Source organism: Mycobacterium sp. 852002-51152_SCH6134967 (assembly GCF_001667105.1).
Lineage (GTDB): Bacteria > Actinomycetota > Actinomycetes > Mycobacteriales > Mycobacteriaceae > Mycobacterium > Mycobacterium neumannii_A.
The window spans coordinates 1-57,177 of the sequence record NZ_LZIK01000065.1 but is presented as its reverse complement, the minus strand read 5'-3'; the positions used below and the strand labels follow the sequence as shown (position 1 = coordinate 57,177).

At 67.5% G+C, this 57,177-nt stretch carries 57 protein-coding genes (1 of these 57 only partly in view); 34 read left to right on the top strand and 23 right to left on the bottom strand.

What is annotated here, in order from left to right; all coding sequences use genetic code 11:
- The 3 genes in view from A5790_RS20920 to A5790_RS20910 are tightly spaced (at most 35 nt apart) and all read left to right on the top strand, a layout consistent with a single transcriptional unit that may run on beyond the window.
- Nucleotides 1-600 carry the end of an alkyl sulfatase dimerization domain-containing protein gene (locus A5790_RS20920; protein WP_066848741.1) on the top strand. The gene continues 645 nt to the left of window position 1, outside the view, so the window shows 600 of its 1,245 coding nt (coding positions 646-1,245); the start codon falls outside the window, past its left edge; the stop codon is at nt 598-600.
- Nucleotides 597-1,346: an SDR family NAD(P)-dependent oxidoreductase gene (locus A5790_RS20915; RefSeq protein WP_066848738.1), complete on the top strand. Its 750-nt coding sequence runs from the start codon at nt 597-599 to the stop codon at nt 1,344-1,346. The genes A5790_RS20920 and A5790_RS20915 overlap by 4 nt, the downstream gene beginning before the upstream one ends.
- Nucleotides 1,347-1,381: 35 nt before the next feature.
- Nucleotides 1,382-2,392 carry a zinc-binding dehydrogenase gene (locus A5790_RS20910; protein ID WP_066848736.1) on the top strand — a complete coding sequence of 337 codons (1,011 nt, stop codon included), beginning with the start codon at nt 1,382-1,384 and terminating at the stop codon, nt 2,390-2,392.
- Between the two features lie 11 nt (nt 2,393-2,403).
- Here the strand turns inward: A5790_RS20910 and A5790_RS20905 are convergent, their stop codons facing one another.
- Nucleotides 2,404-4,011, bottom strand: a complete 1,608-nt coding sequence (locus tag A5790_RS20905; RefSeq protein WP_066848733.1) for an NAD(P)/FAD-dependent oxidoreductase — start codon at nt 4,009-4,011, stop codon at nt 2,404-2,406.
- 130 nt (nt 4,012-4,141) lie between these two features.
- Here A5790_RS20905 and A5790_RS20900 point away from each other — a divergent pair, with 130 nt between their 5' ends.
- From A5790_RS20900 to A5790_RS20870, 7 genes are all read left to right on the top strand, one after another.
- Nucleotides 4,142-4,435: a 2Fe-2S iron-sulfur cluster binding domain-containing protein gene (locus A5790_RS20900; protein WP_066848730.1), complete on the top strand. Its 294-nt coding sequence runs from the start codon at nt 4,142-4,144 to the stop codon at nt 4,433-4,435.
- A gap of 93 nt (nt 4,436-4,528) precedes the next feature.
- The gene (locus A5790_RS20895) at nt 4,529-5,710 is read left to right on the top strand and encodes an acyl-CoA dehydrogenase family protein (protein ID WP_066848727.1); all 1,182 of its coding nucleotides are present in this window, start codon (nt 4,529-4,531) and stop codon (nt 5,708-5,710) included.
- Nucleotides 5,710-6,618 (top strand): biphenyl-2,3-diol 1,2-dioxygenase, encoded by a 909-nt coding sequence (gene bphC / locus A5790_RS20890; protein WP_066848725.1) that lies wholly within the window; start codon nt 5,710-5,712, stop codon nt 6,616-6,618. Before A5790_RS20895 ends, bphC begins: the two co-directional genes overlap by 1 nt.
- Nucleotides 6,615-8,075, top strand: coding sequence for an FAD-dependent oxidoreductase (locus A5790_RS20885; RefSeq protein WP_066848722.1), 1,461 nt, complete (start codon nt 6,615-6,617; stop codon nt 8,073-8,075). The genes bphC and A5790_RS20885 overlap by 4 nt, the downstream gene beginning before the upstream one ends.
- A 55-nt stretch (nt 8,076-8,130) precedes the next feature.
- On the top strand, nt 8,131-9,288 hold the full coding sequence (locus A5790_RS20880) for a zinc-binding dehydrogenase (protein ID WP_066848768.1): 1,158 nt from the start codon (nt 8,131-8,133) through the stop codon (nt 9,286-9,288).
- Between the two features lie 207 nt (nt 9,289-9,495).
- Complete coding sequence (locus A5790_RS20875) at nt 9,496-10,338, top strand: IclR family transcriptional regulator (protein WP_066848720.1); 843 nt, start codon at nt 9,496-9,498, stop codon at nt 10,336-10,338.
- A complete protein-coding gene (locus A5790_RS20870; RefSeq protein ID WP_066848717.1) occupies nt 10,335-11,252 on the top strand; it encodes an alpha/beta hydrolase in 918 nt (305 codons plus the stop codon). Before A5790_RS20875 ends, A5790_RS20870 begins: the two co-directional genes overlap by 4 nt.
- 10 nt (nt 11,253-11,262) lie before the next feature.
- Here the strand turns inward: A5790_RS20870 and A5790_RS20865 are convergent, their stop codons facing one another.
- Nucleotides 11,263-12,468, bottom strand: a complete 1,206-nt coding sequence (locus A5790_RS20865) for an NADH:flavin oxidoreductase (protein ID WP_066848765.1) — start codon at nt 12,466-12,468, stop codon at nt 11,263-11,265.
- Between the two features lie 100 nt (nt 12,469-12,568).
- On the opposite strand from A5790_RS20865, the gene A5790_RS20860 reads away from it, so the two are divergent.
- Both A5790_RS20860 and A5790_RS20855 read left to right on the top strand, forming a co-directional pair.
- On the top strand, nt 12,569-12,916 hold the full coding sequence (locus A5790_RS20860) for a hypothetical protein (protein ID WP_066848714.1): 348 nt from the start codon (nt 12,569-12,571) through the stop codon (nt 12,914-12,916).
- Nucleotides 12,909-13,523, top strand: a complete 615-nt coding sequence (locus A5790_RS20855) for a Dabb family protein (RefSeq protein ID WP_066848711.1) — start codon at nt 12,909-12,911, stop codon at nt 13,521-13,523. The genes A5790_RS20860 and A5790_RS20855 overlap by 8 nt, the downstream gene beginning before the upstream one ends.
- 76 nt (nt 13,524-13,599) lie before the next feature.
- Here A5790_RS20855 and A5790_RS20850 read toward each other — a convergent pair whose 3' ends face one another.
- Both A5790_RS20850 and A5790_RS20845 read right to left on the bottom strand, forming a co-directional pair.
- On the bottom strand, nt 13,600-14,487 hold the full coding sequence (locus A5790_RS20850) for an SDR family NAD(P)-dependent oxidoreductase (RefSeq protein WP_066848708.1): 888 nt from the start codon (nt 14,485-14,487) through the stop codon (nt 13,600-13,602).
- Nucleotides 14,484-16,412, bottom strand: a complete 1,929-nt coding sequence (locus tag A5790_RS20845) for an NAD(P)/FAD-dependent oxidoreductase (protein ID WP_066848705.1) — start codon at nt 16,410-16,412, stop codon at nt 14,484-14,486. Before A5790_RS20845 ends, A5790_RS20850 begins: the two co-directional genes overlap by 4 nt.
- Before the next feature lie 102 nt (nt 16,413-16,514).
- Between A5790_RS20845 and A5790_RS20840 the strand changes: the two genes are divergently transcribed.
- The 12 genes from A5790_RS20840 (at nt 16,515) to A5790_RS20785 (ending at nt 29,571) form a co-directional block, all read left to right on the top strand.
- The gene (locus A5790_RS20840; RefSeq protein ID WP_066848702.1) at nt 16,515-18,092 is read left to right on the top strand and encodes an acyl-CoA synthetase; all 1,578 of its coding nucleotides are present in this window, start codon (nt 16,515-16,517) and stop codon (nt 18,090-18,092) included.
- 19 nt (nt 18,093-18,111) lie between these two features.
- A complete protein-coding gene (locus tag A5790_RS20835) occupies nt 18,112-19,218 on the top strand; it encodes a zinc-binding dehydrogenase (protein ID WP_066848699.1) in 1,107 nt (368 codons plus the stop codon).
- A 17-nt stretch (nt 19,219-19,235) separates the two neighbouring features.
- Nucleotides 19,236-20,654, top strand: a complete 1,419-nt coding sequence (locus A5790_RS20830) for an aldehyde dehydrogenase family protein (protein WP_066848695.1) — start codon at nt 19,236-19,238, stop codon at nt 20,652-20,654.
- Nucleotides 20,651-21,430, top strand: a complete 780-nt coding sequence (locus A5790_RS20825) for a crotonase/enoyl-CoA hydratase family protein (protein ID WP_066848692.1) — start codon at nt 20,651-20,653, stop codon at nt 21,428-21,430. Before A5790_RS20830 ends, A5790_RS20825 begins: the two co-directional genes overlap by 4 nt.
- Nucleotides 21,427-22,572, top strand: coding sequence for an acyl-CoA dehydrogenase family protein (locus tag A5790_RS20820; protein WP_197696855.1), 1,146 nt, complete (start codon nt 21,427-21,429; stop codon nt 22,570-22,572). The genes A5790_RS20825 and A5790_RS20820 overlap by 4 nt, the downstream gene beginning before the upstream one ends.
- Nucleotides 22,569-23,579 carry an acyl-CoA dehydrogenase family protein gene (locus A5790_RS20815; RefSeq protein WP_066848686.1) on the top strand — a complete coding sequence of 337 codons (1,011 nt, stop codon included), beginning with the start codon at nt 22,569-22,571 and terminating at the stop codon, nt 23,577-23,579. The genes A5790_RS20820 and A5790_RS20815 overlap by 4 nt, the downstream gene beginning before the upstream one ends.
- Nucleotides 23,580-23,662: 83 nt before the next feature.
- Nucleotides 23,663-24,151, top strand: coding sequence for a nuclear transport factor 2 family protein (locus tag A5790_RS20810; RefSeq protein ID WP_066848682.1), 489 nt, complete (start codon nt 23,663-23,665; stop codon nt 24,149-24,151).
- 3 nt (nt 24,152-24,154) lie between these two features.
- Entirely contained in the window at nt 24,155-25,006 is an 852-nt protein-coding gene (locus A5790_RS20805) for an SDR family oxidoreductase (protein WP_066848672.1), read from the top strand.
- Between the two features lie 26 nt (nt 25,007-25,032).
- The gene (locus A5790_RS20800) at nt 25,033-25,824 is read left to right on the top strand and encodes an SDR family oxidoreductase (protein ID WP_066848669.1); all 792 of its coding nucleotides are present in this window, start codon (nt 25,033-25,035) and stop codon (nt 25,822-25,824) included.
- An 8-nt stretch (nt 25,825-25,832) separates the two neighbouring features.
- Nucleotides 25,833-27,452 (top strand): FAD-binding protein, encoded by a 1,620-nt coding sequence (locus tag A5790_RS20795; protein WP_066848762.1) that lies wholly within the window; start codon nt 25,833-25,835, stop codon nt 27,450-27,452.
- The gene (locus tag A5790_RS20790) at nt 27,449-28,378 is read left to right on the top strand and encodes an alpha/beta hydrolase (RefSeq protein ID WP_066848666.1); all 930 of its coding nucleotides are present in this window, start codon (nt 27,449-27,451) and stop codon (nt 28,376-28,378) included. Before A5790_RS20795 ends, A5790_RS20790 begins: the two co-directional genes overlap by 4 nt.
- A gap of 116 nt (nt 28,379-28,494) precedes the next feature.
- Nucleotides 28,495-29,571: a hypothetical protein gene (locus tag A5790_RS20785; RefSeq protein WP_066848657.1), complete on the top strand. Its 1,077-nt coding sequence runs from the start codon at nt 28,495-28,497 to the stop codon at nt 29,569-29,571.
- 51 nt (nt 29,572-29,622) lie between these two features.
- On the opposite strand, the gene A5790_RS20780 is transcribed toward A5790_RS20785, so the two are convergent.
- Entirely contained in the window at nt 29,623-29,898 is a 276-nt protein-coding gene (locus A5790_RS20780; protein WP_066848653.1) for a ferredoxin, read from the bottom strand.
- Nucleotides 29,895-31,034: a Rieske 2Fe-2S domain-containing protein gene (locus A5790_RS20775; RefSeq protein WP_064418231.1), complete on the bottom strand. Its 1,140-nt coding sequence runs from the start codon at nt 31,032-31,034 to the stop codon at nt 29,895-29,897. The genes A5790_RS20780 and A5790_RS20775 overlap by 4 nt, the downstream gene beginning before the upstream one ends.
- Nucleotides 31,035-31,135: 101 nt before the next feature.
- Here A5790_RS20775 and A5790_RS20770 point away from each other — a divergent pair, with 101 nt between their 5' ends.
- Nucleotides 31,136-32,839, top strand: coding sequence for a 3-ketosteroid-delta-1-dehydrogenase (locus A5790_RS20770; RefSeq protein WP_066848643.1), 1,704 nt, complete (start codon nt 31,136-31,138; stop codon nt 32,837-32,839).
- A 4-nt stretch (nt 32,840-32,843) separates the two neighbouring features.
- Here the strand turns inward: A5790_RS20770 and A5790_RS20765 are convergent, their stop codons facing one another.
- Entirely contained in the window at nt 32,844-33,512 is a 669-nt protein-coding gene (locus tag A5790_RS20765) for a PadR family transcriptional regulator (RefSeq protein ID WP_066848641.1), read from the bottom strand.
- A gap of 99 nt (nt 33,513-33,611) precedes the next feature.
- Between A5790_RS20765 and A5790_RS20760 the strand changes: the two genes are divergently transcribed.
- Nucleotides 33,612-34,208 carry a PaaI family thioesterase gene (locus A5790_RS20760; protein WP_066848640.1) on the top strand — a complete coding sequence of 199 codons (597 nt, stop codon included), beginning with the start codon at nt 33,612-33,614 and terminating at the stop codon, nt 34,206-34,208.
- Between the two features lie 28 nt (nt 34,209-34,236).
- Here the strand turns inward: A5790_RS20760 and A5790_RS20755 are convergent, their stop codons facing one another.
- The gene (locus A5790_RS20755; RefSeq protein ID WP_066848637.1) at nt 34,237-34,935 is read right to left on the bottom strand and encodes an MBL fold metallo-hydrolase; all 699 of its coding nucleotides are present in this window, start codon (nt 34,933-34,935) and stop codon (nt 34,237-34,239) included.
- Entirely contained in the window at nt 34,932-36,329 is a 1,398-nt protein-coding gene (locus A5790_RS20750; protein ID WP_066848759.1) for a xylulokinase, read from the bottom strand. Before A5790_RS20750 ends, A5790_RS20755 begins: the two co-directional genes overlap by 4 nt.
- An 81-nt stretch (nt 36,330-36,410) precedes the next feature.
- On the opposite strand from A5790_RS20750, the gene A5790_RS20745 reads away from it, so the two are divergent.
- From A5790_RS20745 to A5790_RS20735, 3 genes are all read left to right on the top strand, one after another.
- Nucleotides 36,411-36,914 carry a DUF6328 family protein gene (locus tag A5790_RS20745; RefSeq protein WP_197696854.1) on the top strand — a complete coding sequence of 168 codons (504 nt, stop codon included), beginning with the start codon at nt 36,411-36,413 and terminating at the stop codon, nt 36,912-36,914.
- Between the two features lie 39 nt (nt 36,915-36,953).
- Nucleotides 36,954-37,895, top strand: a complete 942-nt coding sequence (locus A5790_RS20740; RefSeq protein WP_066848634.1) for a DoxX family protein — start codon at nt 36,954-36,956, stop codon at nt 37,893-37,895.
- A gap of 61 nt (nt 37,896-37,956) precedes the next feature.
- Nucleotides 37,957-38,439, top strand: coding sequence for an RDD family protein (locus tag A5790_RS20735; RefSeq protein WP_066848631.1), 483 nt, complete (start codon nt 37,957-37,959; stop codon nt 38,437-38,439).
- Nucleotides 38,440-38,481: 42 nt separating this feature from the next.
- On the opposite strand, the gene A5790_RS20730 is transcribed toward A5790_RS20735, so the two are convergent.
- Nucleotides 38,482-39,927, bottom strand: coding sequence for a GntP family permease (locus tag A5790_RS20730; RefSeq protein WP_066848628.1), 1,446 nt, complete (start codon nt 39,925-39,927; stop codon nt 38,482-38,484).
- Nucleotides 39,928-40,032: 105 nt separating this feature from the next.
- A complete protein-coding gene (locus tag A5790_RS20725; protein ID WP_066848625.1) occupies nt 40,033-40,536 on the bottom strand; it encodes a gluconokinase in 504 nt (167 codons plus the stop codon).
- 124 nt (nt 40,537-40,660) lie between these two features.
- Between A5790_RS20725 and A5790_RS20720 the strand changes: the two genes are divergently transcribed.
- The 3 genes from A5790_RS20720 (at nt 40,661) to A5790_RS20710 (ending at nt 42,731) form a co-directional block, all read left to right on the top strand.
- Nucleotides 40,661-41,374 (top strand): FadR/GntR family transcriptional regulator, encoded by a 714-nt coding sequence (locus A5790_RS20720; RefSeq protein WP_066848622.1) that lies wholly within the window; start codon nt 40,661-40,663, stop codon nt 41,372-41,374.
- Between the two features lie 56 nt (nt 41,375-41,430).
- Nucleotides 41,431-42,315 carry a hypothetical protein gene (locus A5790_RS20715; RefSeq protein ID WP_066848619.1) on the top strand — a complete coding sequence of 295 codons (885 nt, stop codon included), beginning with the start codon at nt 41,431-41,433 and terminating at the stop codon, nt 42,313-42,315.
- A gap of 89 nt (nt 42,316-42,404) precedes the next feature.
- Complete coding sequence (locus A5790_RS20710; protein ID WP_066848753.1) at nt 42,405-42,731, top strand: YnfA family protein; 327 nt, start codon at nt 42,405-42,407, stop codon at nt 42,729-42,731.
- A gap of 94 nt (nt 42,732-42,825) precedes the next feature.
- Here the strand turns inward: A5790_RS20710 and A5790_RS20705 are convergent, their stop codons facing one another.
- Nucleotides 42,826-44,781 (bottom strand): phosphotransferase, encoded by a 1,956-nt coding sequence (locus A5790_RS20705; protein WP_066848617.1) that lies wholly within the window; start codon nt 44,779-44,781, stop codon nt 42,826-42,828.
- 40 nt (nt 44,782-44,821) lie between these two features.
- Entirely contained in the window at nt 44,822-46,330 is a 1,509-nt protein-coding gene (locus A5790_RS20700) for a carboxylesterase/lipase family protein (protein ID WP_066848614.1), read from the bottom strand.
- An 86-nt stretch (nt 46,331-46,416) separates the two neighbouring features.
- Here A5790_RS20700 and A5790_RS20695 point away from each other — a divergent pair, with 86 nt between their 5' ends.
- The gene (locus A5790_RS20695; RefSeq protein WP_066848611.1) at nt 46,417-47,091 is read left to right on the top strand and encodes a hypothetical protein; all 675 of its coding nucleotides are present in this window, start codon (nt 46,417-46,419) and stop codon (nt 47,089-47,091) included.
- Nucleotides 47,092-47,100: 9 nt separating this feature from the next.
- Here A5790_RS20695 and A5790_RS20690 read toward each other — a convergent pair whose 3' ends face one another.
- The 6 genes from A5790_RS20690 to A5790_RS20665 form a co-directional block, all read right to left on the bottom strand.
- Nucleotides 47,101-48,195 (bottom strand): LLM class flavin-dependent oxidoreductase, encoded by a 1,095-nt coding sequence (locus tag A5790_RS20690; RefSeq protein WP_066848608.1) that lies wholly within the window; start codon nt 48,193-48,195, stop codon nt 47,101-47,103.
- A 7-nt stretch (nt 48,196-48,202) separates the two neighbouring features.
- Nucleotides 48,203-49,216: an ABC transporter substrate-binding protein gene (locus tag A5790_RS20685; RefSeq protein ID WP_066848605.1), complete on the bottom strand. Its 1,014-nt coding sequence runs from the start codon at nt 49,214-49,216 to the stop codon at nt 48,203-48,205.
- A gap of 27 nt (nt 49,217-49,243) precedes the next feature.
- On the bottom strand, nt 49,244-49,966 hold the full coding sequence (locus A5790_RS20680) for an ABC transporter ATP-binding protein (protein WP_066848602.1): 723 nt from the start codon (nt 49,964-49,966) through the stop codon (nt 49,244-49,246).
- Nucleotides 49,963-50,784: an ABC transporter permease gene (locus A5790_RS20675; RefSeq protein ID WP_369829807.1), complete on the bottom strand. Its 822-nt coding sequence runs from the start codon at nt 50,782-50,784 to the stop codon at nt 49,963-49,965. Before A5790_RS20675 ends, A5790_RS20680 begins: the two co-directional genes overlap by 4 nt.
- A gap of 114 nt (nt 50,785-50,898) precedes the next feature.
- Nucleotides 50,899-51,585, bottom strand: a complete 687-nt coding sequence (locus tag A5790_RS20670) for a hypothetical protein (RefSeq protein WP_066848599.1) — start codon at nt 51,583-51,585, stop codon at nt 50,899-50,901.
- A gap of 98 nt (nt 51,586-51,683) precedes the next feature.
- Nucleotides 51,684-52,025, bottom strand: a complete 342-nt coding sequence (locus tag A5790_RS20665; protein WP_082961834.1) for a hypothetical protein — start codon at nt 52,023-52,025, stop codon at nt 51,684-51,686.
- A 125-nt stretch (nt 52,026-52,150) separates the two neighbouring features.
- On the opposite strand from A5790_RS20665, the gene A5790_RS20660 reads away from it, so the two are divergent.
- Entirely contained in the window at nt 52,151-52,486 is a 336-nt protein-coding gene (locus tag A5790_RS20660; protein ID WP_064350208.1) for an RNA polymerase-binding protein RbpA, read from the top strand.
- An 84-nt stretch (nt 52,487-52,570) separates the two neighbouring features.
- Here A5790_RS20660 and A5790_RS26440 read toward each other — a convergent pair whose 3' ends face one another.
- From A5790_RS26440 to A5790_RS20640, 4 genes are read right to left on the bottom strand one after another with little or no spacing between them, the layout of a single operon-like run.
- The gene (locus A5790_RS26440; RefSeq protein WP_066848597.1) at nt 52,571-53,347 is read right to left on the bottom strand and encodes a polyprenol monophosphomannose synthase; all 777 of its coding nucleotides are present in this window, start codon (nt 53,345-53,347) and stop codon (nt 52,571-52,573) included.
- Nucleotides 53,344-54,981, bottom strand: coding sequence for an apolipoprotein N-acyltransferase (gene lnt, locus A5790_RS20650; protein ID WP_066848593.1), 1,638 nt, complete (start codon nt 54,979-54,981; stop codon nt 53,344-53,346). The genes A5790_RS26440 and lnt overlap by 4 nt, the downstream gene beginning before the upstream one ends.
- On the bottom strand, nt 54,974-56,560 hold the full coding sequence (locus A5790_RS20645; protein ID WP_066848590.1) for an amidohydrolase: 1,587 nt from the start codon (nt 56,558-56,560) through the stop codon (nt 54,974-54,976). Before A5790_RS20645 ends, lnt begins: the two co-directional genes overlap by 8 nt.
- 13 nt (nt 56,561-56,573) lie before the next feature.
- Nucleotides 56,574-57,059 carry an FxsA family protein gene (locus A5790_RS20640; protein WP_066848589.1) on the bottom strand — a complete coding sequence of 162 codons (486 nt, stop codon included), beginning with the start codon at nt 57,057-57,059 and terminating at the stop codon, nt 56,574-56,576.
- Between the last annotated feature and the right edge of the window lie 118 nt (nt 57,060-57,177).

The following is a 57,177-nucleotide window of genomic DNA, read 5'->3' as shown; positions in this document are numbered from 1 at the left end:
CGCGGCGATCGCTACCGGGATGCGCTTACCGTGGTTGAGTCGATCGACCGGGTCCGCGCACTGGGCGTCGAGACCCTGCTCACCGGTCACTTCGGCCCGATCGTCGGCAAAGACCGCGTCAAATGGGAGCTGACCCGGCTCCGCGACGCGGTGCTCTACATCCACGACCGCACGGTTGAAGGGATGAACCAGGGCAAAGACGTTCACACACTCATGCGCGAAGTGGTGCTGCCGTCCGAGTTGGAGGTGGGTCAGGGTTACGGAACCGTACGCTGGAATGTCCGCGCGATCTGGGAGAACTATGCCGGCTGGTTCCACCATCGATCGACGGCCGAACTCTATGCCGATAGCCCCGACCAGGCAGAAGCAGATCTCATCGAAATAGCAGGTGCTGCAGCCGTTCTGGACCGGTGCAGGACCCTGTTGGATGCCGGAGAACCGGTGTGGGCGGTCCAATTGGCCGAGATGGTCAATCGCGCACAACCCGAGAACGAGGAGGCCAAAGACGTGTTGATCAGCGCGCACCGCGTCCTACTGGAACGCAGCGGCAATTTCTGGGAATCCGCTTGGCTGCGTACGCGGATTGCCGGACTGTCATGACGAACCGTGTACTTTTCGACTTCACCGGTGCGACAGCGGTGGTGACGGGAGGAACGAGCGGCATCGGACATGCGACGGCGACCATGTTGCGTGACAGCGGGGCACACGTCACCATCACCGGCACGCGGGCCGCGCCCGAGGAGTACGACACCGACCTGGCCGGAATGAGTTATCGACAGTTGGAGCTCACCGACCCGCGCGCCATCGAGGCTTTCGCCCAACAGTTCACCGAACTCGACATCCTCGTCAACAACGCCGGAGCCAACTTCCCCGGCGGCCTCGACGAGTCCACGGCGCAAGGCTTCACTGCTTCAGTGCAATTGAACCTGCTCGCACCGTTTCAGTTGACCGAACGGCTGCACGGTGCTCTGAAAACGTCGAGGGCGGCTGGGGGTGCGAGCGTGGTGATGCTCGCCTCCATGGCTGCCATCCGTGCGGTGCCGGTGGTGCCCGGGTACGGATCGGCGAAGGCGGGTGTTCTCGCCCTGACGCGAAACCTCGCCGCCAGGTGGGCGGCGGACGGCATACGAATAAACGCCGTCGTCCCCGGTGTCGTCGCCACCCGCATGACTGCGCCGATGGAGCACGTACCGGAGATCAAGCAGGAGCAGATCGATCACATCTTGCTTGGCCGGTTCGCCGAGCCCGCTGAAATCGCCAGCCCCATCCTCTATCTATGCAGCGCCGACGCGGCCTACAGCACCGGGTCTGCGCTGGTTGTTGACGGCGGCTACAGCGTGCTCTGACCACATCGGCGCCCCATCTAAGGAGGAAAACGGCAGTGCGATCAGCCATCATCACCGCCGCTGAGAAGACCGAGATCATCGACGTACCAACGCCGACCGTCGGCCCCACCGATGTACTGGTCAAGATCCGAGCGTGCGGAATCTGCGGATCGGACACCCTCTACATTTCCATCGGTGGGCTGCCGCCGCGACAAGGCAGTATGCCGATCGGACACGAACCCGCCGGCGAGGTGGTCGAGGTCGGCACCGACGTCCGCGATATATCGGTCGGCGATCGCGTGGTAATCAATCCGATGGCCCTCGCTGACGACATCATCGGCAACGGCGGGTCGGCCGGTGCACTGGCCGACTACCTCCTCATCAAGGACGCCGTGCGGGGTCGGAGCCTCGAGGTCATTCCCGACCACATCCCGTACGAGGTCGCGGCGCTTAACGAACCCATGGCGGTCGCGTTTCACGCGGTCAACCAGGTGGCGCCTCGACACGGTGACAAGGTGCTGGTGTTCGGCGCAGGCCCCATCGGCCTGGGAATCACCCTTGCGCTGAAGTCGCGAGGAGTCGAACACGTCGTTGTGACCGACATTCTGCCGTCCCGCCTCGACAAGGCCTTGAAGATCGGTGCCGACGCGGTCATAAACTCCCAGGATGAGGATTTCGCGGCACGGCTGATCGACCTGCACGGCCCCGGTGATTCGATGTGGCCCGACAGGGCGGGCACAAACATTTTCCTCGATGCAGCGGGCGTGCCCGAGGTGATCGACTCGGCCATGGGCGTGGCCCAACGTGGGGCCAAGCTCGGCGTCGTCGCCGTTCACAAGGAGCCCGTCAACGTGGACATGATGAACGTCATGAGCAACGAGCTGACTATCGTCGGGTCGATGGGTTATCCGAGTGAGATTTTCGAGGTGACCAAAGACATCGTCGCCAATTGGGAGAAATATCGCTTAATCATCAGTCATACATTCGATTTCAACGATCTCGAGGAGGCATTGCGCTGCGTCGGCACGCCAGGGATGGCCGATAAAGTTGTCATCACACTGAGTTGACGACGACGATCCTAGATCAGGCGGAAGCCCTTGTAACCGGCTGCGGCCACCTCGGCACAGACATCCAGGTAAACGCCGAAACCGCCGATGAACAACATGAATCCGCGCGGTTTACCCGGGACGTTGGCGCCCATGTACCACGAGTTGGCCTTCGGGAACAACGTCGCGTCTGCACGTCGATTGCACTCCGCGATCCAGTTCTCGACGGCGTCACCGGTGGCTTCGATTGCGGTGTAGCCGTGTTCGTCGAGGTGGGAGATCGCGTCGGCGATCCAGTTCACGTTCGCCTCAGCGTGCAACACCATGTTGGCGAGCACCGCGGGCGCACCCGGCCCCGAGACCAGGAACAGGTTCGGGAAGCCGTCCACGCCGAGACCGAGGTAGGTGCGCGGTCCGTGCGCCCAGTCGTCGCGCAGCTTCTGCCCACCGCGACCGACGATGTCGATCTTGCCCAGCGCACCGGTCATCGCGTCGAACCCGGTGGCGAGCACGATCGCGTCGACGTCGTAATGGGCGTCGGTGGTGTTGATGCCGTCGGCGTCGACGGACACGATCGGCGTCTTGCGCACGCTCACCAACTTCACATGCGGTTTGTTGAACGTCTGAAAGTAATTGGTGTCGGTGCAGATTCGTTTCGTCCCGATGGGATGGTCGTTCGGGATCAGAAGCTCGGCGACCTCGGGGTCGTCGATCACCGCGCGGATCTTCTCCTCGTAGAACTTGCGCGCCTCCTCGTTGGCGGCCATGTCGATCATCTGATCGCGGAACGTTTTCGAGAACAGGACTCCCCCGAGCTCCCAACGCTTCTCGAACGCCTCCCGGCGCTCCTCGGCCGTGGCCTCCATCGTCAGCTTCGGATGCGCGATATGCGGTGAGCCGCCGCCGCTGCGCCACGACAACCGGCGGCGTTCGGCGTACGTCGCCTTGATCTGGGCCCGGTCCTCATCGGTCAATGGCCGATTACCAGCGGGCACACTGTAATTCGGCGTCCGTTGGAACACGTAGAGCCGATCGGCCTGGTCGGCGATCACCGGGATGGACTGGATACCCGAAGAACCCGTCCCGATCACCGCGACCCGCTTACCGGTGAAATCGACGGACTCGTGCGGCCAGTGCGCGGTGTGGTACAGCTCCCCCGCGTAACCGTCCAGGCCGGGAAAGTCGGGCGTCAGGGCCGCCGACAACGGACCGGTCGCCATCACGCAGAAGCGGGCGGTCACCACTTCACCCGCATCGGTCGACACGGTCCATTTCAGGTCGCTCTCGTCGAGTACCGCCGAGGTGACCCGGGTGTTGAACGTGATGCCGTCACGCAGGTCGAGCCGGTCGGCCACCCAGTTCAGGTAGCGCAGAATCTCGGCCTGGGTGGCGTACTTCTCCGACCAGTCCCACTCCTGCTCGAGCTGCGGATCGAACGAGTAGCAGTAGTCGACGCTCTCGACGTCGCAACGCGCTCCTGGGTAGCGGTTGTAGTACCAGGTCCCCCCGATCTCGGGCGCCGCCTCGAACACGCGGACCGACAAGCCCTGCGAGCGCAGCTTGTGCAAGGCGTACAGCCCGGCGAAGCCGGCGCCGACGACGACCGCGTCCACCGTTGAGCGTTCCTCGGAGATACCCACGACGTCACGGTAGGGCGTCGCGGTCCCGGTGCCCCCGGAGTTTCCCGATGACCGGGCAATCGAGCGAACGCCGTACCGCCCATCGGACGGGTCGCTCGACCCGGCCTGTTCGAACCGTCACGATCGGCGCATGCCACCGACAAAAGCCCGGGTTGATGCCACCGTCTGTGTCGATCTGGACGGAACCCGGCACAACCTGCGCTGGCCTCGCGACAAGTCGCTGGTCGACGCGATGCTCGACGCCGGGATCGATGCTCCCCACTCGTGCCGCGAAGGCCATTGCGGTTCTTGCGTCGCGACCGTGGTGTCCGGCGAGGTCGACATGGCTGCCTGCGACATCCTCGAACCGGCCGACCTGGCCGAGGGCCTCATCCTGGGATGCCAGGCCCGACCGATCAGCGACGAGCTCCACATCGAGTACTGAGCGGGAAACGCCGCCCGCTGACCGGGATTCCGTCCCGTTCGCGGCTTCGGTGCGGTAGACCATCAAGTGCAGCCACATAGTGAGGACACCAGCATGAGCGAGCGCGTACTCGACCGGGTGATGGAACTGGCCGAGCAGTTCAAGGAGCAGGGCGCCGAAGCCGAGAAGGTCGGGCGATTGACCGATGCGACGGTCAAGTCGATGAAGGCCGTCGGCTCCATTCGCCTGCTGCAGCCCAAGAAACACGGCGGCTACGAGGCGCATCCGCTCGAGTTCGCCGAGACCGTGATGGCCACGGCGGCCCTGGACCCCGCGGCGGGCTGGATCAACGGTGTGGTCGGCGTGCACCCGTACCAGCTCGCCTACGCCGATCCGCGGGTCGGCGAGGAAGTATGGGGCGACGACATCGACACGTGGATGGCGTCGCCGTACGCGCCCCAAGGCGTGGCCAAGCCGGTCGACGGCGGCTACATCTTCAACGGCCGGTGGCAGTTCAGTTCCGGTACCGACGCGTGCGACTGGATCATCCTCGGCGCGATGCTCGGGGACGCCGACGGCAAACCGCTGATGCCACCGCAGATGCTGCACATGATCTTGCCGCGGTCCGACTACGAGATCGTGGAGGACTCCTGGGACGTGGTCGGGCTGCGCGGCACCGGTTCCAAGGACGTCATCGTCAAAGACGCGTTCGTCCCGGAGTACCGGACGATGGACGCGACGAAGGTGATGGACGGAACCGCCCAGCGCGAAGCCGGCATGACCGAACCGCTTTACCTGATGCCGTGGTCGACGATGTTCCCGCTCGGCATCTCGGCAGCGACAATCGGCATCGCCGAGGGCGCGCTGGCCGCACACCTCGACTACCAACGCGAGCGGGTGGGCGCTACCGGGACGGCGATCAAGGACGACCCGTACGTCATGTACGCCATCGGCGAGGCGGCCGCCGACATCAACGCCGCGCGTCAAGAACTGCTGGCCAATGCCGATCGCATCTACGACATGGTCGCCGCGGGCAAGGAGGTCAGCTTCGAGGACCGGGCCGCGGGTCGTCGCACGCAGATCCGCGCGGTGTGGCGCGCCGTGTCCGCCGTGGACGAGATCTTCGCCCGCTCGGGCGGTAACGCCGCCCGCATGGACAAGCCGCTGCAGCGGTATTGGCGCGACGTGCATGTCGGCCAGCTACACGCGATCCATGTGCCGGGCACGGCGTTTCACGCCTCAGCGCTGAGCTCGTTGGGTGTGGACCCGCAGGGTCCGCTGCGGGCGATGATCTGATGAGCGATCTGAAGAGCCTCGGCTACGTCAAGATCCAGGCCACCAACATCGACCGGTGGCGCCACTTCGCGTTCGGGGTGCTCGGCTTCGCCGAAGGCTCCGGCCCCGATGGCGATGCGCTGTATCTGCGCATGGACGAGCGCGCCGCACGCATCATCGTAGTGCCCGGCGACGTCGACAAGATCGTCACCGTCGGCTGGGAAGTCCGTGACCATGCGGCGCTGACGCGGGTGAAGGCGGCCCTCGACGGTGCGGGCGTGGCGGTCAAGGAACTCTCGCTCCAGGAGGCAGACGCCCGCCGCGTCGAAGAGGTCATCGCCTTCGACGACCCGGCGGGCACCTCGACCGAAGTCTTCCACGGCGCAGTGCTCGACCACAGTCCGGTGGTGACGCCGTTCGGCGCCCGATTCGTCACCGGCGATCAGGGGCTGGGCCATGTGGTGCTGCCGTCCCTCGATGTGCCCGGACTGTTTCAGTTCTACACCGAGGTACTGGGATTCAAGTCGCGCGGAGCGTTTCGAGTTCCGACGCCACCGGAGTTCGGGCCGCTGCGCGTCCGGTTCCTCGGCATCAACGCACGCCACCACAGCCTGGCGATCTGCCCCGCGATGACGTTGCGTGACCCGGGCCTGATTCATTTGATGGTGGAGGTCGACAGCCTCGACGCCGTCGGACAGGCGCTCGACCGGGTCAACAAGGACGGTTTCCAGTTGTCCTCGACGCTTGGCAGGCACACCAACGACAAGATGGTGTCGTTCTACGTTCGGGCGCCCGGCGACTGGGACATCGAGTTCGGCACCGACGGTATGCGGGTCGACGAAACCTACTACACCGCAGAGGAAATCACCGCCGACAGCTACTGGGGTCACGAGTGGGTCTCCGACCTTCCAGCGGCGATGCGCCCGTGAGTGGTGACGTCACTCCCCTTCCCGCGGCGGGTGTCGCGCGGTGGGATGAGGAGGCCGACGTCGTCATAGCCGGTTTCGGCATCGCAGGCGCCGCCGCCGCCGTGGAGGCCGCACGCACCGGCGCCGACGTCCTGGTCCTGGAGCGCACCGGCTCGTGGGGCGGTGCGGCGTCCATGGCCGGCGGCTTCATCTACCTCGGTGGGGGCACACCGATCCAAAAGGCCTGCGGCTTCGACGATTCCGTCGCGAACATGGCTGCGTACCTGAACGCCGCGATGGGTCCCGGTGCCGACGAGAAGCGCATCGCCGACTACTGCGACGGCAGCCTCGACCACTTCGACTGGCTCGTCGGCTGCGGTGTGGTTTTCAAGCCGGAGTTCTTCGGCGAACCCGGCTGGGAGCCGATGGGCGATCAGGGTCTGATGTTCAGCGGCGGGGAGAACTCGTATCCGTTCAACACCATCGCCGCACCTGCTCCCCGCGGGCACGTCCCGCAGATGTCGGACAAGAAGCAGGGCGAGTCGAGCGCCGGGTTCATGCTGATGAAACCGCTCGTGGAGACGGCTACCGCGGCCGGAGCCCGCGCGATCTACGACGTTCGGGTGCAGCGGTTGATCGTCGATACCGACGGCCGGGTGGTCGGTGTGCATGCGCGCCGATACGGCGAGGAGATCGCCGTGCGTGCGCGTCGCGGTGTGGTGCTGGCGATGGGCAGCTTCGCCTACAACGAAGCCATGGTGGCCCAGTACGCGCCCCGCATCGCGGGCCGGCCCGCCGCCGCCATCGAGCAGCATGACGGGCAGGCCATCCGGATGGCGCAGGCGCTGGGCGCCGACCTCGCGCACATGGACGCCACCGAGGTCGCCATCTTCATCGATCCGCAGCAACTGGTGCGGGGCATCCTGGTCAACGGCCGCGGCCAGCGCTATGTCGCCGAGGACACCTATCCGGGCAGGGTCGGGCAGTTGACGCTGTATCACCAGGACAACACGGCGTTCCTGATCATTGACGAGAAGGCGCAGGAGGAGGCGATGGCATCGCTGTCGCCGCAGTTGATGATGCGCCAGCCGACCTGGGTGTGTGAGACGGTCGCCGAACTCGAATCCGAGATGGACTTGGCGCAGGGCTCTCTTCAGGCGACCGTGTCGGCGTACAACGCCGGGGCCGCCGTGGGAGAAGATCGGCTGCTACACAAGAAGTCTCAGTGGCTGCGGCCGATCGGCACCCCGGTCGGCGCCATCGATCTGCGCGAGAGCACCGGCGGTTTCACACTGGGCGGGCTGTTGACGTCATTGGATGCCGAGGTGTTGCACGTCAGTGGCGAACCCATCCCCGGCTTGTTCGCCGCGGGGCGCTGCACCGCGGGTCTCGCGGCGTGGGGGTACGCAAGCGGTATCTCATTGGGCGACGGGAGCTTCTACGGCCGGCGCGCCGGACGCAACGCGGCGCGCGCTTAAGGCCCCGGCTGCCTGGTGGCGGGCCGTCCCTGCCCGGTGGTACAGGATGGACCGCATGAAGGCCGTCAGCTGTGAACGAGGCACTCTTTCCGTCGTCGATCTCCCGACGCCCACCCCGGCGCGCGGACAGCTCCTGCTCGAGGTGCGTCGCTGCGGTATCTGCGGATCCGACCTGCACGCGAAGGACCACGCCGATGAACTGACCGACGTAATGGACGAGGTGGGTTATCCGGACTTCATGCGCCAGGACACTCCCGTGGTGTTGGGCCACGAGTTCGTCGGTGAAGTCGCCGAGCGTGGCCGAGGGACGGCCAAGGAGTTCAAGGTCGGGTCTCCCGTGGTGTCGTTTCCCATGGTGCGTGCGGCAGGCGGAGTGCACATGACCGGCCTGTCGCCGCTGGCGCCGGGCGCGTACGCCGAGCACGTCCTCGCCGAAGCCGCGATGAGTTTCGTCGTCCCGAACGGGCTGGACCTCGATACCGCAGCGTTGACCGAGCCGATGGCAGTGGCCCTGCATGCGGTGCGCCGCAGCGAGATTCGCAGGCGTGACGTGGCGGTCGTCATCGGTTGCGGCCCGGTCGGGCTCGCGGTGATCTGCCATCTGAAGTCGCTCGGCGTACACACGATCGTCGCGAGCGACTTCTCAACGACCCGGCGCGAGATGGCATCGCGGTGCGGCGCCGACGTCGTCATCGACCCCGCCGTCGATTCGCCGTATACGACTGCCGGGCAGGCCGGGGCCATCTCCGAGGCGCAACAGTTGTTCGAACTCGCCGTCGGGTCGATGGAGAAGTTGCGCCGCCTGCCGGGCTGGTCGCATCTGTACCGGCTCGCCGACACGCTCGGTGCCGCGGGTCCCAAGCGACCGGTGGTCTTTGAATGCGTCGGTGTGCCCGGAATCATCGACGGGATCATCCGTGCGGCGCCTGTGCAGTCGCGGGTTGTCGTGGTGGGTGTGTGCATGGGCACCGACCATTTCCGCCCGGCGGTGGCCAACGGCAAGGACATCGACCTGCGGTTCGTCTTCGGTTACACGCCGCTGGAATTCCGCGACACCCTGCATCTGCTCGCCGAGGGCAAGGTGGATGCCTCGGCGCTCATCACGGGCACGGTGGGCTTGGCGGGGGTAGACCGCGCCTTCGAGATCCTGGGCACCGCCGAAGCGCACGCCAAGATCCTCATCGACCCGCACAGCGGCGCCACCGAACCGTAAATGGGTTGATCCCACGGACTGGCTGCACGAAATCACCCCGCTAGGCGACACACGCCGCTGCGCCGAAACCTCTCAACCGCAGGTCGCAGACGTGACCGACGCCCAATCGCGGGGATTGTGTGACACCCTGCACATCTCCGTGCTACAAATAGGCATATTCCTATTAGAAATATGTCTGCGTGTTGCAGCTCGTGCTCCGGAGGCCACATGACAACGCCCGTCGAAACACCCAGCGCAGTCCTTGACCGCGTATCGCTGGTTCTTGACGCCTTCGATGGGCCGGGCCGGCTGACACTCGCGCAGATCGTGCGCCGCACCGGACTGCCCCGCTCCTCCGCGCACCGCATGCTCGAGCGCCTCGTCCAACTGCGGTGGCTGCGACGCAACGGCCGCGACTACGAGCTGGGCATGCGGCTGGTCGAGTTGGGTTCGCTCGCGGTGCACCAGGACCGCCTGCACCGCGCGGCGGTGCCTCTGCTGCACGATCTGCACCGCGCCACCGGTCTGGTCGTTCACCTCGCGGTCCTCGACGGCACCGATGTCCTGTATTTGGAGAAGATCGGCGACGGGCTTGCCGCGGCCATCCCCAGTCGAGTCGGTGGCCGTCACCCCGGGCATTGTTCGGCGCTGGGCAAGGCGATGCTGGCCGCCGTGACTGACCTCGACTACGGCACGATCGAGCTGACGAACCGCCGCACAAAGTACTCCATCGGATCACCCGCCCAGCTGCGCACCGAGCTCACCAAGGCACGCGAGCACGGAATCGCGTTCGACCGCGAGGAGGCGCTGAGCGGATTCGGTTGCGTCGCAGCACCGATCGGTGGTCAGGGTGAGGCGGTCGCGGCCGTGTCTGTCTGCGGTCCGATGAGTCGCATGATGTTCGACCAGCGTCTCGTCGCACCGGTGCGGATGACGGCCATGGCGATCTGGCGCAACGCCGAGGACGGCCCGCGCCGGGTGGCGCCGACGCTGCAGCAGGCTCGGCCGCTGCGGAATGTGCCTGCGCCGCGGCTCACATCGCCGCGCGAGCCGGTGCTGCAGTACGCGTGAGCCTCGATCCGCAGATCGCCGACCTGATCGAGGCGCTGGACTCGGGCTTTCCACCGGTGCACACGATGAGCGGTTCACAGGCACGTGCCACGATCCGATCGCGGTTCGTGCCGCCCGCAGAGCCCGAAGCCGTCGAATCCGTCGGTGATGTCAGCATCCCCGGAGGCGACGGGCCCATCACCGTGCGGGTTTATCGGCCGGCTTCGGAGGCGCCGCTGCCCGTCGTGGTGTATGCGCACGGCGGTGGATTCGTGTTCTGCGACCTCGACAGCCATGACGGTCTGTGCCGCAATCTGGCCAACCTGCTTCCCGCCGTGGTGGTTTCGGTGGGATACCGGCTCGCACCCGAGAATCGGTGGCCCGCTGCGGCTGAGGATGTGTACGCCGCGACGTGCTGGGCCGCCGAGCACTGGGCGGACTTCGGTGGCGACCCGACCCGTCTGACGGTGGCCGGCGACAGCGCCGGCGGCAATCTCGCGGCTGTGACCGCTCTGATGGCGCGCGACCGCGGCGGGCCGGCATTGTCTGCCCAGATGCTGATCTACCCGATGATCGCCGCGGATTTCGATACCGAGTCGTACCGTCTGTACGGCAAGGGTTTCTACAATCCGCGCCCGGCGCTGCAGTGGTACTGGGACCAGTATGTGCCCTCCCCCGCTGACCGCGCCCACCCGTATGCGTCGCCGCTGCAGGCGCGCCTCGACGGGCTCCCGCCGGCCGTGGTGGTGATCGCGGGTCACGATCCGCTGCGAGACGAGGGCGTCGCGTATGCCGAGGCGTTGGAAGCCGCGGGTGTTTCCGTGACGCGGTGCGTTTTCGACGGTGGGATCCACGGTTTCATGACGATGCCGATGCTCGACATCGCCCACGAGGCGCGGCGGCAGGTTACGCGACAGCTCGCAGCGTTGTTGTGAGGCTTCGCGTTCAGGCCCTCGCCACCGGCCCATAGCGCTGATGCGGGTCGAGAACACAGTGAGTCCGGCCGAACACCGTGACCATGCACTTGTTGTTGTGGTTGCATCGACTGCGGGTGCTGTGATCGGCGATCATCGCGTTGACCAGACCGGGCTCACGCAACAACGCCCGGCCCATCGCCATGAAGTCGAACCCCTCGCGCAGACCCGTCTGAAGATGGTCGTGATTCGTGATGCCGCCCAACAGAATCAGCTTGGTGTGGCGCACCACCGGCACGAACTGACGCGCCGCATCCAGCATGTAGAGATCCCGATACGGGTAACTGCCCATGACGCGCTTGCCGGCCAGCCGGACGCCGGGCCGCAGCGCCGCCGGCATCACCTCGGCGAACTCCTTGACCGGGACGTCGCCCCGGAAGAGGTACATCGGCTTGTACACCGACGAGCCCTGCGTCAGCTCGATCGCATCCAGGGTCTCGTCGGCGTCGAGTAGTTGCGCGGTCCGTAGCGCCTCGTCGATCCAGATGCTGCCGGGCAGACCGTCGTCCATGTCCAGCTTGGCGATGACCGCGATCTGATCTCCCACGACTTCCCGGACGCGACCGGCGATCTCCCGCACGAACCGCGACCGGTTGTCGATGGAGCCGCCGTAGGCATCCTTGCGCCGGTTGATGCGCGGGCTCAGGAACGAGCTCGGCAGGTACAGATGGCCGAAATGGAGTTCGACGGCGTCGAAGCCCGCATCGATCGCCACGCGAGTGGCCGCGGCGAATTGTTCGATGACCACATTGATCTCGGCGGGTGTGATCTCGCGACAGTAAGCGAATGAGGTCGGATTGAGGAACCGGCTCGGTGAGATCGCGGTGACGCCGGTCAGCTTCTTCGGTGCCACGACGCCCGCATGGCCGAGCTGCGCCGAGATCGCTGCGCCCGCCCCGTGGACCGCATCGGTGAGCCGACGCAGGCCGGGCAGCGCCGCCTTGCTCATCACGATCTGACCGGGTGCGCTGGCGCCCTCCTTCGAAACGCAGCAGTACGCGACGGTCGTCATTCCCACGCCGCCCGTGGCGAACGCGACGTGAAAGTCGATCAGGTCGTCGGTCACCGTACCGTCGGGCGAGCGTCCCTCGGAGGTCGCGGCCTTGATGACGCGGTTGCGCAGCTTCACCGGGCCGAGCCTGGCCGGCGCGAACGGGTCCGGCGTCTCAACGGTCATCGGACCACGGTGCTCCGCCCGATCGCCACGGTCAACGGTGTCGTCCCGATGGCTGGGAGCGCCGTCTGTGCCGCGGTCCCGGTGGCCATAGTGTCGGGCCATGGCCGACGGTGAGGTGTTCGTCATCGACCGCGTCATCACCCGGCCGGGATGCGCACGACAATTCGTCGATACGTACCTGGCCGAATACGCGCCCGGGGCGCAAGATCGCGGGATGACGCTTCGCGAGGTCCTCGTCAGCCCGCCGATATGGTTCGACGACCAATCCAACGTGATCACCGTGACGTGGTCCCTGCCGAGCCCTCAGGCGTGGTGGGAGATGACATGGCAGGGCAGACCCGACGCCACACTCGGGCCGTGGTGGGAAGGCATCGCCGACCTCGTCGTGGAGCGCACCCGCAGCGTCGCCGCCGCAGCAGGTGATGTCGACGGCTTGTGCGATGTATAGCGTCATCCGGCTGATCGATGCCGCCGAGGCCACCGGACGTGACCGCTTGTTGTACGAGCTGCGCGAAGCCGCGGCGGCCAGCAATGCGGCCCACGCCCTGGTGCAGCCGACACTGCCCGGCGTGCGCAACGGTGGCGACATCCTCATGCATCTGCGCTTTCGCGACGAAGACGAGTGGTCCTCGGTGGCAACGACTTTCAATTCGATCCTCGATCGCCCCGAGGTCGGCCGCGTCAACGGCGCCACCTACACCGGCGACGTGGTCGCCGCCAGGGATATCTCGGCCACCGTTTACCGGACACTGCTGCTGCGTGTGCAACCGGACACCGACGGCGCCGCAGTGGCGCGGTTCGAGGACGATCTGCGGCTGCTCCCCCGCTATGTTAATTCGATCGCCTCATGGCAGCTCGCCAGGGTCGAGTCGGCGGTCGGTGTGTCGGAGTGGACCCACGTGTTCGAACAGGAGTTTCGCGATCTCGACGGTCTGACCGGTCCGTACCTCATGCATCCGATTCACTGGGCGTACGTGGACCGGTGGTTCGACCCCGAGTGTCCCGAGGTGATCGTCCGCGACCGGGTCTGCCACAGCTTCTGCGCCATCGGGTGATCTGGCGGCTTATGCGTCGAATTCTGCAGCTGGGCTGTGAAATCGCGCGATCCGCGACCCTCCCGCAGTATTCGCGCTAAAGACCGGCCGGCAGGATGTTCGGGTTGGCGGTCGCGGGAGGCTCCAGGGTCGGTAACTCGGTGACGCCGTCGAGAGAGTGCACGGTCAGTCCCTGCGACCACGGATAGTGCAGGCTGAATGCGACCAGGCCGGTGCGCTCGGCGGCAGGCAGGTGACACATCGCGAGTACGGTCTCGGCGAGGTACTCCACTGGTTCGGTGGGAAAGCTGTCCGGGATGAGTTGTGCCGCACCGGGAGTACGGATGGCAGTGGAAGGACCGACACAGTTCACCGCGATGTTCGCGTCGACCAGTTCGGCGGCCACCCCCTGAGTGAAACGGTGCAGGGCGGCCTTGCAGGAGGCGTAGACGACGTCACCCGACGTCTTGTTGTACTCGCGGTACGGCCGCACCGGGGCGACGCCCGTCACCGACCCGATGTTGACGATCCAGCCTGCACCCCGCTCCCGCATGTGCGGCGCGGCGGCCTTGGTCAACACGAACGGCGTTCGCAGATAGTGCTCGACGGTGCGGTCGAAGGTGTCCAAACCCATCTCCTCGACCCGGGCATAGTCGGCGAAACCCGCGTTGTTGACGAGGATGTCGAGGCCGCCCGCGCGTTCGACGACCTCGTCGATCAGCCCGCCCCGCTGATCGGGGTCCTCGAGGTCGGCCGCGATGCCGATCGCCGTCCCGCCCGCCCCCTCGATCAGCTCGATCGTTTCGGCGATCGTTCCCGGCAGGGCCGCCGCGGCGCCGCCGCGTATCGACGCCGACGGCTCGAACGATCGGGCCGTGACCGCCACCGTCGCGCCTTCCGCGGAAAGACGTTGCGCCACAGCACGTCCGATGCCCCGGCTGCTACCGGTGACCAGTGCCGTCTTTCCCGCCAGTAGGCCGGTCATCGGATCACGAAGTGTTCTTCGACGGGCGCCCGATGCTGGTGCCAGATGTCGACCAGGCGGTACGGCGTCGCGACGACCACGCGGCCGGACGCCGAACGGTAGTAGGTGTGTGCGTTCGGGGTATGGCACCACACCGTCCGCGACATCGCCTCGTCGATCTGCGCGACGTAATCGTCGTAGGCCTCCCGCGTCACCTCGATGGCGGCGGCATCGCGCAGCGCGAGCAGTTGCAGGCATTCCATGATGTAGTGCGCGAGCACCTCCATGGAGAAGTTGGCGCCCGCGCCGTGCCCGGGGCTGTAGTTGGGCGCCGACGTGATGAACAGGTTCGGGAAGCCCGGCACCGTGCCACCGCGGTACGCGCGCGGGCTGTCGCCCCACTCCTCGCGCAGTGTCCTGCCGTCGCGGCCACGGATGTCGACCGTGGACAGGAAGTCGAGGTGATAGCCGGTGGCGTAGATGATCACGTCGAGATCGATCTGCCGCCCGTCCGCTGTGACGATGCCCGCCGCGTTGACGGCGGCCGGTTCGCTCGCCTCCACGTCGACGTGCTCGCGCGTCAGCGCCGCGTAGTAGCCGCCCGGGTCGCGGATGATGCGCTTACCGTACGGCGCGAAGTCGGGGGTGACCTTCTTCGCCAGCTCCGATCCCTCGCCGAACGTCTGGTTGATGTACTCCATGCACATCTGCAGCAGGACGTCGTTGGCCTGTGAGATCGACAGATGGTCCTTCGCCCACTCGGGGTCGCGCAGGATGACGGGATAGTTGTTGTCGGCCGTCGCCCAATAGGACTTCAGCCGGTGCCAGTTCGCGTAATACGGCAGGTGCCGTCCGAGATACCGCCGGTACGCCGGGACGTCGTCGGACAACCGCTTTCGCGGAGCCACCCAGTGCGGCTGCCGTTGGAACACGGTCAGGTGTTCGACCTGGTCCACGCACGCGTCGACGATCTGCACGGCGGTGCATCCCGCGCCGATGACGGCGACCCGCTTACCGGTGAGGTCCAGCGACGGATCCCACAGCGCTGAGTGAATGCTGGTGCCCTCGAACGATTCTCGGCCGGGCACATCGGGCCACCGCGGCCGGTTGAGATAGCCGGCGGCGGTGACGACCACCCGGGCGTAGCTGACATCGCGGTTGCCGTCGCGGTCGACCGCGTGGATCTGCCACTGGTTACGCGCGTCGTCCCACCACAGCGCCTCGACCTCGGTGCCGAACCGGGTGTGCTCACGCAGTCCGTGCTTGTCGGCCAGAGAGACCAGGTAATCCTGATACTCCGCGCCCTGCGGGTAGTAGCTCGACCAGTCGGGGTTGACCTCCCGCGACAGCGAGTAGTACGCCGACGGCGTGTCGACACCGATACCGGGATACTTCGTCGTCAACCAGGTGCCGCCGACCTCGTCATTGCGGTCGAAGATCTGGTACCGCACCCCGGCGTCGGCCGCCGCCAGCGCGGTGATGATGCCGGCGATGCCCGCGCCGATGATCGCGACATTCGTCGTCGGCGGGATCGGCACGGTGCGCGGCAACGTGGGCTGGGAGAGGTGAAAACCGCCCTGTTCGAGCAGGAGCGGAACGAACTCGTCGTCGATGTCGGAGCCCAGCGCCACCGGCAGCGCGCGGGTGAACAGATCGATGTCGCAGGCGGCCATCGCCCCTTCGGTCCGCGGCGAGGACAGCGCCGAGACGACCGCGTCGACAAGCGCTGCCATGGTGTCGACGTCGGTGACGCCGGCACGCTCGGGCGGATCAGGGATGTGCGTGATCACGGGCCCGAACCGATCGATCACCGACGGATCACCCGTCAGCTGCGCCAGCACCGCGACCAGGACGCCAGGGTCCGCCTGAGCGAGATTCGCCCTCAGTTCATCGCGGTCGACGTCCGCGGCGTGCGGCGACGGTATGGCTCGAGCGTCAGCAGTCACGGTCTCGAGTATCGGCGCGACGCGGCCGAGGAGGCAGTGCCCTGCCTACTGAGCGGGACACGAGTCCCTCGCCCCCCACCGGAGATGTTTACGCTGCCCGCCATGGATCTGGATGCGGTGGTCGAGCAGGCACGCAGCCACACTCTGGGCGACATCCCGCGCCGTTCGGCCCGCAGGCAACCCGACAAGACCGCGATCATCGACGGCGATGTGGTGCTGACGTTCGCCGAGTTCGATCGGCTCGTGGACCGGGCCGCGGCGGCGTTGCAGGACAACGGCTTTAATCCCGGTGACCGCGTCGCGCTGTTGGCGCGCAACTGCTGGCAGTACGCGGTGCTCGCCTTCGCCACCGCACGCGCCGCGGTCGTGCTCGTGCCGGTGAACTTCATGCTGACGGCCGAGGAGATCGCCTACATCCTCGACCACAGCAAGGCCGACGGCTTCCTCGTCGAAGCCGGGCTGGCGGGGGTGGCCGAACAAGCGATGCGCATGGACGGAGCGGTGCGCACCCGGGCCGCGATCGTCCGGCCCGGACAGAGCGTTCCACCTGGCTGGGACGACTTCGCGCAGTGGCTTTCCACCACCACCCCCGCGCCGAATCCGCGCATCGAGGACGACCAGCTGCTGCGGTTGATGTACACCAGCGGCACGGAGTCGCGGCCCAAGGGCGCGATGCACACCAGCCGCAGCCTGATGTGGCAGTACGTCAGCACCATCGTCGCCGGCTCGATGGCCGGTGACGACGTCGAAATCCACTCGCTGCCGCTGTATCACTGCGCGCAGCTGGACAACTTCCTGGCCACCGACATCTATCTCGGTGCGACCAGCATCATCCTGCCCGGGCCCGATCCCGAGGCGGTGCTGCGCACGATCGCGCGGTACGGGGTGACCAATTATTTCGCGCCTCCGACGGTGTGGATCAGCCTGTTGCGGTGCCCGGTGTTCGACGAGGTCGATCTGTCGAGCCTGCGCAAGGGCTATTACGGCGCTTCGGCGATGCCGATCGAGATCCTCGCCGAGATCCGCGACCGGCTGCCCAACCTGAGGTTGTGGAACTTCTACGGCCAGACTGAGTTGGCGCCGCTGGCGTCCGCGCTCGGACCCGACGAGCAGGACGCCCACGCCGGTTCGGCGGGACGGCCGGTGGTCAACGTGGAGACGACGATCCTCGACGAAGATGACGCTCCGGTCGCACCCGGTGTGGTGGGTGAGATCGCCCACCGCAGCCCGCATCTGATGCTCGGGTATCTAGACGATCCGGCCAAGACGGCGGAGGCGTTCCGCGGCGGTTGGTTCCACTCCGGCGACCTCGGTTACTACGACGAGCACGGCCTCCTGCACGTGGTCGACCGCAAGAAGGACATGATCAAGACCGGCGGAGAAAACGTGGCGAGTCGCGAGGTCGAGGAGATCCTCTACCGGCACAGCGGCGTTCAGGAGGTCGCCGTCTTCGGCCTCCCCCACCCGACGTGGGTCGAGACCGTGGTCGCCGCGGTGGTCTCCCGCGAGGGCGCCGACCTGACCGAGGACGGCCTGATCGCGCACTGCCGTCAGCATCTGGCCGGGTTCAAGACGCCCAAACAGGTCTTCTTCGTCGACACACTGCCGAAGAACCCGAGCGGCAAGCTGCTGAAACGTCAACTGCGCGAACGCTTCGCGGCCGAACCGCTGAGCCGCTGAGCCAGAAGGGAACTGACCGTTGTTCACAGGACGTATCGCGCGCTTCGACGCGCCCGGAAAGCCGTTCGAGATCGAAACGGTGAACCTGGCCGAGGTCGGTCCCGGTGAGATCCTGATCAAGGTCGCCAGGACCAACATCTGCGGATCGGACCTGCACGCGTGGCACGGCACCTTCGCCACCGGCGGCCTGGGCGGACAATTTCCGACGGTGCTCGGTCACGAGATGGTGGGCGCGGTCGAGGAACTGGGCGACGGTGTCAGCGCGGACTCCAACGGCGCACGCCTCGAGAAGGGCAGCCGGGTGGTGTTCCCCTACTTCTTTTCCTGCCACCGATGCCGAAACTGCCTGGCGGGCAGGCGCAACGCGTGCCTGAACCTCGGTATGGCCATGCTCGGACGCGCGGACGCGCCGCCCTATTTCGTCGGTGGCTACGCCGACTACTTCGTGCTGCCCGCGGGCGCGGTGGTGTACACGGTGCCCGACGGGGTCAGCGACGACATCGCCTCCGGTGCCAACTGTGCACTGTCGCAGGTGATGTACGGACTCGAGCGTGTGGACCAGCAACTCGGCGAGACCGTCGTCGTGCAGGGCGCCGGTGCGCTGGGGCTGTACGCGGTCGCGGTGGCCAAGGCCAGGGGCGCGGGCCGGGTCATCGCCATCGACGGTGTGCCCGAACGGCTCGAGTTGGCAACCGCGTTCGGCGCCGATGCGGTGATCGACATCAACACGGCCGCCACGGTGAAGGGCCGCGCGAAGATCGTGCGGGAACTGACCGACGGCCACGGCGCCGACGTCGTGGTCGAGGTCGTCGGCCACCCGTCCGCCATCGACGAGGGCCTCAAGATGCTGGGTCAGTTCGGCCGCTACGTCGAGATCGGCAACATCAACATCGGCAGGACCTTCGAGTTCGACCCGTCACGCTTCGTCTTCGCCAACAAGACGATGGTCGGGGTCTCGTTGTACGAACCGCCGGTGCTGTCGCGGGCGCTGACCTTCCTCGAACAGCACCAGGACACCCTCCCCCTGCACCGGCTGGCTGCGGCGCGGTATCCGCTCGACGACATCAACGAGGCCTTCGCCGCCGCCGAGCACAAGCGCGACGTCCGCGCCAGCATCGTTCCCTGATCCCCCGAAGGAGATCCATGCACGACTACACCCGAAAGACGCTGTTCATCGACGGGCAGTGGGTGACGCCGTCGGCGGGCGACGTGATCGAGGTCGTCGATCCCGCCACCGAGAAGGTGATCGGCTGTGTTCCCAACGGAACGGTCGCCGATGTGGACGCGGCGGTGGCCGCCGCCCGCCGCGCGTTCGATCCGCTGATCACCCGCGCCGAGCGGGGCGACCGCCTGGCCAGGGTGATCGCCGCGATGGAGAGGCGATTGCCCGACATCGGAGAGACCATCAGCCGGGAGATGGGTGCGCCGCTGCGTGTGGCGCAGGGCGTTCAGGTCAAGGTCCCACTTGCGGTGGCGCGCGGTTTCGCCGACGTCCTCGAGTCCTTCGAATTCGAAGAGCGCGTGGGTAACTCGTTGGTCCTGCGCGAGCCGTACGGCGTCGTCGGCGCCATCACCCCGTGGAACTACCCGCTGTACCAGGTGGTGGCCAAGGTGCTGCCCGCGATCGCCGCGGGCTGCACCGTCGTCCTCAAGCCGAGCAACGAGGCGCCGCTGTCGGTGTTCGAGTTCATCGAAGCTGTCGAGGAGGCCGGCCTTCCCGCCGGGGTGGTGAACCTGGTGTCGGGCCGCGGATCCGTGGTGGGCGAGCGCATCGCGTCGCATCCCGACGTCGACGTGGTGTCGTTCACCGGGTCGACCGCCGTGGGCCGCCGCGTCGCCGAACTCGCCGCCGGCTCGGTGAAGAAGGTCGCCCTCGAACTCGGCGGCAAGTCCGCCAACGTCATCCTCGACGGCGGCGACCTGACCACCGCGGTCAGGGTCGGCGTGGGCAATGCGTTCCTCAACGCCGGGCAGACCTGCATGGCCTGGACCCGGATGCTGGTGCCGCAGTCGCGCTACGACAAAGCCCTCGAACTGATCGAGGCTGCCGCCGCCAAGTACACCGTCGGCGACCCGTCCGACCCCGGCACCCGCATCGGCCCCCTGGCCTCGGCCGCGCAGTTCGGGTCCGTGCGCGGGTTCATCGACCGCGCACGCCGCGACGGCGCCAGGCTGCTCACCGGTGGATCCGAACCGGTCCGCGACACCGGCTACTACGTCGCGCCGACCGTGTTCGCCGACGTCGACCCCGACTCCGAGTTGGGCCAGGAGGAGGTGTTCGGGCCGGTGCTCGCGGTCATCCCGTTCCGAGACGAAGACGACGCCCTACGCATCGCCAACGGCACCCCCTACGGACTCGCGGGCGCGGTCTGGGGTCCCGACCTCGACACCGCCATCTCGTTCGCCCGGCGCGTGCAGACCGGACAGCTCGACGTCAACGGCGGCATGTACAACCCGATCGCGCCGTTCGGCGGATACAAGAAATCCGGCATCGGCCGGGAGCTCGGTCGCGCGGGGTTCGAGGAATTTCTGCAGACCAAGTCCCTACAGTTGCCGTCATGAGCACACCGCTGAACATCGCCGCTCACGGTGCGACGCAGACGTGGACCATCGACCTGGCCGAGGTCGGCAACGCGATCACCGACAAGGGCTTCATCTCGGCGTTCGAGGCCGCCGTCGACGCCGCGAACGCCGATATCGACGTGCACGCGGTGATCCTGACGGGCGCGGGCAAGATCTTTTCCGCGGGCGGTAACGTCAAGGAGATGGCTGACCGCACAGGGATGTTCGGCCTCGACGCCCTCGACCAGCGGCGCGCCTACGTCGACGGGATCCAGCGGATCCCGCGCGCGCTCGGCCGCCTGGAGGTTCCGCTGATCGCCGCGGTCAACGGTCCCGCCGTGGGAGCGGGCTGCGACCTCGCCATGATGTGCGACATCCGCGTGGCCTCCGAGCGGGCGTCGTTCGCCGAGAGCTTCGTGCAGATCGGCATCATCCCGGGCGACGGTGGCACGTGGTTCCTGCCGAGGGCGATCGGCTACGAGCGCGCCGCCGAGATGACGTTCACCGGTGACCGCATCGACGCGGCCACCGCCTTGGAGTGGGGCATGGTGAGCCGCGTCGTGCCGCACGACGACCTGCTCCCGCAGGCGCTCGCGCTGGCCGACCGGATCACGAAGAATCCCTCCCACGCCCTGCGGATGGCCAAGCGTCTGCTGCAGGAGTCGCGGGCCGGCTCGCTGGACTCCACGCTGGCCATGGCCGCGGCCATGCAGCCGTTGGCCCACCGCGACCCGGAGCACGAACAGCGCATCAGCCGATGGCGGACCGTCCCGTGACGCTCCCCCGCCTGGTTCCGCCGGCGGCCGTCGACGCCGCTGCCACGGCGGCCCTGCGAGCCGAGGTCCGCGCGTTCCTCGCCGAGCAGCGTGCCGCGGGCGCCTTCACGCCGTCGGTCGACGCGTGGCTGACGGGGTGGGACGAGGACTTCACCAAAGCGCTTGCCGCACGGGGTTACCTCGGGATGACCGTGCCGGTCGAGTACGGCGGGCACGGACGCTCGTTCGTCGAACGGTTCGCGGTGACCGAGGAATTGCTCGCCGCGGGCGCACCGGTCGCGGCGCACTGGATCGCCGATCGGCAGATCGTGCCGTCGTTGCTCAAGTACGGCACGGAACTGCAGAAGAGGGAGTTCCTTCCGCGGATCGTGCGCGGCGAGTGCTTCTTCGGCATCGGCATGAGCGAACCCGATTCCGGCTCCGATCTCGCGAGCGTGCGCACCAAGGCGGTGCAGGTGGACGGCGGCTGGTCGCTGTCGGGGACGAAGGTGTGGACCTCGGGGGCGCACTACGCGCATGCGTTCATCGCGTTGGCCCGCACTGCGCCCGTCGATCCGGACAACCGCCATGCCGGAATGAGTCAGTTCATCGTCGACCTGCGCGGGCCCGGGGTACACATCCGGCCCGTCGTCTCGATGAACGGTGCGCACCACTTCAACGAGGTGATCCTCGACGGCGCCTTCGTGCCCGACGACATGGTGTTCGGTGAGATCGGCGCGGGCTGGCGTCAGGTCACCTCGGAGCTGGCCTTCGAGCGCAGCGGACCCGAACGGTTCCTGTCCACCTTCGTGTTGTTGCGGACGTGCGGCGAAAAGATGGCCGCACAGGAAATCTCGCGGGATGCCGAACTCGGCCGCCTCGTCGCCCGAACCGCCGGACTGCACCAGATGTCGACCGCCGTCGCGGGCGCACTGGAGCGGCGCGAGCCCGCCGATGTTCCCGCGGCGGTGGTCAAGGTGCTCGGCACCACCACCGAGGGCGACATCGCCGACTTCGCCGACACGCGGACCGACGCGACCACGAATCCCGATCTCGCCGAACTGGTTTCAAGAGCCGTGGATCAGCGCCCGGGCTTCACGCTGCGCGGCGGCACCAACGAGGTGTTGCGCGGCGTGATCGCACGAGGGTTGGGGCTGCGATGACCGTCGATCCGGCGCTCGTCGAAATGATGGACGCGGTCTTCGCCGAGTACCGCGACGCCCACCCGCCTGCCAAGGCCGTCGAACGGGACACCGAGTTGTGGCGGCGTCTCGACGATCTGGGCCTGGTCCGCCTGACCGGCGCCGAGGAGTCGGGCGGCAGCGGAGCGGGCTGGTTCGAGGCCGCCGAACTGATGGCGGCCGCCGCCCGCAACGCGGTTCGCACACCGTTGGCCGAACACGACCTACTGGCCTGCTGGCTGCTCGAGGCGAACGGGATGGGCAGCGACGACGCGGTGCGCACGGTGTGCATGCTCGGCGACGACGGAACCGCAAGCGGTGTCCCCTGGGCCGCGGCCAGTGACCGGGTGGTTCTCGTCTGGCGGGACGGCGACGACCACCGGGTCGCCGACGTCGACGCCGCCGCGCTCTCGATCACGGCCGGCAGCAACCTGATCGGTGAACCGCGCGATTCCGTCGAGGCCGACGTCGCCGCGCTCGGCGGTGTGTCCGTCTCGTCCGATCTGGTGGCCGAATTGCGGCTGAGAGCCGCGATGGTGCGGGCGATCCAGGTGTGCGCGGCGCTCGACCGGATCGTCGCGTCGTCGGTCGAGCACGCCGCGTCGCGAATCCAGTTCGGCCGGCCGTTGTCCCGCTTCCAGGCGGTCCAGCACCTGATCGCCGACCTGGCCGCCGAAGCGGCGTTGGCGCGGGCGGCGACCGAGGGCGCGCTGACGACCGCCGTCACGAGCGGTTGGTCGACGGGCAACGTCGCCTTCCGCGTCGCGGCGGCACGCTCCTGCGTCGGTCATGCCACGTCGGTCGTGGTGCGCAACGCCCACCAGGTGCACGGCGCGATCGGTACCACTTTCGAGCACCGGTTGCACGAGTTCACCCGCGCCGCGCTCGCGTGGCGCTCCGAATTCGGGACGGTGCGCTACTGGGACGAGCAGGTGACCGACGCGACGCTGGCCGCCGGAGCTGACATGTGGAGCCTGATCGTCGACTGATCCGGCCGCCCCGGGCCGCGCGGTGTTCCACTGACCGGGCATCGTCGTGCCACGTCCCGGTCGTCGGCGGTTGACTCGCACCCATGAGCAACGAGATCACGCTGTCCGAGGTCCAGGAGTTCATCGCCGCCTTCTGGTACCACTACGACCAGGGTCACTTCGCCGAACTCGGGGCCCGGCTCGGCGACGAGATGGAATACCTGAGCCGATCCGATTCCGGGAACTGCCCGTTCGAGGACCTGATGGCCGCCGAGTTGCACGGTAAGGACGAGACCTTGGCGTGGTTGACCCAGCACCGCAACGAGAATCCCTACCCGCTGCGCCACCATGCCACCAACGTCTTCCGCACCGGCGTCGAGGGGGACGTCACCACCGCACGCTTCTACCTGTACGTGAACCAGGTGACGAACAACGTCCCGTTCGACGTCTCCAGCGGAGTGGTCGACGTCGGCATCCGTCGTGCCGGCGACGGCCTGGTGTTCACGTCGATGACCGTGATCCTCGACGCCGAGGACTCTGTCACGTTCTCCGAGCATGCCGCCAAGACGGCTGCCGCCTCGACCGCTTCGTAACGCGTGGACGCGCGCGCGGCCTTCGGTGACGGTGTCGCGGTCATCACCGGCGCCGGCAACGGGATAGGCGCGGGGCTGGCACGCCATGCCGCCGCGCTGGGGATGACCGTCGTGCTGGTCGACATCGACGCCTCGGCGATTGCGGCGCTTCGCGACGAGCTCGCGGGCTCGGTGGACCTGGTGTGTGATGTGCGTGATCCCGAGGCGCTCGAAGGCATTGCCGCACAGGTGTACTCGGAGATCGGCCCGGTCCGGCTGCTGGTCAACAACGCCGGTGTCGAGCAGTTCGGATATCTGTGGGACACCCCCGTCGCCAATTGGGACCGGCTGGTGGACATCAACGTCAACGGCGTGTTCTACGGGATTCGCGCATTTCTCCCGCGCATGATCGCTGCGGACACTCCGTCGTGGGTGTGGAACCTGTCGTCGATCGGCGGAGTCGCCGCCGTGCCGCTGCAGGCGCCTTACATCATGAGCAAGCACGCGGTGCTGGCGCTGACCGAATGCCTGCGACTGGAGGTCGAACTCGCCGGACACGCCGACCGGATCCACGTTCAGGCGGTTCTGCCCGGCGCGGTGAAGTCGAACATCTTCGAGTCCGCGGGCGGCGTCGACGACGGCGATGTCGGGGCCGCGGAGTCTCAGCGGGCCGCGATGCTCGACATCAAGGCCGAGGCGATGGATCCGGTCGAAGCGGCGCGGGTGGTGTTCGAGCAGGCCGCGGCCGGTGAGTTTTATCTGCTCACCCAGCCCGAGTACGTGGGCAACGCCATGGCGGAGCGGGCCGAGATCTTGGCGTCGCGCCGGGCGCCGGTCCTGCGCACCAAGCGGCGATTCGATTCGACGCGGCATTGACGGAATCCGACTGAAGGAAGGTCGACGTGCAGATCGCCGACAAGGTGTTCGTGGTGACCGGCGCCGGCAACGGTATGGGCAGGCAAGTCGCGCTCGGGCTCGCCCGCCGCGGCGCACGCATTGCGGCGGTCGACCTCGATTCGGTCGGCCTGGCTGGTACGGCGGAACTCGCGAGCATCACCGGCATCCCGATGTCCACGCACGTTCTCGACCTCACCGACGACGAGGCGGTCACCGCACTACCCGATGAGGTGGCGAAGGCGCACGGACAGATCGACGGGCTGGTCAACATCGCCGGCGTAATCCACCGATTCGCACCCTTTTCCGAGCTTTCCCGAGATGAGACAGACCGCATCATGGCCGTCAACTTCGACGCCACCGTGCGGATGTGCCGCACCTTCCTGCCGTCCCTGCTGACCCGGCCGGAGGCGAACATCACCAACATGTCGAGTCTCTCCGCGCTGTTGCCGTTCGCCAGCCAAACGCTGTACAGCGCGAGTAAAGGCGCGGTGAAGCAGTTCAGCGAGGGTCTCTACGCCGAACTATGCGACACCAATGTCCATGTGGTGACGGTGTTTCCGGGAAACATCGACACCAACCTGACAGGGAACTCCGGGGTTGCGATGCTCGACGCCGGAGACAGGAAGGTCCGATCCGCCACCGCCGAAGCCGCAGGCAAAAAGATCGTCGACGGAATCGCCCGCGACCGCTTCCGCGTCCTGATCGGCACGGACGCGTTAGCCCTCGACATCTTGGCCCGGCTGTCGGCGAAGCGCGCCACCCGGTTGGTCGCCAAGCAGATCAAGTCGGTTCTGTGAGGGTGAACATGGCAAGCGAAACAGTTTACGACGTCATCGTTGTCGGGTTCGGGGCTGCCGGCGCCGCCGCGGCGATCGAGGCTGCCGATCGTGGAGCCCGCGTCCTGGTGCTGGATCGGGGGTATGGCGGCGGCGCGACTGCCTTGTCGGGCGGGATCGTCTACGCGGGCGCGGGTACGGCCGAACAGCGGGCCGGTGGATACGACGACAGCGTGGCGGACATGCGGGCGTATCTCGAACAGGAGGTCGGCGACGCGGTCAGCGGCGAAACCCTTCAGAGGTTCTGCGAACAGAGCCCGGATCTGATCGAGTGGCTCAAGAGACAAGGGGTCGGGTTCCGCGGCGGTCCCGTGTCCTCATACAAGACGTCGTATCCGACCGACGATTTCTACCTCTACTACTCCGGCAACGAGAAGGCCCATCCCTACGCGCGACACGCGCGCCCCGTGCCGCGCGGACACCGCGTCGTAGCTCCGGGTATGAGCTCGGGCAAGGTGCTGTTCGAAAACCTGCGCCGTTCGGCGAAAGCCAAGGGCGTCGAATTCATTCCGTTGTGCCGAGTGCACCAACTCATCGCGGATGACCTTGGGCGGATCCGCGGAGTCCGGTACCGCGCGATGCCGACGAACCATCCCGACGCGCGCAAGCACCGCGTTCTGACCAAGCTCACCGGAAAGGCCGGCACCTGGCTGCCCGGCCTGGTAAAGGGCGCGGTCGAGCGCGCCGAGACGCTGTGGTCCGACGCCGCCGTGGACGGCGAGACATCCGCACGGGCAGTGATACTGGCCGCCGGCGGTTTCGTCCACAACCGAGAGTGGATGGCCGAACATGCTCCGGAGTTCATGAAGATCTCGCCGCTCGGCACCCCCGGCGACGACGGCTCGGGTATCGCCCTGGGAGTCGAGGCCGGAGGCATGACCGACAAGATGGGCAACATCACGGCCTGGCGTTTTCTGTCGCCACCGAGCGCATTTCTCGAAGGTCTCACCGTGGGCCGCGACGGCCGACGCATCGCCAATGAGGACCTCTACGGCGCAACGCACGGCAATGTGATGATGCGCGAGTTCGGCGGCGCGGGCTGGGCCATCTACGACGCCCCGACCTGGAGAAAAGTAAGGGCCCAGATTCGCACGCAGACACAGCTCTTCCAGCGCCTGCAACTGATTTACCTGTTGACGGTCGGACACCGCAAGGCGTCGACGGTGGAGGACATCGCCCGTGAGAACGGGATCGATCCGATGGGTCTGCGCCGCACCGTCGAGGAGTACAACCGCGGCATCGCCGGCGGCGCGGGCGACCCCGCGCACAAGGAGCCGGATCTGTGTCCCCCGCTCACAACCCCGCCGTTCTACTCGATCAACATCTCCGCGGACTCGTCGATGTTCTATCCGATCCCCGGGCTGACACTCGGCGGCCTCATCGTCGATGAACACACCGGCGAAGTCGCCCATCGTGACGGTGGGACGGTGGCCGGCCTTTACGCCGCGGGCCGCAATGCGGTCGGTATCTGCTCCAACAGCTATGTCAGCGGGTTGTCCATCGCGGACTGCATCTTCAGCGGGCGACGCGCGGGGGCGCACGCTTCGGACACGCTACGGTCGGTCTCGAGTGATCGAGATCGCCTGTGACGCACTACCACCTGGACCCCGATGCCGCGGCGCGGGTTGCTCTGTTCGGGGGCGTGGCGCCGATGCGGGAGCGCGGGCTCGACGCCGTGCGTGAAGCGTTGGAATCCGCGCCGCTGCCTACGATGCCGGAGATGGCCGATGTTGAGGATCGGATCATCGAGGGCCCGGTCGGGGAGATCCCGTTGCGCATCTACCGGCCGTCGACCGACAGCGACGCCCCCGCCGTCGTCTACTTCCACGGTGGCGGAATGGTTTTGGGTTCCAACCGCTCGTTCGAACCGTTGGCGCGCAACCTCGCTCACCACTCCCACGCCACGGTGGTGTCCGTCGACTACCACCTGGCCCCCGAAGCGGCACCCCCGGCCCAGTTCGACGACGCCTACGCCGCGACCTGTTGGGTGGCCGCCCATGCCGACGACCTCCGGATCGACAGGACCCGGGTCGCGGTGGCGGGCGACAGCGCCGGGGGCACACTGGCCGCCGGCGTCGCGTTGGCCGCCCGCGACCGCGGTGGCCCGACTCTGTTCGCTCAAGTGTTGATGTATCCGGGCGTAGACAAGGATCTCGACGCCCCGTCGATCCGGGCGATGCCCGAGGCGCCGATGCTCGCGCTCGTCGACATCGAATACATGCACGAGCTGGCCGACGGCCCCGACCACCCGTACACGGTTCCCGCGCGCGCACAGGATCTGTCGGGCCTGCCGCAGGCCATCGTCGTGACCGCCGAGGCCGACCCGATCCGCGACTGGGGCGAGCGGTATGCGCATCGGCTGCGCGACGCCGGAGTCCAGACGACGCTGACGCGCTATCCCGGCATCTACCACGGGTTCCTGATGCGCTCGGAGGCGACGGCCCGTGGGCGCCTAGCGGTGGCCGAGACCGGCGCGCTGCTGCGCGCGAAGTTCGCCAATCCGCTGCCCTTCTGAACGAGCGGAAACAGATGTCCCGATGACCGGACAGGCACGCGGCCACTTGCGGGCCACAGCACCAGAATTGGCCAAGCGACCGGCATGAGATGCCGACCTCGAGAGTAGGAGAGAACATGCTCACCCAAGAGCAGCGGATGGAGTTGTCCGACATCCTGCGGCCCGCCTCACCGCCCCGCGAGATCGACAACCTCTACACCGACGACCAGCGGGAGCGCCTCCTCGACGTGGTGCGCACCCAGGGGCCGTGGAAGCTGATCATCGCCCAGCACTTCGCGTCGGCCGAGGAATTGATGGCCACCATGAGCGGGTTGTTCCCCGAAGGCTTCACCCCCTCGCTGGACCTGTTCCTCACCGCAACGTTCCGCGGTTATCTGGCCAACTACGGCACGGTGCTCTACCCCGAGTTGCACGACTGCTTCTACAGCCAGCGCTTCGTCGAGTACGCCAAGGGCTACTGGAACGCCGAATACGCCAAGCCCGAGATGATGTTATTCAACATCAACGGCCCCTGCGCCAACCGCGATCCCGGCCACCTGGACTCCCCCAGCTTCCGCGGCGTGCGCCACGAAAATGCTCCCACCTGGCTGACCAGCGTCATGGGCAAGTCCGGGCTCTTCCGCGACTACCTCATCAAGATGGCTCAGGTCATCACGTGGTTCTCGCTCGACGAGGGCAGCGGCTTCACCTACTGGCCCGACGGGCCCCTCAAGCCGCCGAAACGCCTGCTGCCGCCGGTCTACAACCGCGGTGTGCTCGTGCAGAACGAGATGATGGTGCACCGCGGCGAGGCCAACGGGCCACTCGAACTGCAGACCCCGCCCGGGCTGGCGTTCGACACCGTCTTCACCGGTGATCCGTCGGACCGCGATTACTGGCTGCTCCAGAACGGCGACGACGTCATCGCCCGCCACCACACCGACGAATTGCGGTTCCTGGTGCACTGGTCGGCGGAGGTGTTCACCGACTTCGACGAGCTCAAGAAGAACATGGACGGGAGCGACGATCTGACCATCGACAAGGCGATCGACATGCTCGTCGACGATGTGCACAAAAAGGGCATCAAGCTCGATGTGCCGAGCGAGCCCCTGCACGATCCGGAGTTCATCGCGGCGCTGAACGCGGTGTACGACCTCGGCGGGCCGGCGGAGTACCCGCAGGAAGCTCCCCTGTCGGCATTCCAGCTGACCTAGTTGCGATTTAGGTGCGCTACCAGTCGCTGGACGATCGGTAGCGCACCGAAATCACGCCGTTTCGTCGACGATCGGCAGCGCGCCGCGGCGCGCCGCCTCCTCGATCGAATCCCGCAGTTCGAAGCAGACCAGGAACGGCCTGCCGTCGTGCGCGTGGATGGCTTCGGCGTCGCGGCGCTGGTGACACGTCCCGGCGGACTCGGCGTCCCATTGCACGCTGGTCTGCTGCCAGGTGCTCTTGCGCACCAAAACGGTTGCCGCGCAGAGCCGGCACGTCACCGAGGTCATCGGCGCGTCGGCGAGTCGGTTGTCCTGGCGGACGGTCATCCCGCGCTCGTGACGGCGTCCCGCGCGGCGATATTGGCCTCGACGATCTTCATCCATTCCTCGCGCGGCCGGGTGGTGTCGATCTCGTACTCGAAGCGGTCCACCATGTCGGGCGTCACGTCGGCGACGTCGACGTAGAACTGCTCGTACCAGCGACGCAGTTGGTAGACGGGCCCGTCCTCCTCGCACAGCAGCGGATTGTCGATGCGGGCCTTGTTCTTCCAGATGGCGACGTCCTGCTCGAAACCCATCTTCACGAAGTCGCCGAGGCCGATCGCCGTCTGCATCGCGAGGTCCTCGGGCAGGTTCTCTGACTTCTTGACGATGATCCCGTACTGCAGCACAAAGGAGTTCTGGTCGATCGGATAGTGACAGTTGATCAGCACCGTCTTGTGATCGACGTCGGTGTAGTGGTACGTGAGGTCGTCGATCATGAACGACGGCCCGAAATACGATGCGACCGAGGTGGTTCCGAGCATCTGGGTCGGACCGGGCTCGCCGAGGTCGGGCCGTCCCGCGCTGTTCATGTACTGGGTCGCGACATGGCCCTCGAAGATGTTCTTGAAATGCGTCGGCAGCGAGCCGTGGATGTAGAAGAAGTGCGCCATGTCGACGACGTTGTCGATGATCTCGCGGCAGTTGGTGTTGACCACGGTGGTGTACCAGTGCCAGTCGGTCCACTCATCGCTCGTCGCACCCTCGATGCGCGGAATGGTGACCTCGGGTGGCGGAGGGTTGCCCTCCGCGTCGTTCCAGACGAACAACATGCCGTCCTGTTCGAGCGTGGTCCACGTGGCGGTGCGGGCCAGTCGGGGCACGCGCTTGCTGTACGGAACCTTCTTGCATCGCCCGTCGCCGCCCCAGCGCCAGTCGTGGAACGGGCATGCGATCTCGTCGCCCTTGACCTCGCCCTGGCTCAGGTCGCCGCCCATGTGCCGGCAGTACGCGTCCAGGACGTTGATGCGCCCGTCGCCGCCGCGGAACACCACGAGCTTCTTGCCGAACGCGTGCACCTGGTGCGGTTTGCCGTCACCGAAATCCCTGACCAGACCCAGGCAGTGCCATCCACGAGCGAACCGCGACGGCGCGGCCTCCGCCTCGATCTGGCGGACCTCGATATCGGTGTCCATCGTCATACCGCTGTTCTAGCAGCGATCGCCGACCGTGTTCACGGTTCTGTTCCGCTCATCAGGACATGGGTTCCGGCCCGGGCCGAACCGCTCTAATTTGATCGGTTGTGAGTAGCGCACACGGGGCGACGATCCCCGACGGCTTGCCGATGACCGACACGAACGTCGATCTGGTGGTGGTCGGGTCCGGCACCGGCATGGCCGCCGCCCTCGCCGCTCACGAGCGCGGCCTGTCCGTGCTGATCATCGAGAAGTCGGCCTACGTCGGAGGCTCGACCGCGCGTTCCGGCGGCGCGCTCTGGCTCCCGGCCAGCACGGTGATCAAAGGCGACGGCGGCGCCGACACCGCGGCGCGGGCCAAGACGTACCTCGACGCGGTGGTGGACGGGACCGCGCCCGCGCACCGGTCGGACGCGTTCCTGGCGAACGTCGGCGCGACGATCGAACTGCTGCGGCGGGCGACGCCGATGCGGCTTTTCTGGGCCAAGGAGTACTCGGACTACCACCCCGAGGCGCCCGGCGGCACCGCCGTGGGTCGCACCTGCGAATGCCGTCCCCTCGACTCGGCGATCCTCGGCCGGTACCGCACGCGACTGCGGCCCGGCGTGATGGAGGCCAAGGTCCCGATACCGACCACCGGCGCGGACTACCGGTGGATGAACCTGATGTCGCGGGTGCCGCGCAAAGGGCTGCCGGTCATCGCCAAACGCCTCGGCCAAGGCATCGGCGGATTGGCCCTCAAGCGGCGGTATGTCGCCGGGGGTCAGGCACTGGCTGCCGGCCTCTTCGCCGGTGTGCTGCGCGCGGGCGTCCCCGTGTGGACCGACACCACCCTGCGTCGGCTCGTCACCGACGGCGATCGTGTGAGCGGCGTGGTGCTGAGCCACGACGGCGCCGACATCACGGTGTCCGCGCGCCGCGGTGTGGTGCTCGCGGCGGGCGGTTTCGATCACGACATGGACATGCGCTGGAAGTTCCAGTCGGAATCACTCGGCGAGCATGCCAGCCTGGGAGCCGAGACGAACACCGGCGACGCGATCCGAGTCGCCCAAGATGTCGGCGCCGCAACCGATCTGATGGATCAAGCGTGGTGGTTCCCCGCCGTCGCGGCGCTGCCGGGTGCCGATCCGAAGGTCATGCTGGCGGAGCGGTCGCTACCCGGATCGCTCATCGTCGACCAGACCGGAAGCCGGTTCGTCAACGAGGCGACGGACTACATGACGTTCGGGCAGCGGCTGCTCGAACGTGAACGTGCGGGAAATCCGGTCGAATCCATGTGGATCGTGTTCGACCAGGGCTATCGCAACAGCTACGTCTTCGCCGCCGAACTGTTCCCGCGCATGGCGATACCCCAGAGGTGGTACGACGCCGGCATCGCGCACCGGGCCGACTCCATCACCGGACTCGCCCCCAAGATCGGCGTCGACGAATCGACGCTGACCGCGACCGTCGAGCGCTTCAACGAAAACGCCGCCGCCGGAGTCGATCCCGACTTCCTGCGCGGGGCCAGCGCCTACGACCGCTACTACGGCGATCCCACCGTCACGCCGAACCCGAACCTGCGCCCGTTGAACCGGGGGCCGTTCTACGCCGTGAAGATGGTGCTGAGCGACCTCGGCACGTGCGGCGGCCTGCGCGTCGACGACCACGCCCGCGTGCTGCGGGAGGACGGCCGCGCGATCGACGGGTTGTACGCGATCGGCAACACGGCGGCCAACGCGTTCGGCACCACCTATCCCGGAGCGGGCGCGACGATCGCGCAGGGTCTGGTGTACGGCTACATCGCCGCCGCGGACGCGGCGGGCGGGTGACCGATCAGTCCTCGGCTTCGGCCTTCTTCTCGATCTCGTACCAATATTCCGGTGCGGGCGACGGTATTTGGGTACCGCGTTCGATGCCGGCGTCGGCGAAGGCGGCCTCGGCCTCGTCGAGCTCCTTGAGCATCTTCATGGCGAGCTCGCGTTCGGAGGCGTAATGCCGCTCGGCCCACTGCAATGCGACCTTCGCGTACGCCCACGACGGGTCCACTCCGGCCCACTTGGCGTCCTTGGCGGCCTGGCGCTGCATGTCGTCGGCGTAGGCGATGTGCTGCTGCAGGATCTCCTTGAGGCGCTCCGGTTCGGTCAGATGCCCGAACGTCACGCGCAGCAACGGATTGTGCTTGAGCACCGGTGGATCGACGGGTGCCTCGTTGGCCCATCGTCGCACCGCTTCAAGACCCGCGGGGGTGATCTTGTAGAGCCGGCGGTTGCGGGTGCCGCCGGTGTGCTCGACGCGTGACGACAGCAACCCCAACTTTTCGAGCTTCTTCAGCTCCGAGTAGATCTGGCTGTAGGCGGGGCTCCCGTAGAAGAACCGCAGGCTCCATTCGATCCACTTACGAATGTCGTAGCCCGACAATTCGTGTTCGTAGGTCAGCATGCCCAACAACGCCCAACTGGTCGCAGCCAGATTCGGCTTCGCGTCGGACGTGCTTTTCGCCATTCGGTTAGCCTAACAACGGCAGCTCGAACCGCTCGTCCAACGCACCACTGGCCGGGATGGCGCCTTGCGGCGGCGTCGGGGTTTACGCACCCTGAACCCATGGCCGGCTCCGAACTCAACAATCTGCGCGCCGTGTACGAACCTTTGGCGCAATCGGTGCGCCGACTCGTCGACGTCACGATCCGCACCTCAGCGGATGCAGCGACCGTCGAAGCGGTGAAGAACCGGATCGATTGCGCCAGTGACGAACTCAGCACATCGCTGATTGGCGACTCATTCGGTCTGCAACACACCCGCGACGGGGAGGCGATGGTCTGGGGCAACGTCGTCATCGGGGTGCGTAACCCTGCCGCCCCGCCGCTGGTGGTCCACCACGACACGGACGGCCGAGTCTGGGCCGAATTCACGCTAGGCGCCGCATTCGAGGGTCCCCCGGGACATGTCCACGGTGGAGTCTGCGCGATGTTGCTCGACCACGTGCTCGGCGCCACCGCGCACAAACCGGGCAAGCCGGCGGTGACGGGCACGCTGACCACGCGCTACCGGCGCGGGACCCGGCTCGGTCACCCGCTGCGCGCGCAGGCCTGGGTCGAACGTATTGAGGGCGTGAAGACGTTCGCGGTCGGGCATATCGCCGACGCCGACGGCGTGACCGTCGAAGCCGACGGTGTATTCATCCATCCGCGAGTTCCGTGACACCTCACCTGTGTCAGCGCTCGAGCCGTCACCCTTTTCTGTCGGCCAGCCATTCGCGTTGTCGACGGATGAAGCGCGCGTCGACGGCGGCGCCGTGACCAGGTACGTAGACCGCCTCCTCGCCTCCGATCGCCAGTAACCGGTCGAGCGTCGCGGGCCAGGCGTCGGGGTCGGAATCCTCGTCGACACACGGGTCACCGGACTCCTCGACGAGGTCACCGCAGAACACCACCCGCCGGGCCAGACCCGTCACCGCCGCGATCAGGTCGTGGTCGGTGTGCCCGCGACCGGGGTGGCTGATCGACACCATCGGTCCGCCGAGGTCGACGACGGCCTCCCAGACCTGTTGGTCGGGCTCGCGCAGGGCGCCGATCACCGCGTCCACCTCGTCACCGTCGGCACCGTGCCGCAACGCGTCGGCACGTAGATGGTCCTTGCCGGTCGTCATGGTTTCGGCCACCGGCGGCGCGCAGTACACCTGCGCCCCGACGAACACCCCAGATCCGAGGACGTGGTCGAAGTGGTTGTGCGTCAGCAGTACATGCCGCACCTGATGATCGGCGAGCTCGGCGACGTCGGCGCTGACGGCACGCGCCTCGCTCAGCGTGCTGCCCGTGTCGATCAGCATGCCGCCGTCGCGCCCGACGACCAACCCGACGGTGACATCGAGGAACGGCAGCCGGGTGCGAAACACCCCGTCGGCCAGCCGGTCCCATCGAAAGTTCACTGTCCCAACGTAAGCGGCTGAGCGGCTCGATACTGCTCGAGCACCGACGGTGTGGGATCCGCGCGGTAGGTCGCGGTGTCGCCGAGCGTCCACGTCGGCGCTGCGTCCGCCTGCGACAAGGTCCAGGCGGCCTGCCGGGCCGCACCCAGCGCCACGTACTCGGCGGGTACGGGCACCTGCACGGCCGTCCCCAGAATCGCTGGCGCGATCTGTCGCACCGCCTCCGAACGCGCCCCTCCGCCCGTCAACATGATGCGCCGCACGTGAACACCGTGCGCCCTGATCTTGTCGATGCAGTACGCCATCGAGCACAACAACCCCTCGACGGCGGCCCGGGCGACGTTGGCGGGCAGGAGGTTTCGCGTAGTCACGCCGTGCAGGGCACCGGCGGCGGCGGGCAGGTTCGGCGAGCGCTCCCCCTCCAGGTACGGCACCAACGTGAGCCCCTCTGCGCCCGGCCGCGCCGACAGCGCCAGGCGGTCCAGTTCGTCGAACTCCACGGCCAACATCCTGGCAACGGCCGCTAGCACGGGAGCACCGTTGAGGGTGCACACCAACGGCAACTGGTTGCCTGTGGCGTCCGCGAAACCGGCGACGATGCCTTCCGGATCCCGAGGTGCGATCGTTCCGACGGCGCTGACCACCCCAGAGGTTCCCAACGACACCACGCAATCACCCTGCCCAGCGCTCAGCCCGAGCGCAGCTGCGGCGTTGTCGCCCGCGCCAGGGCCCAACAACGCGCCCGTCGTCAAGTGCCCGGCGGGTGCGGACGGTCCGAGCACCGGCGGGACTAGGGGCTTCCTTCCGCGCATGGCCAACTCGAGTAGGTCGATGTCGTAGTGGCCGGTCGCCGACGAGAAGTACCCCGTCCCGCTGGCGTCGCTGCGGTCGGTGCGGAGATCGCCGAGGTCGGAGGACCCGCTGAGCCGCCAGGTCAGCCAGTCGTGTGGAAGACACACCGCCGCGGTCGCATCGGCGTGCGCGGGTTCGTCATCGGCAAGCCAGCGCAACTTCGTAGCGGTGATCGACGCGACCGGCACCACGCCCACGCGCGTGGCCCACTCCTGCGCGCCGCCCAGCTCCTCGACCAGGTCGACGGCGGCCGCGCTCGACCGAACGTCGTTCCACAGCAGCGCATCTCGCACGACCCGCCCGCCGTCGTCCAGGCAGATCATTCCATGCTGCTGCGCCCCCACCGAGATCGCTGCCACATCGTCGAATCCGCCCGCCGCCGAGACGGCGGCCTGCAAAGCCGACCACCACGACCAGGGATCGACCTCGGTGCCGTCGGGGTGTGGGGCTGAACCCGACCGGACCACCGACCCGGTTTCGGCATCACAGACGATCACCTTGCAGGACTGAGTGGATGAATCTATTCCCGCGACGAGCGCCACCTTCGCCAACCTACTCCGGCAGCGGCGGCTACAAACCGCCGTTCGGTCCACCAGCCGCGGCGCCGGCTGCCAGAATCAGGTGTGAACTCGAAGCGCCCCGACCTGGCTGGGCCTGACGGCTACCACCGCGACGAGACGGAAGCTGAACGGCTGGACCGCAATTGGTCCAGCTTGCTGCAGGAGCTACGGGTGGCTCAGACGGGTGTCCAGCTGCTCACGGGCTTCCTGCTGATCCTGCCGTTTACCGACCACTTCTCCGAACTCGACGGTGTCATGCGCACCGTCTACCTGGTGACGGTGGCCTGCTCGATAGGGGCGACGGTCCTGCTGATCGCTCCGGTCAGCATGCACCGTCTGTTGTTCCGTCGGCACCGCATGCGCACGTTGGTGTCGACGGCGCACTCCTTCGCCATCACCGGCACGCTGCTCCTCGGCGTCGCGCTCGCCGGCGTGGCGACGATCATCTTCGACGCCGTCGCCGACCGGGTGGCCGCATGGATTGCCGGGGGCGGCGTGCTGGTCGCACTAATCGTGTTCTGGTATCTCGTGCCGCTGCAACACCGCACCCCCCGCGATGCCTCGTAACGACGTTTGCGTCCCCGCTCGCCTGGGAACACCTGGCCCATGTTGATTCGACGTATCGCGCGCCCGATGCTGTCAGCAGCCTTCATCGCCAGAGGCGTCGAGGCTTTACGCAGCCCGAAACCCGCGGCCGACGCGGCTCGCCCGACGCTGGAGGGTCTGAGCAAACTGCCGGACCCGGTCGGTACCAACGTTCCGACCAACGCCGAGACCGTCGCCCGTGCCACCGCCGCCGTCCAGATCGGCGGTGGCCTGCTCCTGGCCACCGGTAAACTCCCCCGGCTCGCCTCTGCCGCGCTCGCGCTGAGCGTGGTACCGGGCAGCCTTGGCGGACATACGTTCTGGAGTGAGACAGACCCCGAGCGCAAGGCCGAAGAACGGCGTGCCTTCATCACCGACGTGAGCCTGATCGGTGGGCTGATCATCGCCGCGGTCGACACCGAGGGCAAACCCTCGATCGGGTGGCGCGGTCGGCGCGCGGCGCAGAAGGTCTCCGAAGCGGTCAGCACCGCGCTGCCTGTCGGGGCGGCGGCCGGCGGCACTCTCGCCGACAGCGCGTTGGCCGACAAGGTCGGTCACGGCCTGCAGGTCGGCGCCGAACGCGGCCGCGAGTTCGCCCACGTGGCGCGCGAGCGCGGCGCCGAACTCGCCGAGGTCGCCCGCGAACGTGGACCCGAAATCGCTGAACGGGCCCGCAAACGGGGTGCCGAACTGGCCGACGTCGCCCGCGACCGCGCGCCCGAACTCGCCGAGACGGCGCGCAAACGCGGATCGGAACTCGCCGATGTCGCGCGGGAACGGGGCTCGGAGTGGGCCGACGTCGCCCGCGACCGCGCGCCCGAACTGGCCGAGACGGCGCGCGAACGCGCGACGGTGCTGGCCGATACGGCACGCAAGCAAGCCGACACGGCACGCAAACAGGCCGAGACGGCCCGCAAGCAGGCGCGCAAAGAGGCCAAACGCCAGCAACGCAAGCTTCGCTGAGCTTTCACCGAGCGATCGAAACCGACCCTGATTCGCCGGGGTCGCCGGTACATTGACTCGGATGACTAGCGGAAATCTCGGACCCCAGCCTGGACAGTACGGCGGCGGCTATCCCGCGGGCGGCGGTCAGCCGGGCGGCCTGCTTCTGCGTTGGCTCGCGCGGTTCATCGACGGCATCCTCGTCGGAATCGTGAGTTGGCTGTTGGCCCTCGTCACCGATTCCGCCTCCAACATCATGGTCACCGGTTTCTTCACCGGCGGCCTGATGTTCGTCTACTTCCTCGCCTTCGAAGCCGGTACGGGCTCGACACCGGGCAAGAAGTTGCTCGGCCTGACCGTTCGCGGCCCCGGCGGGGCAGCCAAGCCGACCGCCGCGCAGGCGGCCATTCGCAACTCGTGGACGCTGCTCCCGATCATCCCGTTCGTGGGCGGACTGCTCGGCGTCATCGCGATCATCGTCATCGCCGTTACCATCAGCGGCAGCCCGACCAAGCAGGGCAAGCACGACGAACTCGCGGGCGGAACCCAGGTCGTCAAGGGCTGACCGTCGGACCGGCCGAAGCCGTTCCCCCGACTGATGCGCAGGTCAGATCACCAGCCACACAACGAGGCTGAAGCCGAATGCGGTGAGGCCGAGCGTGGTCTCCATGACAGTCCACGTCTTCAGCGTGGTCTTCACGTCCATTCCGAAGAAGCGGCTGACCAACCAGAAGCCCGAGTCGTTGACGTGTGAGAGCACGGTGGCTCCCGCGGCGATCGCGATGACCAGCAGGGTGAGGTGAAGACTGCTCAGGCTCGCCTCCGCCGCTGCGGCGCTGATCAGACCGGCCGTCGTCGTCAGTGCGACCGTTGCCGATCCCTGGGCCACCCGCAGAAGCGTCGCGATGACGAAGGCCTGAACGATCAGCGATATCCCCAGACCCGACAGGGAGTCGCTCAACGCGCTGCCGATGCCGCTCAGGCGCAGGACCCCGCCGAACATGCCGCCGGCCCCAGTGATCAAGATGACCGAGCAGATGGGTCCGAGGGCCTTGTCGTAGAGGGCGCTGACGTCATCCATCGACCGACCCCGCCGCAGACCCAACACCACCGCCGCGACGATCACCGTGATCAGCAGCGCGACGCTGGTGTCGCCCAGCAGCATGAGGTAGCGCACCCACGTGTCGTCGTCCAGAATCCTGGCGGTCACCAAAGTGTCGAGAACGGTGTTGAACGAGATCAACACGAACGGCAGAAGCAGAACGCCGAGCACCGCGGCGAAGGACGGAGCGGTCCGGGCCGCGGTTGCCACTCCTCCGGCGCCGGCCCCGTCGGGGGCGTCGTCGGCACCGTTGGGGTCGGGATTCGTTGTCCCGCCGTTCATCTCGCCGAACAACGTCGTCGGGATGTCGACGTGTACCCGGCGCCCGATCACCCGCGACACCAGCAGCACGCCGATGTACCAGGACAGAATGGCGACCGGAGCGCCGACCAGAAGCGTCACGCCGATACTGGCGCCGAGCGCCTCGGCCGCTGCCACCGGCCCCGGATGGGGCGGCACCAGGGCGTGCATGGCGGCGAACGCACCCGCGGCGGGCAGACCGTAGAGCAGCAGCGAGCCACCGAAGCGCCGGGCGACGGTCATGATGATGGGCAGGAACACGACGAGACCGGCGTCGAAGAAGATCGGGAATCCGAACAGCAGCGCGGCGACGCCGAGCGCGAAGGGCGCCCGTTTCTCGCCGAACCGGGCGATGAGCGTATCGGCGAGAACCTGGGCGCCGCCGGTGACTTCGAGCAACCGACCGAGCATCACGCCGAAGCCGACGAGCAGAGCCACCGAGCCCAGGGTGTCGGAGAATCCGTAGCTGATGGCGTCGGGAACGTCGCCGACCGGGATGCCCGCGGCCAACGCCGTGAGCACGCTGACGAGCACCAGCGCCACGAAGGCGTGCAGCTTGACCTTCATGATCAGGAACAGCAGTAGCGCCACCGCGCCCGCAGCGATCAGCAGGAGCGTCGCGGCTCCGTAGGCGGGATCGATTGCTTCCATCAGGCCTCCGAACTGTCGATGCCGTGCGATTTCAGGCCGATCGGTGGATGCTCAAAGTGCCCTTCTGGCATCGTCTTTGGCTCATCCGGTGTGTCGGTCACGCGCTTACCGGTCGGTCGAAGCCGTTGTCGAAACGTAGCTGTCGATGATGGCATCGATGCTCTGGTCGACGTCGATGTCGACGCCGTGCTCATCGGAGCCCAGCGGTTCGAGTGTCTCGAATTGCGAAACCAGCAGCGATGCCGGCATGAAGTGACCGGGACGGCTGGCCTGCCGCCTGCCGATGACCTCGGGGGTGCCGACCAGATGCAGCAGTGTCATCTCAGGGCAGTGACGCCGCAGTTGATCGCGGTACTTGCGTTTGAGCGCAGAACAGCTCATCACCCCGCCCGTTTCACACCGTTCGGCCAACCACTCCCCGATCGCTTCCAGCCAGGGATAGCGGTCGTCGTCGTTGAGCGCCTCGCCGGACGTCATCTTCGCGATGTTGGCAGGCGGATGAAAGTCGTCCGCGTCGGCGAACGGTACGCGCAGACGCTGCGCAAGCGCGGCACCCACCGTCGACTTGCCCGAGCCCGAAACGCCCATGACAACGATCGGAGATGCCATTCCCTCCACCTACCCAGTTGTGTTTGGCATCACACAGCATGCCGTAATAGGCATACGATTGCAATAGCGTCACGTATTGATATGTCTTTAAGTGGGTTTGGTGATCCTATGAAAAGATGTATGCGTGGCGTCTCAACCAATCGTCGGCGCGCTGCATGGCAATCTTCTCAAGGCGCTGGGCACCGCGATCGTCTCCGGTGAGTATCCCGCCGGACAGGTGTTGACCCTCGACGGGGTCAGCGCGCGACACGGAGTGTCGCGCAGCGTGGCGCGCGAGGCGATCCGGGTGCTCGAATCGATGGGCATGGTGGAGTCGCGACGACGGGTGGGCATCACGGTTCAGTCCGCAGAGAAGTGGAACGTCTTCGACCCCAGACTGATTCGCTGGCGCCTGGATGCCGGCGACCGCGCCGCCCAACTCCTCTCGCTTTCCGAGCTACGCCGCGGGTTCGAGCCGGCGGCGGCGGCGCTGGCTGCGCGGCGGGCCGGTCCCGATCAGTGCCGCATCATGGCGGCCGCCGTTTCGGACATGGTCGTACACGGCCGCGCGGGTGACCTCGACGCTTATCTGGAGGCCGACAAGCTGTTTCACCGGACCATGTTGGAAGCCAGCGGCAACGAGATGTTCCGCGCGCTCGACGGCGTGGTCGCCGAGGTGCTCGCGGGGCGGACGCACCACGGGATGATGCCCTCGACACCGAACCCGGCCGCGATCAACCTGCACGACGAGGTGGCGCGCGCGATCAGGATGCGCGACGAAGCGGCGGCCGAACAGGCCATGCGCGCGATCATCAACGAAGCCAGTTCGGCGGTGTCCGGGGACGACTCGGGGCGTTGACCCGTCTTGATCGGGCCGCGGCGAATGCGGATCGAGCGCAGTGGTTAACTGCCGACGTGGACAGGCAACCATCGTTGGCGCGCCGTTTCTTCGATCGTCTCGAACCCGTGCACGCCGTCACCTACTTCGCCCCGGAAGCTCGCGCCGCCCTCGACGGCCTTGGCTACAAGGGATTTTGGATGGGCTACTTCGCGGCCAGATCGGCACCGCTGGGCGAGGTGGCGCCCGACGTGGTGACGGCGGCGTTCTACAACTTCGCCCCGCAGCGGGTGGCCAAGGCCCTTCCGGCGGCGTGGGAGGTCGCTCCCCCGGCCGACGCGCTGCGGGTGCGACTGGAGTCCGCGGTGGCCGCGCTCGAGCGCTACGGCGTCGGACAGGGCGACGACGTGGCGACCGCGGCCGACTTGTTGGCGAAGGCCGCCCGCAACGCCGCACTCGACGGCCGATGCCTGTTCGCCGCGAACGCGGCGCTGCCATGGCCGGACGAACCGCTGGACAGGCTCTGGCACGCCACGACACTGCTGCGGGAACAGCGCGGCGACGGTCACATCGCGCTGCTCATCAGTCACGGGATCTCCGGTCGCGAGAGCAACATCCTGCACGCCGCTGCGGGCCGCGTGCCCAAGGAGATGATCATGCGCAGCCGCGACTACGACGACGAACAGTGGGCCCGGTACCGGGACCGGCTCGCCGAGCGCGGGCTGATCGACGGTGACGAGCTCACCGACGCCGGCCGCGATCTCAAGCAGCAGATCGAGGACGGCACCGACCGGTTGGCGTTGCCGGTGCTCGACGCGTTGAGCAACGACGAGATCGAGACGCTGTTTCGCACGCTGACCCCGATCACCCGCAAGGTCGTCGCAGGCGGTGACCTCCCCGCCGCGACGCCGATGGGGCTTAACCGCGCCGACCTCGACGACGACAGCGCCCACCTCACCTAGCCCTTTGTGCCGCGAGCGTGCGAGTCTGCACACGACACGCCGCGGTGCGCCAGCATTTTGCGCACGCTCACGGCACGCTGAGTGTCGTGATGGTGCTCAAATCGGTGATGCTGTTCGTCCTCGCCGCGCTGCTCGAAATCGGCGGCGCGTGGCTGGTGTGGCAGGGCGTGCGTGAGCATCACGGTTGGTGGTGGATCGGGGCGGGCGTGATGGCGCTCGGCGCTTACGGGTTCGTCGCCGCGTTTCAGCCCGACGCCCATTTCGGTCGCGTTCTGGCGGCGTACGGCGGGGTCTTCATCGCCGGTTCACTCGCGTGGGGCATGGTCGCCGACGGCTTCCGGCCCGACCGGTGGGATGTCACGGGTGCGCTGATCTGTCTGGCCGGGGTCGGTTTGATCATGTACGCCCCGCGGTAGCGCACGCTCGCTGCGGTGCGAGCGTGCACGACACGCTGATTTTTCGCGGCGTGTCGTGTGCAGACCCGCACGCTCGCACAACAGAGGCGAGTTGCTACGGCTGGTTGCGGTTCCACTCCAGCCAGCCCACGCCCTTGCGGCCGTCGGCGGTCGTGACCGTTGCCCATGCGCGCGGGAAGTGGCTGATCCGCCCGTCGGGTGAAGTCAGCAGCACGGGAGCATGGGCGCGCACCTCGGCCGTGACGGTGACGTCGCCGGGCGCGAGCGTCAGCGTCGTCTCCACCGGTAACGCGTTGTCGGCGAACGTCTCTCGCGCGGTGACGGTCTGCAGTTCGATCAGCGGTTCGCCGGGCGGTTGCACATAACCGATACCGAGCGGCGGGGCGCCGGGGATACGGATGTCGACCCCGTGCAGGTGGGTGCCGTCGTCGAGGTGCAGTGCGCTCCACACCCAGTCCATCGCCCACCAGTCGCGCACACCCCAGGAGTGGTCGCGCTGGCCCGGCACATCGGTGAACGTGAACTCGCGACCGTCGACGGACACCGTGCCCGACACCGAACACGGAATCTCGTATCGCGGGGTCACGCGGTACAGATACGGAGTGCCGGTGGTGGTCCACTCGAGTTCCATCGACACGTCGACGGGACGGCCGGATTCGTTGCGTAACAGCCCGGCCGGATCGTCGTACGCCTGGCCGCGGCCACGCATCGTGACGCGGAACGTCTTGAGCGGTTCGGTGGGGGTCAGCGTCAGTTCGATCGCATCGGTGCCCTCGAAGTCGAGCAGCGCGTAGGTCGGGATGTCCGGACCACATACCAGGCCGTTGATCCAGGACGTCTCGATGTTCGGGTACAACCCCAGACGCACCCACCCGCCGATCTCCTGCTGCGGGTCGACGAAGTCGAAGTACCAGCTCTCATTCCACAGCGGCTCGTCACCGGGCGGGTGTTCGCCATCGTCCTCGGCGGTGGGCGTAAGCGGTTCTGGCACAGTCGGTTCTGGCAGCGCGCTCAGCGCGTCGACGTCGAGCACATGCTCGCAATGGCGAGCCAGCATCGTCATGAACATCTCGTCGCCGCGCTCGGTCCGCTCGACGAGCATCGACGAAATGATCGCCATCATCACGCCGAAGAAAGTCTGCCTACGCACCCCGTCGCGCACGTCGTGGAATGTGATCGGAGGGTTCGGACCAAGCGCGGAATGGTATGCGGAAAGCAGCGCGTCGTAGTGCTCGCGGCGCACCTCGACAGGAAGCGCACAGCCCATGAAGTACGCGACGTCGGTCATCGCAGGCCCCCACGTGACCGTCTGCCAATCCACCACCGTCAAAGGACGATCCGCGCCCGGTTGCCCGAACAGCATGTTGTCGAGGCGGTAATCGCCGTGCACGAGCCCCATGACCCGATCGGGCGCGGATTCCGCTGCCAGATACTCGTCGAAGCTTGCGATCAGTCGCTCGCACACGTCACGGTGCGCGGGCGCGATCTGGTCGGCGTACCGCTCGGCGAAGCCCGCGTACAAGCCGGCGATCAGCGCCTGGTTGACCGGCGCCTCTCGGTTGAGCCACTCGGCGCTCGCGACAGCGGGATCGCAGAGCAGCGGCCCATGCAACCGGCCGAGCTCGGACAGCGCCAGCATGGCCTGTTCAGCTGAAGCGCCGCGGATCTCGTCGCCGACGGTCGCGGGTCCCGCGTCGCCGAGCAGCAGATGGAAGGCGCCGGTTTCGGCGTTGAACGCAGAGGAGAAGCACGGCGCCACCGGCCCCCCGATCCGCGGCGCGATGTCGGTGTAGAACCGCACCTCGCGTTCGTACAGGCCCAGCGCCAAACCGGTCTGCCTGCTGACCGGGTCGGTGGCGGCCACCTTGAGCACCACGGTCGCGGGGCCGGTGTCCTCACCCGCATACGTCAGCGCGACGCGGTAGCACTCGCTCATCTGGCCGGTTCCGATGCGCTCGTAGGAGAAGTCCGCGACAGGTGAACCGATCGCCGACGTGAGCCACTGGGCGTTCAGTTCCGCGGGGCGCTCGACGACATTGATGGTGGGCACTTTTCTCCTCTGTGTGAACCCTGGCGGCTAGGGGCCGCCGTTAACGCGAGACTAGCGAGAAGTTCGCCCATGCCTCCCTGCGGGCGGCGTGCGGGTCGAACTCGATGCGCGGGCGCTGATCGAACACTCGCACGGCGCGGTCCGCGCCGGTGTAGGTGGGCCAGTCGGGGCCGGGCACGCCGGTGCGGGCGAACTCGCGCCAGCGGCGTTGGACGTCATCGCTGACGCGCAACGCGGTTCGGCGGTCACCGACTGCGGTGAGCAGACGACCGAACCCGGTGCGGTACACGTCGAACACCGCCAACAGTTCGGTGGCGTGCGTGGCGCCGAGTCCCGACCACCGCAACGGCCGCGGTGCGTAGTCGTAGCGGTAGAGGTAGGTCGGCGCGTGGCGGCTGTGCGCCTCGGCGATCTGCCAGGCGGCCGAACCGAACGCGAAATCGCTGCCGAACTGGACACATGCCCTCTGGTTCGGATAGCCGGGGTACGCGGCGGTGATGCGTTCGCGTTCTTCGGGTTCGGCTTCGGCGAGCAGCCGCTCGATCATCGGCTCGGACATGGGCAGCAGCTTGAGGAAGCGACCGAAGAGGTTGGCCTCTTCGGCATTGGTCCCGACGATGAGCGGAAGCCGGTGGCCCTTACCGCTGCGCATCGCCTCCACCGGATCCTGTGGCAGATATTCGGTTCCGCTCGTGGGACCGGCCGCGAAGGCGCCGAGCATCTCGCGCTGGCCTTGTTTGATGAGCTCTTCGAACGCCTCGACCAGTTCGGCCGGCCGCGCCGCCATCACCGCGTCGGCGCCGTCGTCCTCCCCCGCGCCCAGCATCGCGGCGAACCGCGTCGCGTACTGCGCGGCCACCTCCGGGGTGCGCACCATCCCCGCCGCCGGGCTCTCCGAGATCGCTTTCGCAAAAAGGCCTTTCGCTGCGGGAACTGCGAGTAACGTGGCCACGGCGTGCGCTCCAGCGCTCTCACCGAAGATCGTGACGTTGTCGGGATCGCCGCCGAACACCGCGATGTTCTCGCGTACCCAGCGCAGGGCCATCACCAGGTCGCGCAGATACAGGTTGTCGTCGATCGTGATGTCCCGGTTCGACAGCGACGAGAGGTCCAGACACCCCAGCGCGCCCAGGCGGTAGTTGACCGAGACGTACACACATCCCTTGCGGGCCAGCGCCGCACCGTCATAGATCGGGGTGGCCGACGTCCCCATGAAGTAGCCGCCGCCGTGAATGAAGACCATGACCGGCAGCGCGGAGTCCGACTTCTTCTTCGGGCTCACCACGTTCAGGGTCAGGCAGTCCTCGCTCATCGGTTGGTACTTGCCCGGCGCCAGCATCGTGTACATGCGTTGCTGCGGGGCGCAGTTGCCGTATCCGTGGCAGTAGCGGACGCCGCGCCACGGCTGCACCGGCTGGGGCGCGCGCAGGCGCAGCGGACCCACCGGCGGGCGCGCGTAGGGGATGCCACGCCAACGGTGCACGCCGTCGCGGGTGAACCCCTCGATGGTGCCGGAGGCGATGGTCGCGCGGACGGTGTGTTCGTGCATCACCCGACGTTAGCAATGACCTTTCGAGCATGGCCTCCCGCCGCGCCTGGCCAGAGATTGCGTGTCGGCCCGCTAGCCTGGCCGGTATGCGAATGGCTGTGCTGATCGCGTCTGTGCTGGTAGCGGGGTGTTCGACGACCACGGGCGGACAGGCTGAACGGATCGAACCGATCCCGCCGGCGCCGCCGGCGAGTTCGCCCACCACGACCACGACCAAACCGAAGCCGACCGCCCCACCGGCCCCCGGCGCACCGATCGGCGACGTGGTGGCCTGGGTCGAAGCCGGTGAACCCGCTGACGCCGCCCAGTTCCATGTGGCCACGCGTGAGGGACAGACGACGGACCTCGGGGAGGACGTCGCGTTCACCACGCCGTCGGGCAAGACCAGCTGTATGACCGACAGCCAGTACGCCGACGGTGCGTTGGCCTGCCTGGTGGACCTGGTCGACCCGCCGCCACGGCCCGAGGACGCCTACGGCGAGTGGAAGGGCGGCTGGGTCGACTACGACGGCAACAGCGTGACCATCGGCTCCGTGCACGGAGACCCCGGCCGGTTCACCGCCGGTGAGGGGCCCGAACTTCCGTACGGCCTGGTGCTGTCGTTCGGGGACTACCGCTGCCGGACCGACACCGTCGGACTCTTCTGCGTCAACCACGCCTACCAATCCGCGGTCAAGTTCAGCGATGCAGGCATCGAACCCTTCGGCTGCCTGCAGTCGGTCGCCGCGCCCCCGCAGACCGGTGAGAAGTTCAGCTGCTGACCACCCGCGCTAGGCGACGCCCTTACGCTTCAGCAGCGGCAACACGCCTTCGGCGAACCAGTAGGCCTCTTCCAGGTGCGGGTAGCCCGACAGAATGAACTCGTCGAAGCCGAGCGAGTAATACTCGTAGATCAGATTGGCGACCTCCTCATGGCTGCCGACGAGCGCCGTGCCCGCGCCGCCCCGCACCAAGCCGACACCGGCCCACAGGTTCGGGTAGATCTCCAGCCGGTCGGTCCGACCGCCGTGCAGTGCGGTCATCCGACGCTGCCCTTCGGATTGCGACTGAGCGTGCAGCGCAGTGGCTTTGGCGATCTGGTCGGCGCTGAGGCCCGATAGCATCTCGTTGGCGACCGCCCAGGCGGCCGCGGAGGTGTCGCGGCTGATGGTGTGCAGCCGGATGCCGAACCGCACCGTGCGGCCGCGTTGTTCAGCGAGTTCACGAACTCGCGCGATCTTCGCGGCGGCGTCATGCGGGGGCTCGCCCCATGTCAGGTACACGTCGACGTACTTCGCGGCGATCGGCAGCGCGGCCGGTGAGGATCCGCCGAAGTAGATCTGCGGCAGCGGATCCGGCGGCTCCGACACCCGGGCGTCGGCGACCTTGTAGTAATCGCCCTCGAAGTTTAGCGATTCCTGACGCCAGATGGCGTCGACGATGTGGAGGAACTCCCCCGTCCGCGCGTAGCGCTGGTCGTGGTCGAGCCAATCGCCGAACCGGCGCTGTTCGAGGTCGTCACCCCCGCTGACGATGTTGAGCAGCACACGCCCCTCGGAGAACCGCTGCAGCGTCGCGGCCTGCTGCGCGGCGAGTGTGGGCGGCGTCAGCCCCGGCCGGAACGCGACGAGGAACTTCAGCCGCTCGGTCTCCGCCAGAAGGGCCGATGCGCTCAACCACGCGTCCTCACACCAGGTTCCGGTCGGGGTGAGCACCCCTTCGTAGCCCAGGCGGTCGGCGGCGCGGGCCACCTCGGCGAGGTAGCGCCGCGTCGGCGGACGGTAATTGGCGGGCACGGTCTGCTGTGACGACGCGTGCGAGGAGCCGACGATGGAGCGGCTGTCTCCGGCGGTGGGCAGGAACCAGAAAAACTTCCCCGAGGACATGTCGCTCCTAATCGCGAGTCAGGTAGAGGGGCTTGAGCACGTCGGTATAGCGGCGGTCGACCCAGCGCGCGAAATCCGGTGCCGCCGCGATCTGTTCGGACTCGGCGAACAGATCAGCCATCTCCTGCTCGGACGCGATCAGTGCGTCGGACAGGTCGGTGGGCAACCGCAGGCTGCGCCCTTGGGCGAGTGCGGCGACCGCGGGATCGAGACCGACTTCCTCGCCGTAGCGTCTCGCCCACTGCTCGCGGTTGTCGTCGGCCCACCGGACGGCCTTGGCGTAGCGCTGCACCAGGTCTGTCAGTGCGGTGTTGCGTTTCGGGTCGGCCAGCGCGGCGTCGGAGGCGATTCCGAACCCGGCACCGTTGGTGACACCGGTGGCACGGGCGATACTGCGCACCGCCAGGTCGGTCTCGGCTTGGGCGGTGTAAGGGTCCCATACTGCCCAGACGTCGACGCGGCGCTGGGTGAACGCCGACAGCGCGTCGGCGGGTTGCAGGAACACCAGCTTCACGTCCGATGCGGTCAACCCCACCCGATCCAGCTGAACCAGCGTATGACCGTGTGCCGAACTGCCTTTGGCGAGCGCAATGCTCTTGCCGCGCAGATCCGCGACCCGCTCAATGGGTGAATCGGCGTGCACCAGGATCTGATCGCCGAATCCACCACCGTCCAAGGCGGAGACGACCTTGACCTTCGCGTTGGAGGCGGCACCGAAGATCGGCGGTGTGTTGCCGGTGATCGCGAAGTCGATCTTGCCGGCGGTGGCGGCCTCGATCTGGGGCGGACCGGACGTGAACGTGGAGAAGTTGATCTGGTACGGCAGGCCGTCGAGAGCGCCCGATGCGCGCAGCAGCGCCTCGGTGCCGCCCTTCTGGTCGCCGACGTTGAGCGTGAGGCCGGCTAGGTCGGACAACGGTACGGTGGCCGGTGCCTCCTTGGTCACCGAGCTGTCCTGTCGCGACACGCACCCGCTCACCAACAGGCCGATGAGCGCGAGAACGGCGACGACCCTGGACATGACGATCCCCTTCGGTTGCTTACGGTTTCAGCCCTGCACGCCGAGCTGGGCGAGCAGTTCGGCACGGTGACTCTCCGCGCCGATCGAGGTGCGTGGGTCGGCGATATCGAGCGTGTGAGTGACGCGGCCGTCGTCGAGCACGAGCACACGATCGGCGAGCGCGACGGCCTCATCGACGTCGTGCGTGACCAACAGCACGCCGAACCCGTGCTCGCGCCAGAGATCGAGCAGCAGCTCGCGCATGCTCAACCGCGTCAACGCGTCCAACGCGCCGAACGGCTCGTCGAGCAGCAGCAGATCGGGTTGGGCCACCAGAGCACGGGCGAGCGAAACCCGCTGTGCCTGACCGCCGGAGAGCGTCAGCGGCCATGCGTCGGCGCGGTCGGCGAGCCCGAGATCGGCAAGCGCCCGCTCGGCGCGTATCCGGGCCTGATCCTTGCGCAACCTGCTGCGGGTGAGCCCGTACTCGACGTTCGTGCGCACGTCACGCCACGGAAACAGCCGCGGCTCCTGAAAGGCCAGTGCGGGCGGGCCCGACACGACACGCTGCCCGCTGTGTTCGGTCGACAGGCCGGCGAGCACCCGCAGCACGGTCGACTTACCGGATCCGCTGCGGCCGATCAGCGCGACGATCTCGCCGCTGCCGATCCTCATCGACACGTCGGCGAGCACGTGATGCTCGCCGTACCACTTGTCGACGTGCCGCAGTTCGGCCGCGGTGCGGAGTTCTCGTGCGGTGGCCAATGTCATGAGCGGTACCTCAATGCGCGTCGTTCCAGAACGCGGACGATCGCGTCGGTACCGATACCGAGCAACGCGTACACGATCAGGCCGAAGATGATGATGTCGATGCGCAGGAAATCGCGCGCGTTGTTGATCAGGAAGCCGATCCCGCTGTCGGCGTTGATCTGCTCGGCGACGATCAACGTCAGCCATGCGATCGCCAACGACTGCCGAAACCCGACGAGCACCTGGGGCGCCGCGCTTGGCACGATGATGCGCCAGAATCGCTGCCAGAACGAAAAGCCGAGCACCTGAGCGGTTTCGAATAGTTTCGGGTCGACCTGGCGGATGGCCGAGAACGTGTTCAGGTACAGCGGAAAACTGACACCCAACGCGACCAGCAGCACCTTGGGCAGTTCGCCGATGCCGAACCACAGGATGAACAACGGGATCAGACCGAGATGGGGCAGCGCCCTGACCATCTGCATGGGCGGATCGATGCCGGCCTCCACCCACCGCGACAGGCCGACGGCCGTGCCGAGCGCGACACCGAGAACGCCGCCGAGAACTAGGCCCTCGACCACCCGGATTCCGGAAACGCTCAGCGCGTCGGCGAGTTGCCCGTTACGGACCAGCTCCACGCCCGCCTCGAGGATCAGCGACGGGGCGGGCAGCACGTCCTGGGAAATGACGCCGACAGCGCTGAGAAGCTGCCACAGCACCAGCAGGACCACCGGCGACGCCAACCGGATAGCCGCCCACTTGTGTTGCCGCCGAGTGCGATTCGTGGCCGGTCCGGCCGTGATCGGCGCGTTGGGCGCGCTGAGATCGGGTGGGGCGGTCACGTGGTCTGACGCTACGGACGGCCGCGCCGGGCCTGAAGGCTTTGATTCTGGGTGAACGAAAGACACGTGACCGCCGGGTGATCGGGCACACCGGCGGGCCGTGGAATTGTGTTGTCAGCTCAAACGGAACGCACCCGTGACGGGGGTCGGGGTCACGTCCGCGCCGTTGATCCTGGAGCTCATCGCCCCGTTCGACAGGCGGGTGATCTGCTGGGCCTGCTGCAGCTGGCGTTTGTTGCGGACCTCGGCGCGGAACTGGGCGTCGTTGAGCTGTTGAATGTCGGCTTGGTCGAGCGTGCCGCTGAACCCGTTGAGCTGTACGCCCACGGCCGAGCCGTCCTCGCGGACCACCCAGGCCGCTCGTACGCCGTCGAGGTCGGCGGTATAGACGCCGGCCTCACCGGACACCGGTGCCGCGGTGAATTCGTAGGTGACCCCGTTCATGGTCAGGTCACCTTCGACGTCCGCGCCGTCGAACTGCGCGGTCAGCGTGTCGCGGAACCTCGACGTGAGATCGATCTTGCCGTCGGCGTTCTTGCCGAAGAACCAGGCTTCGTCATCGCTGCCGTTGCAGGCGTACGCGGCGAGCTCGCCGCCGTCCACGGAGATACCGATGGTCATCGGCTTGCCGTCGGGAGATTTCATGTCCGCGACGTAGCGCGCCGACTGCGGAAACGGCTGGACTCGCGCCGTGGTCGTCGACTCCGAGGATGAGCCGCCAGAGCACGCGGTCAGGGTGGTGAACGCGAGCATCGCGCTGATACCCGCGAACAGAACGCGGGTCAATCTCTTCCTGGTCATGGTGGTCCTATCGGGCAGAACTGACTGGTCATCGAGACGACGAGTCAGCACCCATGGTGGTTCAACGACGCAGCGAAATACCGGAAAACCCGGGCGTGTCAGCGCCAGCCGTCGGCGGCCTTGGCCGCCGTCATCAGCGCGTCGCACAGTTGCCGCAGTTCGACGGTGTCGGCGCCTTCCTCGACCGCCGTGGTGACGTCCTCGGCGGCGCATCTGACCTGGTAGATGCGGTCGGAGAGCTCGGCGGCCTCGCCCGGGGTGAGGACGACGGCGTCGGGAGCCAGCGACGTGCCCTTGATCACGCTGCGCTGCTCGTATGCGCGCTGGCGGCAGGACTGCCTGCAGTACTGTCGCCGTCTGCCCAGCCCCGCATCGCCGACCTCACGACCGCACCAGCGGCAGGCCGCAGGGCGGAGGCGCCTTTTGATCCCGGATGTCACAGGCCAGACTGTAAACCGACGGTCATCGGTTTCCCGGTATCATGGTGGGTCGAGTCGGGAACTTCACAGCATGCTGCGGCGTTGATGATTCGGACAATAACGCGCTGATCGAGGAGTGTTTGACGATGGCTGATCGCGTCTTGAGGGGAAGTCGCCTCGGAGCCGTGAGCTACGAGACCGACCGCAACCACGACTTGGCGCCGCGTCAGGTCGCGCGGTACCGCACCGACAACGGTGAAGAGTTCGACGTTCCGTTCGCCGACGACGCCGAGATTCCGCACACCTGGCTGTGCCGCAACGGCATGGAAGGCACCCTGATCGAGGGGGACGCCCCCGAGCCGAAGAAGACCAAGCCGCCGCGCACGCACTGGGACATGCTGCTCGAGCGCCGGTCGATCGAGGAGCTCGAAGAGTTGCTCAAGGAGCGGCTCGACATCATCAAGGCCCGCCGCCGCGGCTGACCCCGCCCTCGGCGAGCGACCGCTTCGTGCCACGAAAGCACGGCGTGTCGCGGTGCAAACGCGGTCGCTCGCGGAATGTGAGGGTCAGCGCGTGACGCGGGCACCACGGCCGCGATCGATGCGGCCGCGCAGACCCCACTCCGCGACCTTGAACAGGGCCTCGCGGATGTTGGATCCACTCATCTTGGACTGACCGAACTCGCGTTCGGTAAAGGTGATGGGCACTTCTACGACGACGAATCCGTTGTTGATCGTGCGCCAGGTCAGGTCGATCTGGAAGCAGTAACCCTTGGAGTCGACCGCGCTCAGATCGATCTTCTCCAGCACCTCGCGGCGGTAGGCGCGGTAACCGGCGGTGATGTCATGGATGTCGACGCCGAGCAGGATGCGCGAGTAACCGTTGGCGGTACGCGACAGCAGCAGGCGACGCCGGGGCCAGTTGCGGACTTCTCCGCCGGGCACGTAGCGCGAGCCGATGACCAGGTCGGCGCCTCCGTCGATGGCGTCGAGCAACCGGTACAGCTGCTCGGGCGGGTGGCTGCCGTCGGCGTCCATCTCGACCAGCACGGAGTACTCGCGGCTCAGCCCCCAGGCGAAACCGGCCAGGTACGCCGCGCCCAGGCCGCCCTTGGCATTGCGGTGCATGACGTGGATGCGGTCGGGGTCCGCGAGGGCCAGTTCGTCGGCGAGCCTGCCGGTGCCGTCAGGGCTGCCGTCGTCGACGATCAGGAGGTGGATGTCGGGTAGCGCGTTCTGGACGCGCTCGACGATCAGCGGAAGGTTCTCCCGCTCGTTGTAGGTGGGGATGATGACCAGCGCGCGCTGGCTGGGTCGCTCCCCCGGGTCCCGGCCCGTCGTCATGTGGCTCCTCTGTCTGTGGTGCGGCCGCCCACTCGGCGGCGCACAAAGCCTTCATTGTGCAGCATCGCGACGATCAGGCTGCCCACGCCGAGGACGATGAGCAGCCCCTCCACCAGCGGCCCGAACCGCGTCGCGGCTGTGAGCTGGGTTTTCAGCCGGACGGAGGAGTCGAGGTAGGCCGGTTCGTAGAACGCGGTGCGAGCCAGCTCACGGCCGTCCGGCGAGACGATCGCGCTGATCCCCGTCGTCCCCGCCACGACCACGTAGCGGTCGTGTTCGACAGCACGCAGCCGGGCGAACGCGAGTTGCTGTTCGCTCATGGACTCGGTGAACGTCGCGTTGTTGGACGGCACGACCAGCAGTTGTGCGCCGTTGCGCACGGACTCGCGCGGCGCACGGTCGAAGATCACCTCCCAGCAGGTGGCCACCCCCACCGGCACGCCGGCCGGGTGCACGACGCCCGTTCCGTCACCGGGTACGAAGTAGCCGGCGCGGTCGGCGTACTCGGAGAAGTTGCGGAAGAACCCGCGCCATGGCAGGTACTCGCCGAACGGCTGCACGATCTGCTTGTCGTGGCGCTCGCCGGGTCCGCTCTCCGGGTTCCACACGATCACCGAGTTCGTCGTGGTCGGCTCCTCGGCCGTGGCGCCGGGAGCCTCGACCACCGCGCCGACGAGGATCGGTGCGTCGATGGCCGCGGCGGCCGACGAGATCAGCTCGTGAGCGTCGGAATTGGCCAGTGGATCGATGTCGGAGGAGTTCTCGGGCCAGACGACGAACATCGGCTGCGGCGCGCGGCCCGCCCTCACGTCCTCGGCCAGCCGCAACGTCTCGCGGACGTGGTTGTCGAGCACGGCGCGACGCTGAGCGTTGAAATCCAATCCGAGCCGGGGCACATTGCCTTGGACGACGGCGACGGTGACCGAGTGCTCGTCACCGGCGCCGAGGCCGGACTGGCGCACGTGCGGCCACGTCAGCGCGGTGGCCAGCAGCACGGCGCTGATACACAGGCCGGGCACCACCACGGCCGGTGGTGTGGTCTGCGCGTCGTCGCGACGCCACCACTGGATCACCTCGAATACCATTGCCGCGAAGCTGAACCCGACGAGCACCACCGCGAAAGACAGCAGCGGCGCCCCGCCGAGTTGGGCGATCGAGCGCAGCGGGCTCTCCGTCTGGCCGTACGCGACGACACCCCAGGGGAATCCGCCGAACGGCAGCGTCGACTTGAGCCACTCCTGCGCGGCCCACAACCCGGCGAACCACAGCGGCCAGCCCGGCAGTCGGCGAACCACCACCGCGGCCGCGCCGAAGAGGGCCGGAAACACCGCCTCGGCGAGCGACAGTCCGATCCACGGGAAGGGGCCGACGAACGCCCCGACCCACGGCAGCAACGGTAGGTAGAACGCGGCCCCGAACAGGAACCCGTAGCCGAATCCGCCGAGCACCGTGGTGGTCTCGCGTGTCAGCACCCACGCCAGCAGTGCGAACGCGAGGAAGCCCAGATACCACCATCCAAAGGGCGGAAAGCTCAGACACAGAAGTACCCCGGCGACGATCGCCACGCCCAGCTGCGGCAGCCGGTCCACCAGGCCCTGGCCGAATCGCCTTGCCCTCGAGAGAGTTTCAGCCATGTATGACGACACCTCGATGGACGGTCTGCCGACAGCGAGGAGACGGGGCGTCGAGTCGCGGCAGCGGCGGTACCCGCGACCGCCGGTCGGTGGACCACCGTTGCACCGCGTCGGCGGGCGCGCTCACCTCGAGTTCGTCGGCTTCCCATATCGCGTACGACGCCGGTGCACCGGGAACGAGGGTGCCCGCCAACCCGTCTCGCACACCTGCGGCGCGCCACGCACCTCGGGTGAGTGCTGCGAACGCCGCGCGCGCCGAGAGTGCACTGCCCGGCGTCTGGTGTCGCGCCGCCGCGCGCAGCGTCGCCCAGGGGTCGATCCCGGTGACGGGGCTGTCCGAGCCGAACGCGAGGGGCACGCCTTGGGATGCTAACAGCGCGAACGGGTTCAGCGATCTGGCTCGCTGCGCCCCGAGACGTTGGGCGTACATGCCGGTGTCGCCGCCCCAGAGCGCATCGAAATTCGGTTGCATGCTGGCGAGCACGCCCCAGGCGCCGAGCTTGTGCGCCTGTTCTGAGGTGACCATCTCCAGATGTTCGAGTCGGTGCCCGCACCGGGCGACCGCGGGGGCGCCCGAGGATGCGACGACGGACTCGAACGCGTCGACGACTGCGGTGACGGCGGCGTCGCCGATCACGTGGAAGCCGGCCGTGATGCCCGCCTCCGTGCACGCCTGCAGGTGGGCCGCGATGGCGCCGGGGTCGAGGTAGGTGTTTCCGACACAGCCGGGCGCGTCGGCGTAGGGCTCCTGCAGCCACGCCGTGCGCGAGCCCAGTGCCCCGTCGACGAAGAGGTCACCCGCCAGGCCGCGGGCGCCGGTGCGGTCGATCAGTGCGCGTGCCTCGTCGGCCGTGGCGACCGCTTCGCCCCAGTAGCCGACGACCTCGACGCCGTGGTCGAGGACGCGGATCTCATCCCAGTCGTCGAGGCCGCCGATGTCGGGGCCCGCGCATTCGTGCACCGCGACGATGCCGTGCGCTGCCACTGCGTCGAGCGCGGCGGCATGCGCGTCGGCACGCTGTCGGGCGGTCAGACCGGCCCGGGCCGCGGCGCGGACCACGTGGTGAGCGTCGCTGGTCAGCGGCCGCTGCGGGTCGTATCCGGTCGCGTCGGCCAGGCCCGGGCACAGCGTGCGCAGCGCGGTGGAGGCCGCCGCCGAGTGCACGTCGACCCTGGCGAGGTAGGCCGGCCGGTCCCCCACGACAGCGTCGATGTCATCGACTCGAGGCGGGGTGTGCTGCGGCCAGTCCGATTCGTCCCAGCCGTGGGCCCAGATCGGGCCGTCGGGGTAGCGGCGCGCGTGGTCTGCGAGCAACTGCAGGCAGTGCTGTAGCGAGGTGGCGGGCCGCAGGTCGAGCCCGGAGAGCGTGAGCCCGGTGGCGGTGAGATGGATGTGACAGTCGACGAAGGCGGGCGCGACGAAGGCACCGTCGAGGTCGATGATCCGCGCGTCGGGAAACTGGCTACGGCCGACGTCGTCGCTGCCCAACCATGCGATCACACCGTCGCGCACGGCCAGCGCCGTGGCGTCGGGCATGGCGGGGCTGTGCACCCGCCCGTTGAGCAGAAGGGTCGTCACCTAGGGGAGGTTCTCACAGCCCGTCGGCGGGCGGACGCGGGCGCTCCACGGCAGGCGGGTCGATGTCGACCACGTCGACGACCTCGCCGTCGATGTAGTCATTCCGCTTGGTGGCCGCTCCCCACCCGGCCATTCCCGCGGTGATCAGCGGCGCCCGGCGCGCGGCGAGCGCGGTCAGCAGCGGGCGCCCCGCGGCCCGCGTCGGTGGCAGCAGGAGCAGCGCCCCCGCCACCGAACTGGCCAGCCCGGGGATCGCGATGAGCACCGTGCCGAGCGCGACCAGGACACTGTCGGCGGCGGTGCCGTGCAGGGTCGCCGGGGTCAGGCCCGCACGCAACCTGCCGACGTGACGCCTGATCTGCGATCCGGCCAGCGCGAAACCCAGCACGAACGTCGTGAGCAGCAGCAGTAGCGTCCAGCCGATGCCGATCGTCGACACCAGAGCCACCACGACCGCGGTCTCGATGACCACATAGAGGACAAACAGCCGCATCGCCATACGTGGTAAACGTCCGGACGGCCGCGAGGGTTCCGTAGATTGGCGTCAGTGTGAAGGTGAGGTGCCGCGTAGTGCGGTGGTTGAATCCTTTTCACCTGGTGTCTGGCTCTTAGATTGG

Bases quoted from the DNA above. Each gene is read 5' to 3' on its own strand.
- A5790_RS20915 (WP_066848738.1), top strand. From the start codon at position 597: ATGACGAACCGTGTACTTTTCGACTTCACCGGTGCGACAGCGGTGGTG.
- A5790_RS20900 (WP_066848730.1), top strand. From the start codon at position 4,142: ATGCCACCGACAAAAGCCCGGGTTGATGCCACCGTCTGTGTCGATCTG.
- A5790_RS20895 (WP_066848727.1), top strand. From the start codon at position 4,529: ATGAGCGAGCGCGTACTCGACCGGGTGATGGAACTGGCCGAGCAGTTC.
- bphC (WP_066848725.1), top strand. From the start codon at position 5,710: ATGAGCGATCTGAAGAGCCTCGGCTACGTCAAGATCCAGGCCACCAAC.
- A5790_RS20880 (WP_066848768.1), top strand. From the start codon at position 8,131: ATGAAGGCCGTCAGCTGTGAACGAGGCACTCTTTCCGTCGTCGATCTC.
- A5790_RS20875 (WP_066848720.1), top strand. From the start codon at position 9,496: ATGACAACGCCCGTCGAAACACCCAGCGCAGTCCTTGACCGCGTATCG.
- A5790_RS20865 (WP_066848765.1), bottom strand. From the start codon at position 12,468: ATGACCGTTGAGACGCCGGACCCGTTCGCGCCGGCCAGGCTCGGCCCG.
- A5790_RS20860 (WP_066848714.1), top strand. From the start codon at position 12,569: ATGGCCGACGGTGAGGTGTTCGTCATCGACCGCGTCATCACCCGGCCG.
- A5790_RS20855 (WP_066848711.1), top strand. From the start codon at position 12,909: ATGTATAGCGTCATCCGGCTGATCGATGCCGCCGAGGCCACCGGACGT.
- A5790_RS20850 (WP_066848708.1), bottom strand. From the start codon at position 14,487: ATGACCGGCCTACTGGCGGGAAAGACGGCACTGGTCACCGGTAGCAGC.
- A5790_RS20840 (WP_066848702.1), top strand. From the start codon at position 16,515: ATGGATCTGGATGCGGTGGTCGAGCAGGCACGCAGCCACACTCTGGGC.
- A5790_RS20830 (WP_066848695.1), top strand. From the start codon at position 19,236: ATGCACGACTACACCCGAAAGACGCTGTTCATCGACGGGCAGTGGGTG.
- A5790_RS20825 (WP_066848692.1), top strand. From the start codon at position 20,651: ATGAGCACACCGCTGAACATCGCCGCTCACGGTGCGACGCAGACGTGG.
- A5790_RS20815 (WP_066848686.1), top strand. From the start codon at position 22,569: ATGACCGTCGATCCGGCGCTCGTCGAAATGATGGACGCGGTCTTCGCC.
- A5790_RS20810 (WP_066848682.1), top strand. From the start codon at position 23,663: ATGAGCAACGAGATCACGCTGTCCGAGGTCCAGGAGTTCATCGCCGCC.
- A5790_RS20795 (WP_066848762.1), top strand. From the start codon at position 25,833: ATGGCAAGCGAAACAGTTTACGACGTCATCGTTGTCGGGTTCGGGGCT.
- A5790_RS20785 (WP_066848657.1), top strand. From the start codon at position 28,495: ATGCTCACCCAAGAGCAGCGGATGGAGTTGTCCGACATCCTGCGGCCC.
- A5790_RS20780 (WP_066848653.1), bottom strand. From the start codon at position 29,898: ATGACCGTCCGCCAGGACAACCGACTCGCCGACGCGCCGATGACCTCG.
- A5790_RS20775 (WP_064418231.1), bottom strand. From the start codon at position 31,034: ATGACGATGGACACCGATATCGAGGTCCGCCAGATCGAGGCGGAGGCC.
- A5790_RS20765 (WP_066848641.1), bottom strand. From the start codon at position 33,512: ATGGCGAAAAGCACGTCCGACGCGAAGCCGAATCTGGCTGCGACCAGT.
- A5790_RS20760 (WP_066848640.1), top strand. From the start codon at position 33,612: ATGGCCGGCTCCGAACTCAACAATCTGCGCGCCGTGTACGAACCTTTG.
- A5790_RS20740 (WP_066848634.1), top strand. From the start codon at position 36,954: ATGTTGATTCGACGTATCGCGCGCCCGATGCTGTCAGCAGCCTTCATC.
- A5790_RS20735 (WP_066848631.1), top strand. From the start codon at position 37,957: ATGACTAGCGGAAATCTCGGACCCCAGCCTGGACAGTACGGCGGCGGC.
- A5790_RS20730 (WP_066848628.1), bottom strand. From the start codon at position 39,927: ATGGAAGCAATCGATCCCGCCTACGGAGCCGCGACGCTCCTGCTGATC.
- A5790_RS20725 (WP_066848625.1), bottom strand. From the start codon at position 40,536: ATGGCATCTCCGATCGTTGTCATGGGCGTTTCGGGCTCGGGCAAGTCG.
- A5790_RS20710 (WP_066848753.1), top strand. From the start codon at position 42,405: ATGGTGCTCAAATCGGTGATGCTGTTCGTCCTCGCCGCGCTGCTCGAA.
- A5790_RS20700 (WP_066848614.1), bottom strand. From the start codon at position 46,330: ATGCACGAACACACCGTCCGCGCGACCATCGCCTCCGGCACCATCGAG.
- A5790_RS20695 (WP_066848611.1), top strand. From the start codon at position 46,417: ATGCGAATGGCTGTGCTGATCGCGTCTGTGCTGGTAGCGGGGTGTTCG.
- A5790_RS20690 (WP_066848608.1), bottom strand. From the start codon at position 48,195: ATGTCCTCGGGGAAGTTTTTCTGGTTCCTGCCCACCGCCGGAGACAGC.
- A5790_RS20685 (WP_066848605.1), bottom strand. From the start codon at position 49,216: ATGTCCAGGGTCGTCGCCGTTCTCGCGCTCATCGGCCTGTTGGTGAGC.
- A5790_RS20680 (WP_066848602.1), bottom strand. From the start codon at position 49,966: ATGACATTGGCCACCGCACGAGAACTCCGCACCGCGGCCGAACTGCGG.
- A5790_RS20670 (WP_066848599.1), bottom strand. From the start codon at position 51,585: ATGACCAGGAAGAGATTGACCCGCGTTCTGTTCGCGGGTATCAGCGCG.
- A5790_RS20660 (WP_064350208.1), top strand. From the start codon at position 52,151: ATGGCTGATCGCGTCTTGAGGGGAAGTCGCCTCGGAGCCGTGAGCTAC.
- A5790_RS26440 (WP_066848597.1), bottom strand. From the start codon at position 53,347: ATGACGACGGGCCGGGACCCGGGGGAGCGACCCAGCCAGCGCGCGCTG.
- lnt (WP_066848593.1), bottom strand. From the start codon at position 54,981: ATGGCTGAAACTCTCTCGAGGGCAAGGCGATTCGGCCAGGGCCTGGTG.
- A5790_RS20640 (WP_066848589.1), bottom strand. From the start codon at position 57,059: ATGGCGATGCGGCTGTTTGTCCTCTATGTGGTCATCGAGACCGCGGTC.